This window comes from Achromobacter maghribensis (assembly GCF_057334215.1).
Window position 1 is genome coordinate 81960 of sequence record NZ_JBHFII010000020.1, and the last position, 57447, is coordinate 139406.

General features: G+C 65.4%; 51 protein-coding genes (1 of these 51 cut by a window edge). 18 read left to right on the top strand and 33 right to left on the bottom strand.

Going from position 1 to position 57447, the window contains the following annotated elements:
* The 12 genes from ACE039_RS08735 to ACE039_RS08790 form a co-directional block, all read right to left on the bottom strand.
* Positions 1-1277 (bottom strand): carbamoyltransferase family protein (locus ACE039_RS08735; RefSeq protein ID WP_485822135.1); only part of this gene is annotated, 1277 nt, incomplete at its 3' end.
* A complete protein-coding gene (locus ACE039_RS08740) occupies positions 1265-2389 on the bottom strand; it encodes a glycosyltransferase family 9 protein (protein WP_485822136.1) in 1125 nt (374 codons plus the stop codon). The genes ACE039_RS08735 and ACE039_RS08740, both read right to left, overlap by 13 nt.
* Positions 2386-2973, bottom strand: coding sequence for a D-glycero-alpha-D-manno-heptose-1,7-bisphosphate 7-phosphatase (locus tag ACE039_RS08745; protein WP_448712748.1), 588 nt, complete (start codon positions 2971-2973; stop codon positions 2386-2388). Before ACE039_RS08745 ends, ACE039_RS08740 begins: the two co-directional genes overlap by 4 nt.
* A complete protein-coding gene (locus tag ACE039_RS08750; protein WP_313461796.1) occupies positions 2964-3692 on the bottom strand; it encodes an SDR family oxidoreductase in 729 nt (242 codons plus the stop codon). Before ACE039_RS08750 ends, ACE039_RS08745 begins: the two co-directional genes overlap by 10 nt.
* A 10-nt stretch (positions 3693-3702) precedes the next feature.
* Entirely contained in the window at positions 3703-4974 is a 1272-nt protein-coding gene (locus ACE039_RS08755) for a glycosyltransferase family 4 protein (RefSeq protein WP_485822137.1), read from the bottom strand.
* Between the two features lie 48 nt (positions 4975-5022).
* Entirely contained in the window at positions 5023-5568 is a 546-nt protein-coding gene (locus ACE039_RS08760; RefSeq protein ID WP_313461793.1) for a BON domain-containing protein, read from the bottom strand.
* Positions 5569-6044: 476 nt separating this feature from the next.
* Entirely contained in the window at positions 6045-8741 is a 2697-nt protein-coding gene (locus ACE039_RS08765) for an ATP-binding cassette domain-containing protein (RefSeq protein WP_448712755.1), read from the bottom strand.
* Positions 8738-9226 (bottom strand): hypothetical protein, encoded by a 489-nt coding sequence (locus tag ACE039_RS08770; RefSeq protein ID WP_313465022.1) that lies wholly within the window; start codon positions 9224-9226, stop codon positions 8738-8740. The genes ACE039_RS08765 and ACE039_RS08770 overlap by 4 nt, the downstream gene beginning before the upstream one ends.
* Positions 9227-9278: 52 nt before the next feature.
* Entirely contained in the window at positions 9279-10148 is an 870-nt protein-coding gene (locus ACE039_RS08775) for a glycosyltransferase family 2 protein (protein WP_485822138.1), read from the bottom strand.
* 40 nt (positions 10149-10188) lie between these two features.
* Positions 10189-10905, bottom strand: a complete 717-nt coding sequence (locus ACE039_RS08780) for a PIG-L deacetylase family protein (protein WP_485822139.1) — start codon at positions 10903-10905, stop codon at positions 10189-10191.
* Positions 10906-10932: 27 nt separating this feature from the next.
* Positions 10933-11766 carry a UTP--glucose-1-phosphate uridylyltransferase GalU gene (gene galU, locus ACE039_RS08785; protein WP_448712761.1) on the bottom strand — a complete coding sequence of 278 codons (834 nt, stop codon included), beginning with the start codon at positions 11764-11766 and terminating at the stop codon, positions 10933-10935.
* Positions 11767-11854: 88 nt separating this feature from the next.
* Positions 11855-12379, bottom strand: a complete 525-nt coding sequence (locus tag ACE039_RS08790; RefSeq protein WP_485822140.1) for a VOC family protein — start codon at positions 12377-12379, stop codon at positions 11855-11857.
* A 28-nt stretch (positions 12380-12407) separates the two neighbouring features.
* Here ACE039_RS08790 and ACE039_RS08795 point away from each other — a divergent pair, with 28 nt between their 5' ends.
* The gene (locus tag ACE039_RS08795; protein ID WP_485811342.1) at positions 12408-12740 is read left to right on the top strand and encodes a four-helix bundle copper-binding protein; all 333 of its coding nucleotides are present in this window, start codon (positions 12408-12410) and stop codon (positions 12738-12740) included.
* 53 nt (positions 12741-12793) lie between these two features.
* Here ACE039_RS08795 and ACE039_RS08800 read toward each other — a convergent pair whose 3' ends face one another.
* Complete coding sequence (locus tag ACE039_RS08800; protein WP_485822141.1) at positions 12794-16918, bottom strand: CheR family methyltransferase; 4125 nt, start codon at positions 16916-16918, stop codon at positions 12794-12796.
* On the opposite strand from ACE039_RS08800, the gene ACE039_RS08805 reads away from it, so the two are divergent.
* On the top strand, positions 16917-18770 hold the full coding sequence (locus ACE039_RS08805) for a PAS domain S-box protein (protein WP_485822142.1): 1854 nt from the start codon (positions 16917-16919) through the stop codon (positions 18768-18770). The genes ACE039_RS08800 and ACE039_RS08805 overlap by 2 nt on opposite strands.
* Here ACE039_RS08805 and ACE039_RS08810 read toward each other — a convergent pair.
* Positions 18757-19875, bottom strand: coding sequence for a mechanosensitive ion channel family protein (locus ACE039_RS08810; RefSeq protein ID WP_448712768.1), 1119 nt, complete (start codon positions 19873-19875; stop codon positions 18757-18759). The two genes, ACE039_RS08805 and ACE039_RS08810, sit on opposite strands and share 14 nt — an antisense overlap.
* A 143-nt stretch (positions 19876-20018) precedes the next feature.
* Between ACE039_RS08810 and ACE039_RS08815 the strand changes: the two genes are divergently transcribed.
* From ACE039_RS08815 to ACE039_RS08825, 3 genes are all read left to right on the top strand, one after another.
* A complete protein-coding gene (locus ACE039_RS08815) occupies positions 20019-21920 on the top strand; it encodes a hypothetical protein (RefSeq protein ID WP_485822143.1) in 1902 nt (633 codons plus the stop codon).
* A 176-nt stretch (positions 21921-22096) separates the two neighbouring features.
* Complete coding sequence (locus tag ACE039_RS08820) at positions 22097-22615, top strand: NAD(P)H-dependent oxidoreductase (RefSeq protein WP_485822174.1); 519 nt, start codon at positions 22097-22099, stop codon at positions 22613-22615.
* A gap of 24 nt (positions 22616-22639) precedes the next feature.
* Positions 22640-23272, top strand: a complete 633-nt coding sequence (locus ACE039_RS08825; protein WP_485822144.1) for a TetR/AcrR family transcriptional regulator — start codon at positions 22640-22642, stop codon at positions 23270-23272.
* Here ACE039_RS08825 and ACE039_RS08830 read toward each other — a convergent pair.
* Positions 23263-25083: a glycoside hydrolase family 15 protein gene (locus tag ACE039_RS08830; RefSeq protein WP_485822145.1), complete on the bottom strand. Its 1821-nt coding sequence runs from the start codon at positions 25081-25083 to the stop codon at positions 23263-23265. The two genes, ACE039_RS08825 and ACE039_RS08830, sit on opposite strands and share 10 nt — an antisense overlap.
* A gap of 4 nt (positions 25084-25087) precedes the next feature.
* Positions 25088-25906, bottom strand: a complete 819-nt coding sequence (locus ACE039_RS08835) for a glucose 1-dehydrogenase (protein WP_485822146.1) — start codon at positions 25904-25906, stop codon at positions 25088-25090.
* Positions 25907-26219: 313 nt separating this feature from the next.
* Between ACE039_RS08835 and ACE039_RS08840 the strand changes: the two genes are divergently transcribed.
* Both ACE039_RS08840 and ACE039_RS08845 read left to right on the top strand, forming a co-directional pair.
* Positions 26220-27056, top strand: a complete 837-nt coding sequence (locus ACE039_RS08840; protein ID WP_485811574.1) for an alpha/beta fold hydrolase — start codon at positions 26220-26222, stop codon at positions 27054-27056.
* A 319-nt stretch (positions 27057-27375) separates the two neighbouring features.
* On the top strand, positions 27376-27798 hold the full coding sequence (locus ACE039_RS08845) for a GreA/GreB family elongation factor (RefSeq protein ID WP_448712608.1): 423 nt from the start codon (positions 27376-27378) through the stop codon (positions 27796-27798).
* A gap of 74 nt (positions 27799-27872) precedes the next feature.
* Here the strand turns inward: ACE039_RS08845 and ACE039_RS08850 are convergent, their stop codons facing one another.
* The 8 genes from ACE039_RS08850 to ACE039_RS08885 form a co-directional block, all read right to left on the bottom strand.
* Positions 27873-29534 (bottom strand): long-chain fatty acid--CoA ligase, encoded by a 1662-nt coding sequence (locus ACE039_RS08850; protein WP_485822147.1) that lies wholly within the window; start codon positions 29532-29534, stop codon positions 27873-27875.
* Between the two features lie 14 nt (positions 29535-29548).
* Positions 29549-30703, bottom strand: a complete 1155-nt coding sequence (locus tag ACE039_RS08855; protein ID WP_485822148.1) for an acyl-CoA dehydrogenase family protein — start codon at positions 30701-30703, stop codon at positions 29549-29551.
* Positions 30704-30720: 17 nt separating this feature from the next.
* Positions 30721-31545, bottom strand: coding sequence for an SDR family NAD(P)-dependent oxidoreductase (locus tag ACE039_RS08860; protein WP_105557842.1), 825 nt, complete (start codon positions 31543-31545; stop codon positions 30721-30723).
* A gap of 21 nt (positions 31546-31566) precedes the next feature.
* The gene (locus ACE039_RS08865) at positions 31567-31986 is read right to left on the bottom strand and encodes a MaoC family dehydratase (RefSeq protein WP_485822149.1); all 420 of its coding nucleotides are present in this window, start codon (positions 31984-31986) and stop codon (positions 31567-31569) included.
* Positions 31987-31996: 10 nt separating this feature from the next.
* Positions 31997-32440 (bottom strand): MaoC family dehydratase N-terminal domain-containing protein, encoded by a 444-nt coding sequence (locus tag ACE039_RS08870; RefSeq protein ID WP_485822150.1) that lies wholly within the window; start codon positions 32438-32440, stop codon positions 31997-31999.
* Positions 32441-32450: 10 nt separating this feature from the next.
* Positions 32451-33635, bottom strand: coding sequence for a lipid-transfer protein (locus tag ACE039_RS08875; protein WP_485822151.1), 1185 nt, complete (start codon positions 33633-33635; stop codon positions 32451-32453).
* The gene (locus tag ACE039_RS08880; protein WP_485822152.1) at positions 33632-35164 is read right to left on the bottom strand and encodes a class I adenylate-forming enzyme family protein; all 1533 of its coding nucleotides are present in this window, start codon (positions 35162-35164) and stop codon (positions 33632-33634) included. The genes ACE039_RS08875 and ACE039_RS08880 overlap by 4 nt, the downstream gene beginning before the upstream one ends.
* Positions 35165-35290: 126 nt before the next feature.
* Positions 35291-36343 carry an AraC family transcriptional regulator gene (locus ACE039_RS08885; RefSeq protein WP_448712598.1) on the bottom strand — a complete coding sequence of 351 codons (1053 nt, stop codon included), beginning with the start codon at positions 36341-36343 and terminating at the stop codon, positions 35291-35293.
* A 190-nt stretch (positions 36344-36533) separates the two neighbouring features.
* On the opposite strand from ACE039_RS08885, the gene ACE039_RS08890 reads away from it, so the two are divergent.
* Entirely contained in the window at positions 36534-37703 is a 1170-nt protein-coding gene (locus ACE039_RS08890) for a CaiB/BaiF CoA transferase family protein (protein WP_485822153.1), read from the top strand.
* A gap of 71 nt (positions 37704-37774) precedes the next feature.
* Positions 37775-38770: a tripartite tricarboxylate transporter substrate binding protein gene (locus tag ACE039_RS08895; protein WP_485822154.1), complete on the top strand. Its 996-nt coding sequence runs from the start codon at positions 37775-37777 to the stop codon at positions 38768-38770.
* A gap of 36 nt (positions 38771-38806) precedes the next feature.
* On the opposite strand, the gene ACE039_RS08900 is transcribed toward ACE039_RS08895, so the two are convergent.
* Positions 38807-39706, bottom strand: a complete 900-nt coding sequence (locus ACE039_RS08900; RefSeq protein WP_233214095.1) for a LysR family transcriptional regulator — start codon at positions 39704-39706, stop codon at positions 38807-38809.
* A gap of 70 nt (positions 39707-39776) precedes the next feature.
* Between ACE039_RS08900 and ACE039_RS08905 the strand changes: the two genes are divergently transcribed.
* The 3 genes from ACE039_RS08905 (at position 39777) to ACE039_RS08915 (ending at position 42551) form a co-directional block, all read left to right on the top strand.
* On the top strand, positions 39777-41024 hold the full coding sequence (locus tag ACE039_RS08905; RefSeq protein WP_485822155.1) for a CaiB/BaiF CoA transferase family protein: 1248 nt from the start codon (positions 39777-39779) through the stop codon (positions 41022-41024).
* Complete coding sequence (locus ACE039_RS08910) at positions 41021-41500, top strand: MaoC family dehydratase (RefSeq protein ID WP_448712591.1); 480 nt, start codon at positions 41021-41023, stop codon at positions 41498-41500. Before ACE039_RS08905 ends, ACE039_RS08910 begins: the two co-directional genes overlap by 4 nt.
* An 85-nt stretch (positions 41501-41585) precedes the next feature.
* Positions 41586-42551 (top strand): Bug family tripartite tricarboxylate transporter substrate binding protein, encoded by a 966-nt coding sequence (locus ACE039_RS08915; protein ID WP_105557832.1) that lies wholly within the window; start codon positions 41586-41588, stop codon positions 42549-42551.
* Between the two features lie 30 nt (positions 42552-42581).
* Here the strand turns inward: ACE039_RS08915 and ACE039_RS08920 are convergent, their stop codons facing one another.
* From ACE039_RS08920 to ACE039_RS08940, 5 genes are all read right to left on the bottom strand, one after another.
* Complete coding sequence (locus tag ACE039_RS08920; RefSeq protein WP_105557959.1) at positions 42582-42956, bottom strand: tautomerase family protein; 375 nt, start codon at positions 42954-42956, stop codon at positions 42582-42584.
* Between the two features lie 138 nt (positions 42957-43094).
* The gene (locus ACE039_RS08925; protein WP_485822156.1) at positions 43095-44351 is read right to left on the bottom strand and encodes a quaternary amine ABC transporter ATP-binding protein; all 1257 of its coding nucleotides are present in this window, start codon (positions 44349-44351) and stop codon (positions 43095-43097) included.
* Positions 44348-45205 carry an ABC transporter permease gene (locus ACE039_RS08930; protein WP_105557830.1) on the bottom strand — a complete coding sequence of 286 codons (858 nt, stop codon included), beginning with the start codon at positions 45203-45205 and terminating at the stop codon, positions 44348-44350. Before ACE039_RS08930 ends, ACE039_RS08925 begins: the two co-directional genes overlap by 4 nt.
* Before the next feature lie 294 nt (positions 45206-45499).
* Positions 45500-46501, bottom strand: a complete 1002-nt coding sequence (locus ACE039_RS08935) for an ABC transporter substrate-binding protein (RefSeq protein WP_485822157.1) — start codon at positions 46499-46501, stop codon at positions 45500-45502.
* Between the two features lie 467 nt (positions 46502-46968).
* The gene (locus ACE039_RS08940; RefSeq protein ID WP_448712585.1) at positions 46969-48237 is read right to left on the bottom strand and encodes a class I SAM-dependent methyltransferase; all 1269 of its coding nucleotides are present in this window, start codon (positions 48235-48237) and stop codon (positions 46969-46971) included.
* Positions 48238-48392: 155 nt separating this feature from the next.
* On the opposite strand from ACE039_RS08940, the gene ACE039_RS08945 reads away from it, so the two are divergent.
* The 6 genes from ACE039_RS08945 (at position 48393) to ACE039_RS08970 (ending at position 54440) form a co-directional block, all read left to right on the top strand.
* The gene (locus ACE039_RS08945) at positions 48393-49592 is read left to right on the top strand and encodes a Bcr/CflA family multidrug efflux MFS transporter (RefSeq protein WP_485822158.1); all 1200 of its coding nucleotides are present in this window, start codon (positions 48393-48395) and stop codon (positions 49590-49592) included.
* Between the two features lie 346 nt (positions 49593-49938).
* On the top strand, positions 49939-50175 hold the full coding sequence (gene rpmB / locus ACE039_RS08950) for a 50S ribosomal protein L28 (protein ID WP_054427120.1): 237 nt from the start codon (positions 49939-49941) through the stop codon (positions 50173-50175).
* 37 nt (positions 50176-50212) lie between these two features.
* A complete protein-coding gene (gene rpmG, locus ACE039_RS08955) occupies positions 50213-50380 on the top strand; it encodes a 50S ribosomal protein L33 (RefSeq protein ID WP_094827438.1) in 168 nt (55 codons plus the stop codon).
* Between the two features lie 198 nt (positions 50381-50578).
* Entirely contained in the window at positions 50579-51808 is a 1230-nt protein-coding gene (locus ACE039_RS08960) for an ABC transporter substrate-binding protein (RefSeq protein ID WP_485822159.1), read from the top strand.
* The gene (locus ACE039_RS08965) at positions 51808-53685 is read left to right on the top strand and encodes an ABC transporter permease (protein ID WP_485822160.1); all 1878 of its coding nucleotides are present in this window, start codon (positions 51808-51810) and stop codon (positions 53683-53685) included. Before ACE039_RS08960 ends, ACE039_RS08965 begins: the two co-directional genes overlap by 1 nt.
* On the top strand, positions 53682-54440 hold the full coding sequence (locus ACE039_RS08970; RefSeq protein ID WP_485822161.1) for an ABC transporter ATP-binding protein: 759 nt from the start codon (positions 53682-53684) through the stop codon (positions 54438-54440). Before ACE039_RS08965 ends, ACE039_RS08970 begins: the two co-directional genes overlap by 4 nt.
* 55 nt (positions 54441-54495) lie before the next feature.
* Here ACE039_RS08970 and ACE039_RS08975 read toward each other — a convergent pair whose 3' ends face one another.
* The 3 genes from ACE039_RS08975 to ACE039_RS08985 all read right to left on the bottom strand — a co-directional run.
* Positions 54496-56247 carry a SulP family inorganic anion transporter gene (locus ACE039_RS08975; RefSeq protein WP_448709876.1) on the bottom strand — a complete coding sequence of 584 codons (1752 nt, stop codon included), beginning with the start codon at positions 56245-56247 and terminating at the stop codon, positions 54496-54498.
* A gap of 172 nt (positions 56248-56419) precedes the next feature.
* Entirely contained in the window at positions 56420-56968 is a 549-nt protein-coding gene (locus tag ACE039_RS08980) for a hemerythrin domain-containing protein (protein WP_485822162.1), read from the bottom strand.
* A 51-nt stretch (positions 56969-57019) separates the two neighbouring features.
* A protein-coding gene (locus ACE039_RS08985; RefSeq protein ID WP_485822163.1) for a D-alanyl-D-alanine carboxypeptidase family protein crosses the window boundary here: on the bottom strand, positions 57020-57447 show its final stretch. Its footprint extends 727 nt past the window's final position; the window shows 428 of its 1155 coding nt (coding positions 728-1155); its start codon lies beyond the right edge, outside the window; it ends in the stop codon at positions 57020-57022.

Genomic DNA, 57447 nt, shown 5'->3' on the forward strand with positions numbered 1-57447 from the left:
CCCCCGCCAAACTCCATGCGCCCCTGGAACCAGCCCAGGATCTTGTCCTGCGCCAGCAGCGCGGCGGCCTCGCCCGCCACATCGTCAAGCCGCCGGAAGTCCAACCGCGACTTGTACAGGAACCGCTCGATCTCATCATCCGAATACGACGGCCCAAGATAGGCGTGTTCCATCGACCACGCGCGCTTGCCGCCGCGGCGGTGATAGTCGACGTAGAGAGCCGCGCCCAATGACGTGCCCGCGTCGCCGGCGGCAGGCTGCACCCATACGCTGTCGAACGGGCCGTCGCGGACAATGCGCGCATTCATCACGCAGTTCAACGCCACGCCGCCCGCCATGCAAAGATTGCGAGCACCGGTTTTTTCGTGCAGCCATTGCGCCATGTGCAGCACCGTTTCTTCCAACACGTATTGCAAGGAACTGGCGATGTTCTTGTGGCGGTCTTCGAAGGGGGCGCCGCGCTGCCGCGCCGGGCCGAAGCGCTCTTCCAGCCGGGCCGGTTGCAACGAATAGCCGCCCTCTTCTTCCAGGCGCAGGATTTCACGGAATTCATTCCGATACTCGGGCGTCCCGAACGACGCCAGCGCCATCACCTTGTATTCGTCGGAAGAATGAAGAAAGCCCAGATAGCTCGTGACGGTCTCGTACAGTAAGCCCAGCGAATGCGGCAGGTCGATCTGCTTGATGCGTGCATACTCGCCTTTGGAGAAATGGCCGAAGCTTGTAGTGGTCCGTTCGCCCCGTCCGTCCATGGTCAACACGGCGCATTCTTCGCAGGGCGCAGCCAGGAACGCGCTGCTTTCATGCGACAGGTGATGGTCCAGATAGATCCACCGGTCCATGATGTGGGCCAGCGTCAGGTCATCGAAACGCGGCGACTTCAGGTGGTGCGGGGCGCCGTCCAGCAATTGACGCGGGGCATTCACCAGGTACGAAAGGAAGAGTGGATCCCACGGGGATCCGCCGCCCGCGCCCGTGCCCGCGCGGGACGGCTCAAGCGGCAGCTGGATATCCGACGGATGCGGACGCCCTTCGGCCAGCAACGCCGGGTCATAGGAATAGACGATGTGGTCAACGTCCCGCAGGCGGATGTCCGCTACGGACAGGCAATAGTCGATGGCGTAGTACGGCAATTGCCACGTCGTGAACGGAACCGGTCGCTTGCCGTGCTTGACACGGGTAAAGCGCTCTTCCTCGGCCGCTGCCACGACGACGCCATCATGCACGAGCGTGGCGGCACAGTCGTGATAGGCCGCATTGATGCCTAGTGTGTACATGGAACGCTCTCCTTGGCGGCCCGCGGGCCGGATTGCTGCTGGCGGGTCAGGCTCATCAATTCACGCGCCGCCATCGCGACGCGCTTGGGCTCGACACCGGCCAGGCAGGATTGATGGCCCTCGGGGCAGACGCTTCGATAGCAGTACTTGCAGGGCACATCGTGATTCAGCACCCGCGATGGCGTGTGCCATGGGGTGTGCTGGGGGTTCGTCAGGGCGTACAGGTCCACGACCGGAACGCGCAGCGCCGCGGCGATATGCGCGGGCCCGCTGTTGTTGCAGATCACCACGGCGGCGTGTTCCAACGCGGCCGCCAGTTCGCCCAGCGTCAAGCGGCCGGACAGGTCGATCAGGCCGGGCAACAGGCAGCGCGCTTCGCTCAGGGCCGATGCCAGCGATTCGGTTTCATGGCCGCCCAAAAGCAGGATGCGGCGGCCATCGCCACGCAACTCCACCAGCGCCTCCACCAGCTGATGCGCCGGATAGCGCCGGGAAGGCGCGGTTGCGCCCGCATGCACGCAGATCCATCCCTCGGCCTCGCAGACCCCTTCGCGATGCAACTTGTCGCGCAGTGACAGCCGATCGACGTCCCTGACCTGGAACGACATGCCCACCTCGTCGCTACGCGCGCCGATGGTCGCCACCAGATCCAGCTGGCGTTGGACTTCGTGGCGCACGCCCTGCGCGGGCTCGGTTTCACGAACCCAGTCCGTAATCAGCCGGTAGGGGTTTTCACGGCAATGCGCAAGCACCCGGGGAACGCCGGCCAGGTGGCACAACAGCGCGGCGGGCAGCGGACTTTGACTGTACGTCGTGAAAATCACGGCGGCGTCCGGCCGCAAGGCGCGCAACCGGCCGATCGCGGCAATATCCTCGCCACGTCCCGCCGAGCCATTCTTGACCCACGCAGCATCGTAGGACAAGGTACTGTCGACTTCGGGGATGAACGGCGCCACCGCGGCGCCCGCCGGCGAGGTCAACAACGACAAACGGCGTGCGCCGGACTGACGCAGCGCCCGAAAGGCCGGCGTGCACATCAGCACGTCGCCCATGTTGTCCAGACGGACACATAGAACATGAGCGCAATCTTGCCAATCCGGCACCATGGTCATGCTCCTTGCGCCGAATGCGCGGCCTGATGCCCGATGATGATGCGGGCAGCAGCGTCCAGGTCGGGCGCGCGGCAGAACGGCTCTCGGCCGGGGCCGGTGCGCCATTCCGTTTCATTGCCGACGTCCAGCAGGATGCTGCGGCATCCCGCCCGGTTGCCCGCCTCGACGTCGTCCAGGATGTCGCCGACGAACCAGGAATCTTTCAGGTCAAGGTCCAATTCCTGCGCGGCGCGCAACAGCAGGCCCGGCTTGGGCTTGCGGCAGTCGCAGTCAACGGCATAGTCTTCGACCACGCCGTCGGGGTGGTGCGGGCACCAGTAAAACCCATCCAACCGGGCCCCTGCCGCTCGGAACATGGCGGCCAGTTTCACCTGGACGTCATGCAGCGCGTCCGCGGCGAACAGGCCCCTTGCCACGCCGGACTGGTTGCTGATCACCACCAGGCACACGCCCGTCGCACCCAGGCGCGAAAGCGCCGCGAACGCCATCGGCGCGTAGGCCATACGGCCCGGATCGACGTTGTAGGGGTCATCGACCAGCACGGTGCCGTCCTTGTCCAAAAACACGGCTGCCCTCAGGGCCATGACGTCTCCTTCATCGGCAGGACCATCACTTCGGGCACCACGGTGTCGGCAGGCTGCGTCAGCACGAACCGTACTGCCCGCGCGACATTGGCCGGGTCCTGCAAGGTGTCGGTATCGATATCGGGAAACCGATCCAGCAGGAACGGCGTGCGCATCCCCCCGGCAATGACGGCGCTGACCTTCAGCCCGGCGCCTCGCAGCTCGGCGTGCAGCGCATGCGACAGACCCATCAGGCCCCACTTGCTGGCGTGATAAGCGCTGGCGTTCGGCCATGCCCGCCGGGCGGCCGTCGAGGCCACGTTGACGATGTGTCCGCCCGGGCTCAGGCGGCTCTTGCCCAGCTTCGCCATCAGGAATGGGCCGGTCAGGTTCGTGCGCAACACGCGCTCCCAGACGTCGGCATCCAGCTGATCGATCGGCGCGGTGACATCGATGCCCGCGCTGTTGACGATGGCGTCCAGCGCGCCGAAGCGTTGGACGACTGCGTCCAGGCCCTCCGCCACATCCGCCACCACGCCCACATCCATCACGCACACCATGACGTCGGCCCCCGATTCCTTGAGCTTGCTGGCGACCCCTTGGGCGCGTTGCTCATCGATATCGGTAACCACGACGCGCGCGCCTTCGGCGGCCAGCATTTCGCAAAGAGCGGCGCCTAACCCGCTGCCGCCGCCGGTGACCAGCACAACCTTGCCTTGCAAGCTTTCGCATTCATCCATGAATTGCTCCTTAGGCCGCGATCCGCGTTGCCGCGCGATCGCTCAACGGCACGCCGGCCGCCATGCGTCCGTAAACGGACAGAAGGTCCTGACCCACCCGCTTCCAGGTGTACAGGCGCCGGGCCCGCAACCTGCCAGCCTCGCCCATGCGCTCGCGCAGCGACGAGTCGACCGCCAGTTGCGCCAGCCGATCCGCCAGGCTGTCGGGATCCTTGGGCGGCACGAGAAAGCCCGTTTTGCCATGCACGACCGTGCTGCGTATGCCGCCCGTGTCCGAGCCCACCACCGGTCGCCCGCAGGCCATCGCCTCGACAGGGGTGATGCCGAACGGCTCGTACCACGGCGTGGTGACGAAGACATCGCTGGCGCTGTAGTACATGGCCAATTCTTCGCGGCGGCGACGGCCCGCGAAATCGACCCACTCGGCCACGCCCTCTTCTTCGGCGATGCGCCGCAAGCGGCCGATTTCCGGCGTGGCGGCCGGATCGGCGTCATCGGTATTGCCACCGACGACGCACAGCCGCGCGTCGATACCATGCCGTTGGCGCAGCCGCGACAAGGCGCGGATCACGTTGTCGACGCCCTTGCGCGGCACCATCCTGCCTAGCTGCAACAGCGTGAAGGCGTTGTCGTCCCAACCCAACGCCATCCGCGCCGCTGCGGCGGGAACGGGCACCATTTCCGCCGAGTCGTAGCCGCAGGGCACGATCTCGATGCGACGCGGGTCGGCGCCGTACAAATCGATCAGGTCTTTGCGGTCCTGCGGACATTCCGCGATGATGCGGTCCGCCTGCCGGGTGATGTCGTCCTCGATGTCGAAGCGGCTATCCGGAAAACGGTCCGCTTCCTGCTGATATTGCCGGCGCACCTTCCCCAGCGCATGAAAGGTCACGGCCAAAGGAATGCCGTACCGCTGCGCGGGCGGCAGCGCCGCCATCGCCGACATGAAGAAATTGGCATGGATAACGTCGTAATCCGCCGCTTGCCGGCCGATATACCGCGACAGGAACGCAGAGAATTCATCCATGTACGGCAACATGTCTTCCTTGGGCAAAAAACGCTGCGGCCCCGCCGGGACATGAATCACGCGCACGCCGTTCATCCAGCGGTGTTCCATTTCAAGCTCGGGGTCGTCCTTGCGGGTGAAGACGTCCACCTGCACGCCGGCCCGTGCCAATTCCCGGGCCACATGGGCGACATATACGTTCTGCCCGCCGCTATCCACGCTGCCCGCGAGGGCCAGGGGCGAGGCATGTTCACTGATGATGGCTATCTTTTTCATGGTGCCACTCCGTTGTGCCGATCGGCGCTTGATTCCAGTCGGCCGGCGTCATTCACGGCCGCCTCCGATTGCGGTGTCGCCGAACGACGTGCCCCCTTTTTCTCCGGCTCCCGCAACGCGGATCCGGTTATCGACGTCTTGCACACCCGCGCAGGCGTCCGCGCAATCTTCAATGCGATGCTTGGTGCGGCGATCGCGGACCGTGCCTTCAAGGGTCACGCGGCCATCCGTCACGTTGACCGATACGTCGCTGACGTCCAGGCCGCTGTGCGCCAGATATTCACAAACGTTCTCGCGCACGCGTTCATCTGAACGCGTGTAGCCCTTGGGGTCCGTGCGCCGCGAACCCCGGTCTCGCCAGGCAGTGGGGCCGCGGTTGTAGCCGCCGCGCTCGGCGGTTTCGAACGAGGCCTCGGGCTCGTCCGCCCATTGCGGCCGATCGCCGTAGTAGCCGCCTTCTTCATCACCGTAGGAAGTCGGGCCGCCGTAAGTCGGGTTGCGCGAGCCATATACCTGTTCGCGCTGATACGACGGGTCCTGGTTTCTGAATCCGCCGTAGCTGCTTTGCCCGGGATCGGCGCTGCGGCTCCGCACGCCGCCTCGTGTTTCACGCGTGCCCGGTGCTCGGCGCGTTCCTTCCCCTTGATAACCAAAGGACGGCGCGGGATCCCGCCAGGGTTCCTGGTCGCCGGAATGCCTCGGCGACGTATCCTCCCGGCCCGGACTCCACGGCCCGTCACGCCCCGAGCCTCGGCCGCGTTGCTGGGCCTGCGGATAGAGATCATCGCGTGACGCGGGCCCCCCAGGATCGCGGTTGAAATCGTCATCGTCGTCTCTGCCAAAATAGCGTGGGTCACGGATCATGGTGCCTCTCCTTGGATGCGGTTTGCAGCAATTCCGGTGCGGATCTCCAGCGCTTGCGAACTCGCCTGATCCAGAAGCAAGTGGTGTGCCGACGACGGCCCAAAACACCTGGCGTCGAGGGGCTTGCGTATCACCCGCTTCTTGCCCGGCACTTCTTACAAGGGCGGGTAAGAAGTGCCGGAACAGGGCCGGTGACACAACGCCTGTCATGGGCGGGCCACGGGCAACAGCGCGCCGATGGTGGCGACAATCTCGTTGGGGTCCGCGGGCTTGGCCAGGTGAACCTGGAACCCGGCCAGCAGACTGCGCAGCCGGTACTCCGGACTGGCGTGCCCGGACAGCGCGATCGCCGGCAGCCTGTGTGCCAGCCCCGCGCCCCGCTCCGCCTCCATGGCTCGGATCCGCGCCACCACCTCGTATCCGTCGATGTCGCCCAGCGACAGATCGCAGATCAACACCTGGGGCCATTGCTCCGCGGGCGCGGCGGCAAGCGCCGCCAGCGCTTCATTCCCCCCCGCGTACTGCGTCACGCTGGCGTCGTTCGCCTTGAGAATCTCGGCGACCATGTCCCGCGCCTCTGCCTGGTCATCGATCAACATGATCGACGCCCCGCGCAGGTCGGGCAGCTTCACATCCGGGCGCAGTGGCGTGGGTTCCACCGCTCTGACGGGGAAATCGACGGAATAGCAGCGCCCTCCCGATGACGCTGCGGCGCTGTGGAACACGCCGCCCTGACGTTGCGCTTGCGCGGCGAGTTGGGCGGGGTCGACCGCCGCCGCGGCGCGCAACACATCGGGAATATTCAGCGTATCGTCAGCTTCCGGACTGACCGGCTCGACGGCCCCGGCCAGTCGGCCGTCCGTCACGGCAAGGCGCGTCAAGGGGCCTTCCCGCTGCAGCCGGATTTCGATGCGCCCGCCCGGCGGCGTGACTGCGATCGCGTGCAGGCAAAGATCCCACACCAATTGCTGCAAGGCGCTGGGGTCGCCAGTAATGCGGGCGGCTTCGTTGCCAATCAAGGTGTAGAGGTTCACGCCCTTGTCCTGGGCCAGTTCGCGCGATGCGTCCAACGCCCCGGCCACTACCGCCACCAGATTGACCGGCTGGCGCGTGTCACGGCCGCGCGCCTCCTCCAGCGCGGATTGCTGCCGTTGCAAGGCCCACATCTGCGCGTACATGCCGTTTTTTGCCAAGAGGTCCTCATGCGAGCCCTGCTCGACCACGCGGCCCCGGTCCAACACCAGTATGTTGTGTGCATGCACGATGGTGGACAGCCGATGCGCAATGATCAGCGTCGTCCGCCCGCGTGAAAGTCTTTCAAGTTCGGCCTGGATCGCGCGTTCCGTGCGCGTGTCCAACGCCGAGGTCGCCTCGTCGAACACCAGGATGGAGGGGTCTTTGAGGATCGCCCGCGCAATCGCGATGCGCTGGCGCTCGCCACCCGATAGCTTGACGCCTCGTTCGCCCACGCGCGTGTCGTAGCCGCCGGGCAGGCTCTCGATGAATTCGTGGACCCGCGCGCCGCGCGCGGCCTGGACGATCTGGTCACGGGTCGCCTCCGGCTTGCTATAGGCGATGTTGTAGGCAATGGTCTCGTTGAACAGCAGCGTGTCCTGCGGCACGATGCCCACGGAACGGCGGACACTGCGCACATTGACGGCCCGCAGGTTCTGGCCGTTGACCAGGATGCGACCCGAATCGGGGTCATAGAAGCGCAACAGCAGGCGCGCCAGCGTCGACTTGCCGGAGCCGCTGCCGCCCACCACCGCCAACGTGGTCCCGGCCGGCACGGTCAAATCGACGTCCCACAGCACCTGGCGGCCGGGCTCGTAGCCGAATCCCACGGATTCAAAGCGAATCTCGCCCGCGCCGGGCTCCAACGCCGGCAGGGCGGGATCGTCGCCGGTTTCCGGAGGATGGCGCAGCAGGCCGCACACACGCTCGGCATTGATGAATGCCTCTTTCGCTTGACGGAAAATCAGGCCAAGCGTATTCAAGGGCAGGCAGATCTGAATGATGTATGCGTTGACCAGGACCAGGTCGCCCACCGTCATGGTTCTGGCCACCACCTGCTGGCCAGCCAGCAGCATCACCGCGGCCACCCCGCACGCAATGATTCCACTCTGGCCTACGTGCAGGCGCGACAGCGACCGCTGGTTCCTGATGCCCACATGGGTCCAGTCCTCAAGCACCCGCGACAATCGGTCCGCTTCCAGTGTTTCGTTGGTATTGAGCTTGATCGCGTCGATATTGAGCAGGCTGTCGACCATCTGCCCGCTGGCCCGGGAATCCAGTTCGTTCAACCGCCGCTGATACACCACCCGTTTGCGCACCAGGATGGTCGTATAGGCAAAGTACGCCACGAACGTGACCGTGACGATCAGCGCGAACCACGGGCTGTATCCCAGCACCAGGATCAGCACGACCGAGACGATCTCCACCAGCGTGGGCAGCAGCGTGAAAAGGCCGGTGCCCAGCAGAAACCCGACGCCGGCCGTGCCGCGTTCTACATCACGGGCCAGGCCACCGGTCTGCCGGGAGCCGTGAAAGCGCGCCCCCAGCCGCTGCAACCGGTCGAATACGCTTACCGTGAATTCCGCGACGGTGCGCTGCGCCACCTGCACGAACACCACATCGCGCAGTTCGGTGAATACGCTGCCCCCAAAGCGGATAACCGCATAACCCAGCAGCAAGAAGACGGGCAGGGTCAACGCGCCGGGCGCGCTGAGCGTATCGACGATGTTCTTGAGGACGGCAGGCACCAGGACCATCAGCAACTTGGCCGCCACCAGCAGCGCCACGGCCGCGGCAGTACGGCCGCGGTACTTCCACAGCGCCCGAAAGATAGTTCGATTGACCTCGCGACGGGAAAACTCCGCCGTGGCGTTGTCTGCGTCGCTCATGATGTAGGCCTCCCGGAGAAGGCGTCGCGTCGCGCCTGGACGACGGCCTTGAACAAGGACGCGACCGCCGCTGCGAAGGCTTCGTCGTACCAGGGGTTGGCGCCGCTGACCGCGACCACGATCCCGTCGATCCAGACGCTGCCCCACACCGGCAAGTCCTTGGCATGCAGCAGATGGGGCTTGAGCGCCAGGACGTCGTGGCTGGACAGGCCCGTGCGCCAGCTCAGGCGCGCCTTGCCGCGCGCAAAAGCGCCGTAGTCCGCATCCCAACCCTCGGGATCTCCGATGCTCTCTTCGTAGAGAATGGCATTGGCGAAATCGCATTCCCCCGGTTTCGCCAACGGGTTCATGATCACGACGTGAAGAAAACCGCTTTCACCGACACGCGTGTTGGACAGTGCGGCGTCCAGCATCGGCCGCGCGAGCGCAACGGCTTCGATCGCGGCGTCGCGCTCCCAGTACGCGGCAAAGGGCGTAGGTTGCATGACAAGTCCCTCCAGAATTGCGGCAAGGCCGAAATCACGGGAGGAGCAAGGACTATTCCTGGGGCCGCCGTCCGTCCCCGGCCCGCCACACGGCGGCGAGCTTGCGGCAAAGCGCGGCGTCAAGGACGCGTCTATGCCCTGCGACCCGCCTCCAGCCCTGCAGCGCGTCCCGGCACGCGCCTATGCGGGCTTTCCATCCTGGCAAGGCCGACAACACGTGCAGGCTGCGCGCCATCGCCATCCGTGGTGGCAGGCGCAGCCATGCCGTCCATAGCGCGTTGCGCGCCAACAGGCGCCGGCGCAGCGGCGCGTCCCGGGATGCGGACGGCCAATGCCGGGTTTGCACGGCGGGCGCATAGACGATGCGGCCGCCCTGCGCCAGGATGTCCAGCGCCAGCAACTCTTCTTCCCCACCGATAAAAAAAGGGGGCAGGTATCCCCCCGCCCGTCGGAATGCGCTTGTCCTCATCACGCAGGCGCCGGCCATGAAGCCCGTCAATTCCGGCCCGACCCCGGGCACGTGGGGCAACGGACTGGCCTCCATCGCCAGGCAGGCAGGATCCGGCCGGGCGTCCTCCCCCACCCAGATCCGGGCATTCAACACCGCGATGTCTTCGTGCGCGTCCAGGATCCCGGCCGCCTGTTCCAGCGCCCCCGGCATCCAGCACGTATCGTCATCGCAGAACGCGACATAGGGTGTCGCGACTTCGGCGACACCCCGGTTCCGGCCGGCGGCGCCCAGGTTGGCGGCGGTCTCAACCAGCCTTGCCCGGGGAAAATCCTGTTTGATGCGCAGCGCCGTGCCATCGCTACTGCCGTTGTCCACCACGATCAGGGCGGGGTTCCCCGGCAACGCGTCGATACGGGCCAGCGTGCGGCAAACCTCTTCGCACCGGTTATAGGTCAGCACGACGATAGACACCCGCCCGGCTGAGGACCGCTGCGCGTTGGCCATACCTTGCCTACCGCAGCGCCGACAGGCGCCAATAGCATTCCTGGGCGGCAAGCTCGCGCGCGGATCTTCCCAGCCCCTTCAACTGCGACGCATACGCCGAGATCAGCCGGGCCTTCGCACCGGCATCCACGGCATACGGATGCGGGGTGACTGCGATGCCGCGTGCGTACAACTGAACCAGCCGTTCCTGCACCAAGCCGGGGTATGACCGGTAAGGAACGTCTTCATAGGCGAACCACGCGACGCCGGGCGTCGCTTCGCGGATCATCAGCCCCGCATCGCCCACCCGCATGTGATCGCCATGGAAGAGCCCCAGCGGAATCGCCACGACGTCCGGAGCCAGGCTCGCCACCGCGTGAAACAGTCTTTCCGTCATCAGTGACCGGTCTTCGTCGGGCGCCTCCCGGTATTGGCTGTCCAGCAAGCCCAGGTCCAGGCCCGCGCATTCGATCATGCTCAGCGCCTTCTGGTTCTCTTGCTGGCGCCGAGCCATCGCTTCCGCCGCACTGGAAAACCCGCAGCGCCGGTCCCAGTCCGTCAGTCGGTCAGACGTGTCCGCCAGCCCGCTGCATACCGTCACGACCGTGCTGCCCGGACACACCGAGAGCCAGCCGCCGCAACTGAGAATGGCGTCGTCATAGTGCGGCGAAACCACGAGCAGGCGGCTTGGCGGCACAGGGGCGCCGTCCGGCCCCCCTGTCCAATCACGAGAAGGTGCTTGCATATCGGCGCTCTGGAGCGGAGGGTCGGGTCATGACAGGCCGTGGTATTTCCTGCCGATTTCCATCGTGGCCTGGTAGAACCCTTCCTTGCTGCCGCAGTCATAGCGCTTGCCGTCGTATTCGTACCCGAATACCGCCTTGGATCGCATCAGGCTGGCGATGGCGTCCGTCAACTGGATCTCGCCCCCCACGCCAGGCTGCGTGTTGGACAACACGGTGAATATTTCCGGGTCCAACACATAGCGGCCGACCACCGCCATGTCGGAAGGCGCGTCGGCCGGATCCGGTTTTTCGACGATGCCGGACACCCGCATGACATGGGCCGACGCCTTGGTGCCTGACACAATGCCATATTGGCGGGTCGCGGCCTTCGGCACGCGCTGAACCGCCAGGACGCTACCTTGAAACTCTTTTGCCACCTTCATCATTTCGCCGATGACGGGGGAATCCGCATCGATAAGGTCGTCCGCCAACAGCACGGCAAACGGTTCATCGCCCACGATAGGCGCCGCGCATAGCACGGCATGCCCCAACCCCAGCGGGGCCGGTTGGCGCGTGTAGACGCACTTGACATGAGAAGGGATGACGCTGCGCACGGTATCCAGCAATGCCACCTTGTTCTTCGACTCCAGTTCCAGTTCCAGTTCAGGAACCCGGTCGAAGTGATCCTCTATCGCCCGTTTGTTCCGGCCCGTCACAAAAACCAGTTCAGTGACGCCGGCCGCCACGGCCTCTTCGACGGCGTATTGGATGAGCGGTTTGTCGACGATCGGCAACATCTCTTTGGGCATGGCTTTCGTGGCCGGCAGGAACCGCGTGCCCAGGCCAGCAACGGGGAATACCGCTTTGCGTATCGGGAGCATAAAAGCCTCTGTATCGTTATGGTCCGCGCCCTGATCTGCTGGACGCAACTGCACTGAGCAAATGGCGTTCCCGGACCGCATCCCGCTGCTATTCGATTGCGACCGAACACACAAAGGCAAGCTTATTGCCCTCTGGGTCCCGACAATAGGCCGCGAAAAAGTCCGGCGCATAGCGGGGGCGCAGGCCAGGTGGCCCCTCATCGACACCGCCCAGCTCCAGCGCCCTGCTCCAGCATTCCCGCACCGCCGCGCAGGTTTCCGCTTGAAAACTGACCTGGCTGCCATTGCCCCACGTCGCCGGCAATCCATTGAACGGCGGCGCCACGACGAACGACGGCCAGCGCCGATCCCCGCAACGCCATATGACACCGGCGGGGCCGGCGTCATCGACGCCGTTGCAACGCGTCAGGCCAAGCGGCCGCAGGACCACGTCATAGAACGCCACAAGCCGCGGCCAATCTCGAGCGCCCAGTTGAATGTGCGTATACATGCCAGGATCCTCCTGTATCGAAAGCCCCCGAAGAAAGAAAGCTCGCAAACCGCATGCCGGAAAAGACATGCGGAAACGGCCACGCCGCCCCGCGCGACGGGCACGGAATGTGCTGTGGCGCATGACCACCCATCACCCGTAAGGAGTCGTCATGAAACCTGCGTCGAAAGAATTGGATCGTTGTGTCGACAGTTGCATCGCCTGCTACCGGCGGTGCATGCAAACTGCGATGGGGCACTGCCTGGAAGCTGGCGGAAGGCATGTGGAACCCACCCACTTCCGTCTGATGATGGCATGCGCCGAGTTATGCCGGACGGCCGCCCATGTCATGCTGGCTGGGGTAGAAAACCATAAAGCGGTCTGCGGCGCATGCGCCGTCCTGTGCCGCGACTGCGCCCGCAGCTGCGAGGGCCTCGACGGAATGGAAGATTGTGCGCGCACGTGTAAGGAATGCGCCGACCTGTGCGACAAGATGGCGGCATGAGGCGCCCCGCCGTGGCGGCGCGGACGAGTGGTGTCAGCCGCCCGCCACGCGCGTCACGATGGCCTGCGCAAATGCCGAACGATGTCCAGCAGGTTCTCAAGGGCGACAGGCTTGCTGATGTGCGCGGAAAAGCCCGCTTCTATCGCCTTGTTCACGTCTTCCTTGGACCCGAACCCCGTCAGCGCAATGGCCGGGATATCGCTGTCGGGATATTTTTCGCGGATGGCCCGGATCAACTGATATCCGTCAATTCCCGGCATGCCGATATCGGACAGCAACAGATCGAAGGATGACTTGTCGAAGGCGTCAAGCGCCTGCTGGCCGCTGGAGACCGTCGTGACGCGGGCATCTTCCATTTCAAGCAACGTGCCCATGATCATGAGGATGTCTTCGGCATCGTCGACCATCAGCACCCGCAGCCCCTTCAAGGGGCTGTCCGGCTCCGACGACACTTGATCGGCCGGTTGCTCCGCGCCGGCCAGCGCCAACCGCACCGCAAACCGCGCGCCCTTGCCCAGGCCGTCCGAGTATGCCTTGATCGTGCCGCCATGCGCCTTGACGAGTTCGCTTGCGACGGCCAGGCCGATGCCCAACCCCGCATTGGCGAAAGCCCGCTGGCGCATGTCCGCCTGACTGAACATGTCGAACACGCGGTCCAGGAACGCCGCCTCGATGCCGCGGCCCGTATCGGTCACATCCAGCTGCAAGGACTCGTCTTCCACCGCCAGCGCCAACGTCACCGAGCCCCCTGGCGGCGTGAACTTGATGCTGTTGTTGAGCAGGTTCCAGATGACTTGCTCCACGCGCAACGGGTCGGCGTTCAGATGGATGGCGCGGTCGGGATCGAATTCGCTGCGCAACACCAGGCCGGCCGCGGTCGCCACCGGGTGCAGCACATCCAGGATATTCCGGGCGATGGCGGTGATGTCGACGATCGATCGGTTCAACGCCAGTTTGCCGGTGCGTACCCGCGACAGGTCGAGCAAATCGTCAATGATGCGCGCCTGGCCTTTCACGGCCCGCTGGATCAGGTCGGCGGCGCGGGCGGCCGCCGGCGAATCGCGGACCGAGCTCGTGCGCGCAAGCAGTTCCGCGTTCAACTGGATCAAGTTGAGCGGATGCTTCAGTTCGTGCGACATCATCGCGAAGAACTCGTCTTTCAGCACGCTATCGGCGCGCGCGCGATCCAGCCGGGATTCCTGCTCGACGTCGCGCAACTTCAAGTCGGTGACGTCGCGCACGATCTTGGCGTATCCCTGGTAGGCCGGGTCGTCCATCCGGTTGACCCCGCCCGTGCAATACACCAGGCTGCCGTCCCTGCGCCGATGCCAGCGGTCGTCCGCGGCATAGCCGATTTTCTTGGCGCGTTCCAGTTCCTTGCCCGGTTCCCCCGCGCCGATATCCGCCTCGGTGAAGATCAACGAAAAGGACTTCCCGATGGCTTCGGCGGCGGTGTACCCGAACAGCGTTTCCGCGCCGATATTCCAGTTGGTGATGATGCCTTCGCTGTCCAGCGTCAAGATTCCGAAGTCCCGTGCGCTTTCGGTCATCAGCTTCAAGTGCGCCTCGCCAAGCAGGACGCGATCTTCCGCCTTGCGCCGGCCCGTGATATCAATGAACGTCAGGACGGCGCCCTCGATGCGGTGCTCGGCGCTGCGATACGGCAGCAAGCGCGCCAGGAACCAGCGGTCGGTGCTGCTGTGCACCTCGCGCTCCACGGGCCGCAGCGATTCAAACACGCCGGCCGCGTCCTTGGCCAGGTCGGGGTAGTCCAGACGATGCGTGATGTCCAGCAGCGACCGGCCCGCGTCGCTGGCGATGACATTGAAAATATCGGAGGCGCGTGGTGTGAACCACTGGATGCGCATTTTCCGGTCGACGAACAGCGTCGCGATATCCGTCGACGCGATCAGGTTCTGCAGGTCGTCATTGATCTTGGCCGTCTCATCGACTTTCGTCTTGAGCTCGGCATTCACGGTAATCAGCTCTTCATTGACCGATTGCAGTTCTTCCTTGCCCGTTTCCAGCTCTTCGGTGGCCGAACGCAGTTCTTCGTTGATCGCCTGGAGTTCCTCGTTGGACGCTTTCAGCTCTTCCGTGGACGTCTCGGACTGCTCGATAGTCGCTTGCAGCTGATCCTTCGTGCGTTGCAGCTCGGCTTCCAGCTGCGTCAATACCGCCGTGGAGCCCTTTTCCTCTTGGCCATCATCCACGCTCATGACGTCTTCGACTTCGTCGAACAGCACCAGCATGTAGTCGCTGCTGGTTTCCTCATGGCGGAACGGCCGCACGACCATGTTGACGTAGGTCTGGCGGTCGCCCGCCTTCATCTGGACACGACGAGCCTCCACGCTTTTCTTCGAATGCAGCGCCTGGTACATGGCGGTGCGCAATTCCATCCGCAATTCCGGATACACCAGCATCGGCAGGCTGCGCGAAGGCTCGCCGCCCGCATGCCGAAGGAACCGGCCCGCCCGTTCCGACATGTGCACGACGTTGCTTTCCGCATCGACGATGACACTGGGCGGGGCATATAGCTCCAGCGCGCGTTGATGCACCTCGGCATAAGAGGTCATTTTCGAACGGTGGGCCGGGGCCGTCATCGCGACAGGCCGCACGCGCTCGAAGCCGCCTGCGGACAATTCCGGAACACTGCGGATGTGCGCCGGCGTCTCCTTGGCGACGTAGATGCGATTGCGCTTGTCCACCACCTGGAACAGCTGCGGACATGCGTCGGCTGATTCGGAACTGCCCAGGAAAAGATACCCGCCCGGCTTCAACGCAAAGTGGAACATCCTGAGAACGTCGCGTTGCACGTCGCGGTCCAGATAGATCAACAGGTTGCGGCAGCTGACCAGGTCCAGCCGGGAGAAAGGCGGGTCGCGCAGAATGTTGTGAACCGCAAACAGCACACGTTCCCGAATATCCTTCTTGATCCGGTATTCGTTGCCCTGCCGCGTGAAGTAGGCCTGCAACAGCTCATCCGCGACGTCGGCTTCGATCGCCAGCGGATAGACGGCGGTCCGACCGACCGAAAGAGCCGCTTCGTCGATGTCGGTGGCAAACAGCTGGAACTTCGCCGGCTGCTTCGCGGCCTCGGCGTGTTCGCTGATCAACATGGCCAGGGAGTAGGCCTCTTCACCGGTGGAACAACCGGCCACCCATGCCCGCAAGCCGCTGCCAGACGCGGTATCCACCTTGTCGAACAGCGTGGGAAGCACGGTTTTATCAAGGATGGCAAAAGACTCCTTGTCACGGAAGAATTGCGTAACGCCAATCAGCATGTCGGACAGCAAATTGGGCGTCTCGTCCGTTCGCTCTTGCAGCAGCTTCCAGTACTCCGTCAGGGTGGGCACCCCGGTGACCTGCATGCGGCGTTCAATGCGGCGCAAGACCGTGGCCCTTTTATAGTGGCGGAAATCGTGAGCCGTCCTGGCACGCAGCAGCGCCAGGATGTCTCGCAGCGCATTGTGGTCGGCCTGGCTGTCTTTAACGCCCTGCGGCGTATCCCCCGCCCCATCGGTTTCCGCCGCCTTCAGGTCCGGCAATTGGATGCTGAACATGTTGTCGGCAAGGTTTTCAAGCCTGCCGGGCATCTCCGATACGGGCAGGATGATGTCGACCATGCCCGTGGCGATTGCGCTGCGCGGCATGGCATCGTGCTCGGCGTCGTCCGGTTGTTGCGCGAACGTTACGCCGCCCTGCTCTTTTATCCGCGCCAGCCCCACCGACCCGTCCGCTCCGCCGCCGGTCAACACGATGCCAACCGCGCGCGTCGTGTGCACGTCGGCCAGCGTGCGGAAGAACTCGTCGATGGCGACATGCTTGCCCCGAGGCCGGGTGCCAGCGGTCAGGCGTAGATACCCGTCGCTCATCGACAGGACGGCGGCAGGCGGAATCACGTAGATATGGTTGCGTTCGATACGCACCGGCGCCGTCACCTGGGTCACCGGCAGCGGGGTGGCGGCCTGGAGGATCCGGTCCAGGATGCTCTCGTGGTTGGGCGATAAATGCACGATGACGACGAACGCCATGCCGGGGTCCGGGGACACGTTCGCGAAAAACCCCTTCAACGCGTCTATCCCGCCCGCGGAAGCCCCTAGCCCGACCACCGGAAAGTGCAGGTCGCTTGGTGCGTGGCCCGGTAACTGGTCGGGCCTTGAGGGGGAATCTGACATGGGGGTACCTGAGTCGGCAGGAGGCTTCGTTGACCTGAATGATACTGCCCGCGGATGCTGCCGCATCGCCCGCGAACAAGGTGCAGCAAAGGGGCAGCAAATTCCATTCCCACCTTGCGGTCAGGCCTCTGCAACGGGCTCGCCAAGGGCCGCCAGCGCCCCCCTTCCGCAATACCGTGACCCAATTTTGCGGAGCATAATAGAATGCTTCAGCGGCCCGGCGCAACGCCCGACTCCGCCTGATTGCCCAGTGATTCCACACGAGCGATGCCGCCAAGGGAAATTCATGCGCACACCGACACCCGCAGACACGGGCCTGGAACTGGCAGGGGAAAGCCGCTACCGGCTTCTTGTCGAGGCTGTGATGGATTACGCGATTTATCTTCTTGACCCCGGTGGGCACGTCAGCAGCTGGAATCCCGGCGCCGAACGCTTCAAGGGATACGCCTCCCACGAAATAATCGGCCGGCATTTCTCTATTTTCTATACCGAAGAAGACCGGCTTGCGGGCGTGCCCGAGCGGGCGCTGGAGACGGCGCGCCGCGAAGGCCGATTCGAGGCCGAGGGATGGCGCGTCCACAAAAGCGGGCGGCGATTCTGGTGCAGCGTCGTGATCGACGCGGTTCGCGACGATCAAGGCAATGTGCTGGGCTTTGCCAAGATCACCCGCGACATCACGGACAAAAAGAAGGTGTTGGAAGAGATCCAGGCAACGCGCGACGCCTTGCATCATGCGCAAAAACTCGAGGCGCTGGGGCGGCTGACCAGCGGCGTCGCGCATGACTTCAACAACTTCCTGGCCACGATCCGCTTCGCCGCGGAAATGCTGCGCAGGCCTTCGCTCAGCGATGACAAGCGGTTGCAGCTGGCCAACGTCGTCACCGCGACGGTGGAACGCGCCGGACACCTTACCGCGCAACTGCTGGCGTACTCCCGCAAGCAACCTCTCACGCCCGCGCGGTTCGACGTGCGGGCGTGTATTGAAGGCATGCGCGACATCTTCGCCGCGACGGTCGGTTCTGCCATCAAGATCGAATATGTCTTCCAGGACGCCCCCCTCTACATCTGCGCCGACTCGACCCAGCTGGAAACCGCATTGCTGAACATGGTCATCAATGCGCGCGACGCCATGCCGGCCGGGGGCCGACTATGCATCACAGCGCGACGGGAGACCCCCGGGGGCGAAGACGGGGCCGCGTCGGACCGGCCGAACACGCTGGCGCAGCCGTGCATTGCCATTGAACTTCGCGATTCCGGATGCGGCATGGAGCCCGACGTGCTGGCCCAGATCTTCGAGCCCTTTTTCACGACGAAACCCTTGGGTAAGGGCACTGGCCTGGGGCTGAGCCAGGTATTCGGATTTTCAAAGCAGTCCGGCGGAGACGTCAGGGTGGCAAGCGAAGTCGGCCGCGGTTCGACCTTCACCCTCAGCATTCCCGAAGACGTGTCAGCCGCGGACGGTCCGCCCCCCTTGGCGGCCGCATCCGATACCCAGCCCCGGCAGCAGAAAAGAATCATGCTTGTCGACGACGACACGCAAGTCGGCACGGTACTTCGCGCGTTGCTGGAAGACCTGGGACATCAGGTCTCGTTTTGCACGGATGCCTCGGCAGCGCTCCAGCGTCTGGGAGACGCACAAGGCGCCATGGACGTGGTGATCGCGGACGTGCAAATGGCGGGGCTGGACGGCATGGAGCTGGCAAAAAGGGTACGCACCAAATGGCCGCATATCAGGGTGGTGCTGACGACCGGGGCCGCCGGCCGGGCGGCCCGTAGCGACGCGCACGCGTTTCCGCTTTTGCCCAAACCGTGGTCCATGGAACTGCTTCTGGACATGCTCAGACAGGACTGAGCCCTCTTTCATCGCCGTCGCCTTCAGGCCGCGGCCCGCCGGCCCTGGCGCCCGCGCCGGCATCCATCACGTGGACCGTTCGCGCGGGCAGCGCCAAGTCAATCCCCGCCCGTTCCAGCTCGCGCATGATGCCCAGGTTGATGGCCTGCTGCGTGTCCATGTACCGGTTGTAATCGGCCGTCATGACGTAATACACGGCCTCATACTCCAAGGCGCTGTCCCCGAACCGGGCCAGATGGGCGCGATCGAATTTGGTGCCTTCCTGGGCGTTGATCTGCCCTTGCAGCATCGCCGGCACCTTTTCGGCTTGGTCGGCCCCCGTCTGATAGGTGATCCGCACCGAGAACACGATCCGCCGTTGTTGCATGCGTTTGTAATTTTGGATGGTCTGCTTGAGCAGTTCGGTGTTGGAACACACGATTTGCTCGCCGCCCAGGCTGCGGATCCGGGTGGTCTTCAGGCCGATGTGCTCGATGCTGCCGGCCACCTGTCCGAAAACGATGAAATCGCCGACCTCAAAGGGCTTGTCCAGCCCGATCGAGATCGAGGCAAACAGGTCGCTCAGGATCGTCTGCACGGCAAGCGCCACCGCGACCCCGCCGATGCCCAGGCTGGCGACCAGCGCGGTAATGTTGACGCCCAGATTGTCCAGCATGGACAGCAGCGCGATCACCCAGACCAGGCCCCGCAACAGCAACCCCAGCAACGTCACGGTCACCACGCTTGCCAGCCCCTTGGCGGCCGCCGTATGGCGCAGGGCCACTTCCACCGCGCGGTCCAGCCATAGCGCGCCTTGCAGCGCCAACAGCACGAACCACAAGTGCTGAATGGTGCTGCCGCTCCACGGCAACGGCGCGCCGCTGACCTCCACGCCAACCATCAGGCACAACATGGCCACGACGATCCAATTCGTCCGCTGGAGGACAAGGGAAATGGACGCCCCAAAACCATGCCCTCTGCGCGCCAAGGCATCCAACCGGGCGCGCACGACTTTCAGCGCCGTGACGATGATAAGGAACACGACGATGCTGATGGCCACCGCGATGCCCCATAGGGCAAGCGGGTGCCCGGCCAGCCAATCCGATTGGTTGATCCATGCGTTCACGGCAAATTCTCCTGTGCGGCGGAATGCGCTGCGCAGCAACTCCCATGCCATCCGCCCCCGATATCACGAAAAACAGCGGGCACGCGAATTGCTCTGACGGGCCACCCGATACTCGAGAACCCGCTGCCATGCATATCCGCCATTTGAGTGCTTCCCGATATCCCGGAACCTGCCTGACCGGCCGCGCGGCGCCGACGGACCGGCGCAGCCTGGACCCCGCGCGCGCCAAGCGGTTGAATCCCTTTTCCTACCGGTTGCCGGTCTGGCTGCGGGACAGCCTGGCGGCACGCCTGTCCATGGCACGGCAACAGCAGTGGGGCCGGCGCTTATGGGCCGGCGACGCGTCGTTGTGGACGGCCTCGGACGAAGGCCAATGGATGGGGTGGCTAAGGCCCGCCGCCAAGCCGCGGCAAACCGCCCGGCTGGCGCGCGCCTGCATGCGCCTGATTGAAAAAGGCATGACCGATGCGGTGATCCTGGGCATGGGCGGCGCCAGCCTGGGATCGGAAGTGCTGGGGGCCACGCAGACTGCCCGTCCGTCAGGAATGCGGCTGCACGTCCTGGACACGACGGACCCCGACCAGATCCGCCGCCTGGAATCGCAGTTGGACCTGGAGCGCTGCCTATTCGTCGTGGCCAGCAAATCCGGGTCCACCTTGGAATCCAGCATGCTGGCCACGTATTTTTTTTCGCGCCTGTCGGAGCGGCTCGGACGCGAAGCGGCGGGCGAACGGTTCATCGCCATCACGGACCCCCAGTCGGCGCTGCATCAAACCGCACTGCGGGACGGTTATGCCGGCGTTTTCCGCGGCGACCCGACCATAGGCGGCAGGTACTCCGTGCTGTCCTGCTTCGGGCTCGTGTCGCTGGCGTTGCAGGGCCACGCCCCGGCTTCGTTCCTGCGCGAGACCGCACCGATGGTCGGCGCCTGCTCGGCCCGTACCGACGTCGCGTTCAACCCGGGCCTGGTGCTGGGGGCTATCCTGGGCGAAGCCGCGCGCGCGGGCCGCGACAAAGTCACCCTGCTGACCTGCCCGCGCCTGAAGTCGTTCGGAGGCTGGCTTGAGCAGTTGCTGGCCGAATCCACCGGCAAGAACGGCCGCGGCATCGTGCCGGTCAACGACGAGCCCCTTGGCAGGCCGCAATCCTACGGCGCCGACCGGCTCTTCGTCTACATCCGGCAAACCGGTATGCCGTGCCCTGACCTGGACAGGCACGAAGAGGCGCTGGCCGCGCTTGGCCATCCCATCGTGCGCATGGATGTAAAAAGTGCGAAGACGCTGGGTCAGGAGTTTTTCCGGTGGGAAGTCGCCACCGCGGTGGCCAGCGCGGTCTTGCACGTCAATCCCTTCGACCAACCGGATGTGGAGGCAAGCAAATGCCGTGCGCGGGCCCTGGTCGAACAGCGTTCCCGCGCGGGCGGCTATTCCCCGCCGCAACCCGCCGCACAAGCCGGTGCCCTGACGTTCTACGGACACCAGGACGCGGACGTCTCGACGCCCAGCGAACGGCTCGCGGCCCATTTCGCGCGGCTTCGGCCCGACAGCTATGCCGCCATCCTGGCGTATCTGCCCAACGCCCCGCAGTACGCCGCCCATCTTGCCCGGTGGCGGCGCCAGGTGCGGGACGCCTGCCGTGTCGCCACCGTGGGCGGCTTCGGGCCCCGCTATCTGCATTCCTGCGGGCAACTCCATAAAGGCGGGCCGGACGGCGGCGTATTCCTGTTCATCACCGCTGATCATGATGACCTGCCGGTACCCAGATTCCCCCTAGGCTTCGGCGCGGTTCAAGAAGCGCAGGCCGTGGCGGACATGGAAGAACTGACGGCGCGCGGCAAGGCCTGCCTGCGCGTGCACCTGGGCCGTGACCATGAATCGGCATTGAAGCAGTTGGACCGCTTGATGGCGCAGGCCCTGCGCGCGGTGGGCCGCGATACCCGTCCAGCCCACCGGGCGCCCAAGTCCAGAGAAGACCCCACGCGAGCGCGCAAGGCCGTGCTGCGCGCCAATCCGGTCAGCCAGGAACGGGTTGCCGACGGCCCCTAGGCGGTACCGGCACGGCAAACACAGGAGGCCACTTCCACAACCTACTAAAAGTAGGCTACGATAAGTACATAGCAATCTTCGTATGGACGTCACAAGACATGCATGCACTTATCGTCGTTGCCCATCCCGACCCGGCTTCCCTTACCCATGCCATCGCCACTCAGGTCGCGTAGGGAATCACCGGCTCCGAACCCCGGCACTCATTCGAGATCGCCGACCTGGCCGCGGAAGCTTTCGATCCCAGATTCACCCAGGCCGACGTGGCGCTGCACCTGAGGAATGCGGCGCCGTCCCCGGATGTCGCCGCTGAACACGCCCGGATCGATCGCGCGGACGCACTGGTACTGGTCTACCCCGTGCACTGGTGGTCGTTCCCCGGCCTGCTGAAAGGATGGATCGATCGGGTATTCACGAATGGCTGGGCCTATGACGCCGGCCCGGACGGCAAGCTGCTCAAAAAGCTGCAGCGCCTTCAGGTGCATCTGATTGCCAGCGGCGGCGCCGATATGCGAACCTACGCGCGCCATGGCTACTTCGGCGCGATGAAAACGCAGATTGACCACGGGATATTCGGCTATTGTGGCGCTCGCGTCGCGACCTCGGAATTGCTGGTCGCCTCGGACGCCGGCTTCCCCGCGTCTCATCTTGATGCGGCGCACGCCATCGGCAAGCGGATTTTCCCCCTGCCGCAGTGATACGCCCCTTCAGGATAAAAAACGATGTCTGCTCCGTCCTCCCCCTCACCGCGCCGCCGCCTGCCAAAAGAAGCGCGGCTACGCCAGTTGCTGGACGTGTCCTGGAAGCTGATCCGCGATGAAGGCACCGACGCGTTGACGCTGGGTCGGCTGGCGGAAGAAGCCGGCATCTCCAAGCCCGTCGTGTACGACCACTTCGGCACGCGCAACGGGCTGCTGGCAGCGCTCTATCAAGACTTCGACGTTCGCCAGACGGCGATCATCGACGCCGCCGTCGAGGCCAGCAAACCTACATTGAAAGACAAGGCCGGCGTCATCGCCTCACGGTATATCGATTGCGTCATCACGCAAGGGCGAGAAATCCCCGGCGTGCTGGCGGCGCTGGACGGGTCGCCCGAAATTGCCGCCGTGAAAAGGCAGTATCAGCGGGTCTTCATCGAAAAATGCCATAAGATCTTTGCGCCTTTCGCCAGCCCGGGATCGGTGTCACCGGCCAGCTTGTGGGCGATGCTCGGCGCCGCCGATGCGCTGTCGAACGCGGCGGTGGCCGGTGAAATCACCGAAGCCCAGGCGCGGGAAGAACTGCGGCAGACCCTCTTGCACATGGTCAAGCGAAGCAAGGACGGGGCGGCGGCGTCCGGCAAGGCTCATTCCTGAGGCGCGTCGCGTGAAGAGCGCTGACGCGCCGTGCCGCCGGCGGCGCTCAGGTTGTAGGCCGTATTGACCAGGCCAATATGCGAAAAGCCCTGCGGGAAATTCCCCACCAGCCGCTTGCGCACCACGTCGTACTCTTCGGCCAGCAGGCCCAGGTCGTTGCGCAGCGACAGAATATGGTCGAACAACCGGCACGCATCGTCCAGCCGCCCCTGCATGATGTAGGCGTCAGCCAGCCAGAAGCTGCACGCAAGGAATACGCCTTCGTCGCCGGGCAAGCCATCGTCGCTGTGCTGGGTCGAATAGCGCAGCAATAGGCCGTCGCGCAGCAGTTCGCGCTCGATGGCCTGCACGGTGCCGGCCACGCGCGGGTCGTCCGCCGGCAGAAAGCCCACCTGCGGGATCAGCAGCAGGCTGGCATCCAGCGCCGTGCCGCCGTAGTACTGCACGAAGGTATTGCGCCCGGCGTCATAGCCGTGCGTGCAGATGTCCTGGCGGATCTCGTCGGCCAGCGCCCGCCAGCAATCCACCGGCCCCTCAAGCCCGAAGCGTTCACACGATTTCACGGTACGGTCCAGCGCCACCCAGCACATCAGCCGCGAATGCGTGAACGCGCGGCGCGGCCCCCGCATTTCCCAGATACCGTGGTCCGGCAGGCGCCACAGTTCTTCAAGCGGCTTCAGCAGCACTTTCTGCATGCGCCACGCTTCGGCCAGCGGCGCAAGATCCGCCACGCGCGCGGCGTGTAGCGTTTCGATCAGCTCGCCATAGACATCCAGCTGCATCTGGCCGGCAGCGGCGTTGCCCAGCCGCACGGGTGCACTCCCCTCGTAGCCCGGCAGCCAGGGAATGTCGTGTTCGGGCAACCAGCGCTGGCCCGCGATGCCGTACATGATCTGCAATTGGTTCGGGTGCCCCGCCGCCGCGCGCAACAGCCATTGGCGCCAGGCCTCGGCTTCCTCGCGGTAACCGGCATTCAGCAGCGCATACAGCGTCAGCGCGGAATCGCGCAGCCAGCAATGCCGGTAATCCCAGTTGCGGCTGCCGCCCAACTGTTCGGGCAACGATGTCGTCGGCGCCGCGACAATGCCTCCGGTGGGCTGAAAAGTCAGCAGTTTCAGCGTGATGAGCGAGCGCACGACGGCATCTCGCCGTTCACCCGGTCCGTTTTCCCAATGGCAGCGCTTGGCCCATTCATGCCACCACGCGATCGTGCGGTCCATGCTTTCCATGCGGTCCGGCACGAAATGCGGCGTCTTGTGCGAACGGTGATACGACAGGGTGAAGGGCACGGTTTCGCCTTGGCGCACGGTGAATTGCGCCACGCTTTTCATGTCGCGGCCGGCCAACGACACCGCCGTATGCAGTTCCACCGCATCGGGCCCGGCGATGGCGCTCAGCCCATAATCGCGCCGGCGCACCCAGGGCACCGCCTGCCCGTAATTGAAGCGCAACGTCAGCTCCATCTGCATGTCTACCTGGCCTGACTCGCCCTGCACGATACGCACCACGTCGACACGCTCTTCGTCGTCGCTCAAGGGCATGAAGTCATAAACACGCACCACGCCGCCAGGGGTTTCATGGCGCGTTTCCAACACGGCCGTGTCGGGCAGGTAGCGGCGCGTGGTGATGGCGTCGGGAGCGCCTGGCGTCAGCAGCCAGCGGCCATGGCTGTCATCGCCCAGCAATGCCGCGAAGCATGCCGGCGAATCGAAATGCGGCAGGCACAGCCAGTCGATGGAGCCGTCGCGCGCCACCAGCGCGGCCGACAACATGTTGCCGATCAAGCCGTAGTCTTCGATGGGCTTCGACATCGGCTCAACCCGCGCCGCGAAAGGCGGGATACAGCGTCATCCCGCCGTCGACGAACAAGGTCGACCCCGTTACGTAGTCGGAATCGTCGCTGGCCAGCCACGCCACGGCGCGCGCCACGTCCTCCGGTTCGCCGATGCGGCCATACGGGATCAGCTTCAGCAACGACGCCATGCTCTCCGACGTGTTCCAGGCGGGCGCGTTGATGGGCGTCCGTATCGCTCCGGGCGCCACGGAGTTGACGCGGATTTTCAGGGGCGCCAACTCTTGCGCCAGGGACTGCATCAACAGCGACACGCCCCCTTTGGACGCGGCGTAGTTGGCCTGGAACGCCCAGGGAATCACCTCGTGGACCGAACTGATGAAAATAATCTTGCCTGCGGCCCCATCGGCGGAGGCCGGGGGCGCCCGGTTCAGGAACGCCCGCACCGCGGCGCGGGCGCACAGGAACTGGCCGGTCAGATTGGTGTCGATCACCGCCTGCCATTGCGCCAGCGTCATATCCTGAATGGCGGCAGGCCGCTCGATGCCGGCGTTGTTGACCAGGATGTCGACGTTCTGGAAGTGGTCCAGCGCCACGCGGAACAGGTCTTCGACGTCTTCCTCGCGGCTGATGTCGGCGGCCGCGGTGACGGCCTGCCCCCCCGCGCGCAAGATGGCTTGCACCACGTCGGCCCCGCGCCGTTCGGCGTCTTCATTGGGACGGTGGTTCACGACCACGCGCGCGCCCGCCGCCGCCATTTCCAGGGCAATACCGCGCCCGATCCCGGAGTTGGCGCCGGTGACGATCGCCACGCGTCCGGACAGATCCACTGCATGCCGCATGCTGCTCTCCTTGCGGCGAGCGGGTCCGGTGCTGCTGACGTGCGGATCCCCAAGCGCCGCTTACGATAGCCAGCCTTGAGCTTAGTCCCGGACGGGCGCCGGTTCAACCGGCGGCGGGCAAGTCTGGGGGACGGGACACCAGGAACGGGCGCGGACGATCGCGTGCCGGCAAGGCAGGATGATTTCATCCAAAGGCGCTTGATAACGTACAAGCGACGGGGCGGTATGCGCGTTACGCTGTGAATCGGCCGGCTTCCCAGCCCGGCCTCTCCTGCGGTACCTCCCTTTCCTGCCTCTCCCGGAGTCACTGACCATGAGCACCATCACCACCCCCGACGGCGTGCAGATCTATTTCAAGGACTGGGGCCCTAAAACGGCCCAGCCCATCATGTTCCACCACGGCTGGCCCTTGTCGAGCGACGACTGGGACGCCCAGATGCTGTATTTCGTCGCCAAGGGCTTTCGCGTCATCGCGCATGACCGCCGCGGCCATGGCCGTTCCAGCCAGGTCAGCGACGGCCACGACATGGATCACTATGCCGCCGACGCGTCGGCGGTGGTCGAACACCTGGATCTGCGCAACACCGTCCACATCGGCCATTCCACAGGCGGCGGCGAAGTCGCGCGCTATGTCGCCAAGTTTGGCCAGCCGCAGGGCCGCGTCGCCCGCGCCGTGCTGGTCAGCGCCGTGCCGCCCTTGATGGTCAAGACCGAAGCCAACCCCGGCGGCACGCCGATCGAGGTGTTCGACGGCTTCCGCGCGGCCCTCGCCGCCAACCGCGCCCAGTTCTTCACCGATGTCGCTTCCGGCCCCTTTTACGGTTTCAACCGCCCGGACGCCAAGGTATCGCAAGGCGTCATCAATAACTGGTGGCGGCAAGGCATGATCGGCTCGGCCAAGGCGCACTACGAGGGCATCAAGGCCTTTTCGGAAACCGACCAGACCGAAGACCTGAAGGCCATCACCGTGCCGACGCTCGTCATGCACGGCGACGACGATCAGATCGTGCCCATCGACGACTCCTCGAAGCTGGCGGTCAAACTGCTGAAGCACGGCACGCTGAAGGTGTATGCGGGGTTCCCGCATGGCATGCTGACCACGCACGGCGACGTCATCAATCCGGACCTGCTGGCCTTCATCAAGGGCTGATTCCCGCCAGGAAGGCGCTTGGCGGGTGGAGGCGTCCGCCCGCTTTCCAAGCCTTCGCCCCCCTCGCGTCGGCAATGGCCTATATACTGGGCTGTTGCCGACAGCAGATTGCGCGCCAAACGCGCGAAAACCTGCGCCGCAAAGACGCTTGACCCAGCCCGCGTAGGCTCTCCCCAGGGAACAGGGCGCTTATCCGCCCCCCGCCGCATGGCGGCACGCCCCTCGGGACCGGCTTTCGCAGTCGCCTCCTCCATCGCCTCGCCCGAGCAAACCTGAAAAGCGTCTGCCAAGGGGGGCCATTCGTCTTAGAAGAATCAATATGAACGCCTTGCCGCAAGACAAACTGATCACCGCCCTGGACCACGCCCGCCTGCTCGGCATGATTACCCGCCCCGCCAGCGCCGCCGCGCTGTCGCGCGATGCCATCGACGCCACACAGGACATCCTGGACTCCGCGCCGATCATCACGCTGGAAGACGTCACGCCAGACATCGTCACGATGCGCTCCCGCCTGCGCCTGCTGAACGCCAACGGCGACGAAATGATCGTCACGCTGTGCTACCCGGCGGACGCCAATCTTGCGCAAGGACAAGTGTCGGTGCTGTCGCCACTGGGGCTGAGCCTGATCGGTTCGCGCCAGGGCCAGCGCGTCACCTGGACCGCCCCCAACCAGACCGAGCACGCCGCCACGATCGAAGAAATTCTCTATCAGCCCGAAGCGGCGGGCGACACCACGGCGTAATGCCGCTGCCGGGCCCCGCCCTTGGGCACATGGCATCAAGCCCGAGGGACGCGCCCCGCCCCGGCATATCCCCGTTAAGCGCGCCCCGCCTCTTGCAACTGGCGCCATAGGATCTTGCCCGTGCTTGACTTGGGCAGCGCATCGACGAACTCCACGATGCGCGGCGCCTTGTAGGCCGCCATGCGCGTGCGCGCCCAGGCGATCACCTCGTCTTCACGAGCGTTATCGCGCGCTTCGGGCCGCAACACCAGCAACGCCTTTACCGTTTCACCCCGACAGGGGTCTGGCACGCCGATCACGCAGGCTTCGTGCACGGCGGGGTGTTCGTACAGGGCGTTCTCGACCTCGGCCGGCCAGACCTTGTAACCCGACGCGTTGATCATGCGCTTCAGACGGTCGGTCACGAAGAAATAGCCGTCTTCGTCCACGCGGCCCAGATCGCCGGTGCGGAAGTACCTCTCCCCGTCCAGCACGAAGAACGCGTCGGCATCGGCGGCCGGGTTATTCCAATAGCCCTGCATGATCTGCGCGCCCCGCGTGACCAGTTCGCCGGTCTCGCCAGGCGGCAGTTCGGCCAGCGTCGACGGGTCGACCACGCGCGTATCCACCCCGAACGTCGGCACGCCGATGCACTGGCGCTTATTGCGCTGCATGGGATTGCAATGCAGGAACGATGCCGTTTCGGTCAGCCCGTAGGCTTCGTTGAAGATGATGCCGTAGCGCTCGGCCAGCATGGCCGCCACGGATTCCGGCATGGGCGCGCCGCCGCCGCACAACAAGGCCAGGTTGGACAGGTCGAACGATTCAATGCCGGGCTGCGCGAAGAAATCCACGACCATCGCGGGCGGCGCGGCCCACACGCTGACCCGATGCCGCGCCATCAAGTGCGCCGCCACCTGGCGGTCCCATCGCGGCAACAGGACGACGGTGGCCCCCAGCAAGATCGGCAGGTTCATGCAGTTCTGCATGCCCAGCAGGTGGAACATGGGCGCCACCCCCATGATCACGGCTTCGGCGGTCAGGCCCCGCCACAGTTGCGATCCCGTCACCGCCGCGCCCAGCGTGCCGTGCGTATGCCGGCACCCCTTGGGGCGGCCGGTGGTGCCCGACGTGTAGGGCAACAGGCACAGGTCGGCGGCCGTCGCCTTGTGCGGCGCGGGCGGCGCGTTGAGCGCCAGCGCACCGTACCAGGGCACGCCACCTGCGACGTCGGGCGTCCGCCGCGGCGCGGCGATCCAGTCCGGAGGCGCCAGGCCGCCGTCGCCGGGCCCCAGGTAGTCCGAATAGGTATGAACGATCACGCGGTCCAGCCGGCCGTCATCCACGAAACCCGCCAACCGCCCAGCCAGTTCCTGCGCCGCGAACGCCACGCGGGCGCCGCTGTCTTGCAGATAATGCGCCAGTTCGTCAGGCGTGCTCATCGCGTTCACCGGCACGACCACGGCCTCGGCACGCAAGATCGCGTAATAGGCAATGATGAACTGCGGGCAGTTCTGGCTAAGCAGCAAGATGCGGTCGCCCGCCTGCACGCCAGCCCCGTGCTGCAGATAGCCGGCCATCGCGTCGACCTCGCGCTTGAGCCGCGCATAGTCTAGTACCGTGTCGTAGAACACGATGGCGGGCTTGCCGGGATACCGCGTGGCCGAGGCCTCCAGATTGAAGACCAGGCTGGATTGGGGTTGGCTGATATGGTGCGGCAGCCCCTTGGGCCAATATTGATGATGCGCTTGCTGCATTCGTGTCTCCCCCCTCAGGCGGTCATGCCGCGGGCAATGATCTCTTTCATGATCTCGTTCGATCCGCCGTAGATCTTGCCCACGCGCGCGTCGGCATACATGCGGGCGATGGGGTATTCCAACATGTAGCCGTAGCCGCCATGCAGTTGCAGGCATTCGTCGATCACCTGGCAGTTCATCTGCGTCGTCCACCACTTCGCCATGGCGGCGGTGGACAGGTCCAGCACGCCCTGCAACTGCCGCGTAATGCAATCGTCGACGAAGCGCGCCGCGATGGTCGCCACGGTCTCGCATTCGGCCAGCTTGAAGCGCGTGTTCTGCATGTCGATCAACGGTTGCCCGAATACCTGCCGCGTCCGGGTGTAGGCCACCGTCTCGTCGATGGCGCGCCGCATTGTCGCCACCGCGCCCACGGCGATCAGCAGCCGCTCACGCGGCAATTGCTGCATCAGCTGCGTGAAACCGCGTCCTTCCGCTTCGCCCAGCAGGTTGGCGGCAGGCACCCGCACACCGTCGAAGAAGAGCTCTGCCGTATCCAGGCTTTTCTGGCCCAGTTTCTCCAACAGACGGCCACGCCGGAACCCGGGCAGGTCCCGGGTCTCGACCATGATCAGCGATACGCCGCGCGAACCGGCGTGCGGATCCGTCTTGGCCACCACGCAGATCAGGTCGGCATGCAGCCCGTTGGTGATAAACGTTTTCGAGCCGTTGACCACGTAGGCGTCGCTGTCGCGAACCGCGGTGGTGCGCACGCTTTTCAGGTCAGAGCCCGCGCCGGGTTCGCTCATTGCGATAGCGCCTACCAGTTCCCCAGTCGCCATCTTGGGCAGCCAACGCTGTTTTTGCGCTTCGGTGCCGTAGTTCAGGATGTAATGCGCCAGGATCGCGCTATGCACGTTGTTGCTGAAGCCATAGACCATGGCGCGCGCCTGCTCCGCCGCCACGATGGCCTCGTGGGCGAAGGTGCCGCCGCCGCCGCCATAAGCCTCGGGCATGCTGACGCACAGCAGGCCCATGCGGCCCGCCTTGTGCCAGACCTCGCGGTCGGCATGCTGCTGCTTGCGCCACTTTTCCTCGTCGGGCACGAACTCCTTTTCGAACAAGCGGCGCGTGGAATCCTGGAATAGCGTCAAATCCGCGTCCATCCAGCCTTGCCGTGGCGTGTCCATCCGCGTCTCCCCCGGCATCAAGGACGGCCGCCGCCCACGACCAGCACCTGCCCGCTGACGTAGTTGGATTCCGGCAGGCAGAACAGGTACACGGCCCCCGCCGCTTCCGCCGGCGTGCCGGCGCGGCCAATCGGGATCAGGCTTTCGGCGTTCTTCAGCACCTGCGGATTCACGCCCACCTTGATCTGGCGGCCCTGGATATCCAGCGTGGCATCGCCATCGGCGGCCGCCTCCGTCAGGCGGGTCTTGATCAGGCCGAACGCCACGCTGTTCACATTGACTTTGTAGCGCCCCCACTCCTTGGCCAAGGCACGCGTCAACCCATTGATGCCCGCCTTGGCGGCCGCATAATTGGCCTGGCCCGCATTGCCCATCACGCCCGACGTGGACGAAATATTCACCACCTTGCGGAAGACCTCGCGCCCCTGCGCCGCCTCGGCCTTGGCGGCTTCACGGATAAAGCCCGAAGCAGCACGCAGGATTCGAAACGGGGCGGACAGGTGCACCGCCAGAATCTCGTCCCACTGCTCGTCGGTCATTTTCTGGATTACGTTGTCCCAGGTATAGCCGGCGTTGTTCACGATGATGTCCAGCCCGCCGAACGCGTCCACCGCCGTGCCCACGAAGCGCTCGGCAAAGCCGGATTCCGTCACGCTGCCCACGCAGGCCTGTGCCTGTCCGCCTAGTTGGCGGATCATGGCCACCGTGTCTTCGGCAGGGCCGGCATCCAGGTCGTTCACGACAACCTTCGCGCCTTCACGCGCCAGCTTCAGCGCGATTTCCTGGCCGATGCCGCGGCCCGACCCCGACACCAGCGCAACCTTTCCTTCAAGCGTTCCCATCGTCTGTCTCCTGTTCCGTATTCAAGGCGCGGCCAGAACCGCCACGCCGCTCAACCTGAGTTCACCCGTCTGGCTGCGGGCATTGAGTTCGACCCGCAACCGGGTTTCGCCTTGCGCCTGAAAGCGCTCGACCACCTGGCCGCTGCAACGCACCTCGTCGCCCACGTGCGTGATCGCCACGAAGCGCACGGCAAATTCGCGCAGCGCCGACTGCGGCGCCCAGTTCGTCAGCAATCGCGCCAGATAGGCCGCCGACAGCATGCCGTGCGCGAATACGTCGTCCATGCCTGCCGAACGGGCAAAGTCCAGGTCCACGTGAATAGGGTTGTGGTCGCCCGATGCGCCGCAGTACAGCGCCAGCGCATGCCGGCTGATGGGACCCGCCGTGAAACCGGGCAGCGCGTCGCCCGCCCGGGCATCTTGATATCCGTTGCCGCTCATCGCGCTCTCCTCAACCATTGCGCACGACGGTGACGGCGCGCAGTTCAGCCACCAGTTTTCCGGCTGCGCCGGTCACTCTCGTTTCGCGCACCACGAATTCCAGCGCACCGCCTTTCTTGGCATAGATGTCGGTGATGCGCGGTTCAAAGCGCAGCACGTCGCCCGCATGCGCCATGGCGTGATACGTGAAGCCCTGTTCGCCGTGCAGCACCCGGCCGATGTCGATGCCCAAAAGCTCGCGCATGGCGGCAGGACGCGGGCTATCCATTTCCAGACAGAAGAAGAAGGTCGGAGGCACGGGCAAGGCAGGATGGCCGGCGGCGCGCGCAGCGGCCTCGTCGGCATAGATGGGGTCATCCTGCCCCGTCGCCCTGGCGAAGAACCGCAACCGCCCCGCTTCCACCATCGTGGTGAACGCGGGCAGCTCGGCGCCGATATGTCGGGTGTCCAGCATGGCGGTCTCCTCAGGCGGCCTGGTACAGCGTCACGACGCAGGCGCCGCCCAGCCCCAGGTTGTGCTGGAGCGCCAGCCGCGCCCCATCCACCTGGCGCAGATCCGCCTGCCCGCGCAATTGCCAGACCAGTTCCGCGCATTGCGCCAGGCCGGTCGCGCCCAGCGGATGGCCCTTGGACAACAGGCCACCCGAAGGATTCGTCACCACGCGGCCGCCATAGGTGTTTTCGCCGTCGACGATGAACTGTTCGGCAGTGCCTTCGGGTGTCAGCCGCAAGCCTTCATAGGTGATCAGTTCGTTCGCGGTGAAGCAGTCGTGCAGTTCCACTACATCCACATCCGCCGGATCGACGCCAGCCGCCTCATACACGAGGTCGGCCGCGGCGCGCGTCATGTCGTAGCCCACGAGCTTGCGCATATCGCCGTCGCCGAACGTCGACGGCGTGTCGGTCGTCATGGCCTGGGCGGCGATGCTGACCGCGGGCGACAAACCATGGCGGCGCGCGAAATCGTCCGAACACAAGATGGCCGCCGCCGCCCCGCAGGTGGGCGGGCAGCACTGCAAGCGGGTCAAGGGATCAAAGATCATGGGCGCGGCCAGCACTTCGTCCAAGGTGACCGTCTGGCGGAACACCGCGTACGGATTGCGCGCCGCGTGCTGGCGTGCCTTGACCGAAATCCGCGCGAACGTATCGGCCCGGATACCGTGTTCCTTCATGTAGTCGCGACCCGCGCCGCCGAAGAACTGCGCGGCGCGCGGCTTGGCCGTGTCGTACCCCTGCAGGTCCGTCATGGACGACACGAACGCCGACAAAGGCGACGGGCGGTCCTCGTACACGCCTTTCAGCGCGCCGGGCACCATTTGCTCGAAGCCCACCGCCAGCGCGCACTCCACCGCGCCGCTTTCCACCGCCTGGCGCGCCAGGAACAACGCGGAGGATCCGCTGGCGCAATTGTTGTTCACGTTGAAGACGGGAATGCCCGTCAGGCCCACGCCATACACCACCGCCTGGCCGGATGTTGAATCGCCGTAGACGTAGCCCGCATAGGCTTGCTGCACGGCGTCATAGGGCGCGCCGGCATCCTTCAAGGCTTCGCGCACGGCGCGCATGCCCATCACGGAATACGGTTCGCTTGCACCGGGCTTGCTGAACGGGATCATGCCGACACCGGCCACCCATACTTTTCGATTCATGCCTGCTTCTCCTTGAGAGGCGTCACGGCCTGGGCCGCACGCGGGGATTCATGGCCCTGCCGTAGCACGGACTTCAACACCTTGCCTGCCGCCGACATGGGAAGGTCGTCGCGGAATTCATAGCTTTTGGGGCATTTGTAGGTGGCCAGCCATTGACGGCAATGGGCGCGCAGCGCGTCGACGTCAGGCGCGTGGCCGGCGCGCGCCACGATCACCGCATGCACCGCTTCGCCCCAGCGTTCATGGGCCACGCCGATCACCGCGCAGCGCGCCACCGCCGCGTGCTGCGCCAGCACGGCCTCGACTTCCGCGGCGTAGACGTTTTCGCCCCCGCTGACGATCATGTCCTTCAAGCGGTCGACCACGGTCAGGTAGCCCGCCTCGTCCAGGCGCGCGGCATCGCCCGTCAACAACCAGCCGTCGGCGAACGCGCGGGCGGTCTCGTCGGGCAGGTTCCAATAGCCCGATATCACCATGGGGCCGCGCACCGCCAGCTCGCCGACCTCGCCGACCGCGGCGTTCCGCCCATCGGGCGTCAGGATGCGCACTTCCACCCCCACGGCGGGACGGCCGGCGGACATTGCGCGCGGGCCGCCCTGGCGAACGTCCGCATTGATCGCCACCATGGCCGATGTTTCCGTCATGCCGTAGGCATGCACGAATTCCGCTTTCGGAAACGCAGCCAGCGCACGCGTCAGCAGCGCCGGCGAAATGGGCGACGCCCCCCAGATGACGCGCTGCACGCCATCCAGCCTGTAGTCTGGGAATCCGGGTTCATCCAACAGCATCTGGATCATGCTGGGCACCAGCAACACTTCGGTGATGCCGTCGTCCTGCAAGGACTGCAACGCCGCCTTCGGATTGAAGCCGCGCTGCATCACCACGGACGCGCCCGCCAGGAACTGGCCCATCAAGCGCCCCAGCCCCGCCACATGGAACAGCGGCGCCACCAGCAGCACGCAGCTGTCCGCGTCCGTCGGCACGGTGGCCAGCCGTGCGACGGCGGCGCTCCACAAGTTCGCGTGCGTCAGCATCGCGCCCTTGGGAAAGCCGGTGGTGCCGCCCGTATACAGAATGGCGGCCAGCGTGGCGCCGCCCGCGCGCAGGTCGTCGATAGGCGCGGCGGCGGCGGCCAGGGCTTCCAGCGCCGGCATCATCCGCACGCGCGGCAGGGACGGCGCCGCCACATCGGCCATGCGCGGCGCAAGCGCTTCATCCACCAGCAACAGGCGCGGAGCGCCGTCGGCCAGCCCCTGCCTCAGTTCGGCCCCACTCCAGCGGGTATTCAAGGGTTGGATCGCCGCGCCCAGCCACCAGCAAGCCAACATCCACGACACATAGGCCGCGCTATTGGCGCCCAGCAAGGCGACGCGGTCGCCCGGCTGCACGCCCTGGTCTCGCAGTACCGCGGCCTTGCGCGCCGCCCAGTCCAGCAGTTCGGGGTACGTCCAGCATTGCGCGCCTTCGCGCAACGCGATCTTCGCGGGATACAGCTGGCTTGCGCGATGCAGGCCTTGCGTCAGATACATGGCTTTGTCTCCTGCGGCACGCGGTCTCTGTGGCCCGCTGTCGTGTCCAGCCGGACACCATGCGCCCGACCGTTGCCGAGCCCATAGCTTCTCGTCAGGCGCTGCGGGCGGCAATGGCCGCAGGCGTCAAACGGATTGGCGGAAAGTGTCAGCGGCCGACGGCAGGCAGGCGGGACCGCACACCAGGCGGTTGCGGCGGTATTCGCCCGGCGATACACCGGTCCATTTCTTGAATGCGCGATGGAACGTGCTGGATTCGGAAAAGCCCAGCCGTTCCGCGATATCCATCAGGGACAAGTCGTGCCGGCCCAGGTACTCGACCGCCGCGTCCCGGCGCAGGTCGTCTTTCAGCACCTGGAATCCCTGCCCCTCTTCGCGCAGATGCCGCCTGAGGGTTTGCGGCGTCATCGACAACTGCGCGCTGACCTGCGCCAGCGACGGCAGTTCGGCGGACAAGTCGCTGCGCAACAGCCGGCGGATGCGGTCCGTCAGGGTCGCGCGGTCCTGGTACTTCACCAGCAAGTCGAACGGGGCGTTCGCCAGAAACGCCTTCAACGCCTGCGCGTCCTGAACCACCGGCAACGCCAGCCAGCGCGATTCCAGCCGCAGGCCCGACACGGGTTGCCCGTAGCGCACGGGCGCATGGAATACCTTGTGCGCGTCGGCGCTGCGCGCCCCTTCGTTGTAGTCCACGCCCGACACGGGAATCCGCCGGGCGGCCAGCCAATTGGCCACCCCCAACGTGAAGAACAGGAAGGTGCGTTCGCCATACCATTGCGTGCCCCGGCGCTCGCCGCGCGAGTCCAGCACGATGTGGGCGGATTCGCCGCTGACGCACAGCCGTGCCGTGAAGTCGCGCAGCACGCCGTGGTAGTAGCGGAACGCCGCACGCAACGCCTGCCCCACCGTGGGCTCCTGCAAGGCCAGCCGGCAGGCATGGGCGAATGCGCCCATGGGCACGGGATGCTGCCCCAACGCCAGGAAATCATCACGCGTGGCGCGCCGCAGCATCCGCAGTATCTGCGCGAATTGCGCCTGCGACACACGAGCCATCGGCGCCTGCAGCAGCGTGGGCGGCACGTCGGCGCGCACCAGGACGCGATCCACGTCCACGCCCCGGCTGCGTGCGCCTTGCAGGATCTGGGCGATATGTTCGACGGCGATGGTGTGATGGGTCATGGCGTATTCCAACGGCTGGCAAACACCGGCAGCGTCGATGGTAGCCAAAGCCCCTGCCGGGTGGAATGCCCGGCATGAGCATTCCCGCCAAGCGGAATCAGCGATTTCGCCATTGGTTAGCCGCAAAGCCGCGCCTAGACTGGTTTTCCCGCCTGGCCGGGCGCCTCTTCGTATTTACCGGAGTCCCTCTTTGGATACGCCGAACACCGCCCCGCTTGCGGGCATCAGGGTCCTGGACCTGTCGCGCTTGCTGCCCGGCCCGCTGGGCGCGCAGTATCTGGCCGACCTGGGCGCCGACGTCGTCAAGATCGAAGATACCCAGGCTGGCGACTATGCGCCGCCCCCGCTGCGCGCGGTGTGCAACCGCAACAAGCGCGGCCTGCGCCTGGATTTGAAGCATGCCGACGGCCAGGCGGCGCTGGCCGCCCTGGCGCGCGACGCAGACATCGTGATCGAGAGCTTCCGGCCCGGCGTCGCCGCGCGGCTGAAAGCCGACTATCCCACGCTGTCCCGGCACAATCCCCGATTGGTGTATTGCAGCATCACCGGTTACGGCCAGAATGGCCCGCAATGCGACGCCGCCGGCCACGACCTGAACTACTCGGCCTACGCCGGCGTGGCCGATCAGATGGGGTGCGCGCCCGACGCGCCGGCGCTATCCAACCTTCCCGTGGCCGACATTCTGGGCGGTTCCCTGACCGCCGTGATGGGCATTCTGGCGGCGCTGGTCGACGCGCAGCGCAGCGGCCGTGGACGCTATGTGGACATCGCCATCGCCGACGGCCTGCTGGCCGGCGCCGTGGTGCCGCTGGCCACGCTCAATGCCCTGGGCGACACGCGGCCGGCGGGCGGCGACAGCCTGTCCGGCGCGCTGGCCTGCTACGGCCAGTACCGCACGCAAGACGGACGTTATCTGGCCGTGGCCGCGCTGGAACCGAAATTCTGGGACACCTTGTGCCGCCGCCTGGAACGCCCCGACCTTCTGTCCCTGCATCGCGACGGCGGCGCCGCGCAGCAGGCTTACGTCAAGGACGAATTGCAGCGCCTGTTCGGCGCGCGGCCAATGGCGCACTGGCTGGCGTTGCTGGAGGGCGCCGACTGCTGCGTGTCGCCCGTGCTGAAACTGTCTGAAAGCCTGGCGCATCCGCAATTCGCCGCACGCGGCATGGTGCATCACACCGAGCACCCGGCTTACGGGCCGGGCGCGCACATCGCCAGCCCCGTGAAGATGTCGGGGTTCCAATTCGCCATTCACCGCCAGGCGCCGTTGCCTGGCGAACATACCGATCAGATCCTGCGCGAGGCCGGTTACGACGATGCCGGCATCGCCAGCCTGACCGGACGCGGCATCGCGCGGTAGGCACATACGGCCGATGCATCAGGCGCGGCATTGAATGCGCGGCGCCCAAGACAACCAGGACGGAGACAACAATGACCGATCATCATCGCAACACCGCCTTGCCCTCCCGCCGCAGCCTGCTCAAACTGGGGCTGGCGCTGCCCGCCGCGCTGGCATTTTCCCGCCCCGCGCGCGCCGCCGGTTTTCCCACGCGCCCGGTCACGCTGATCGTGCCCTTTCCCGCCGGCGGCGCGACGGATACGCAGATGCGCGCGCTGGCGGTGGCGGCCTCGCGCGAGCTGGGCCAGACCGTCATCATCGCCAACCGTCCCGGCGCGGGCGGCACCCTGGGGCCGGCCGCGATGGCCCAGACCGCCGCGCCCGACGGATACACGGTGTCGGTGGTGGTGGGCACGCTGTTCCGCTATCCGTTCCTGCAAACGGTGAACTACGACCCGCTGACGGATTTCACCTATGTCGCCTGCATGACGGCCTATTCCTATGGCATCGTCGTGCGCCAGGATGCGCCGTGGAAAACGTTGGATGAACTGATCGCGGATGCGCGCGCGAACCCCGAGAAGATCAGCTATGGCGGCACCGGCACGGGCGGCTCCGGCCGCATCGCCATCGAACGCCTGTCGCGGCTGACGAACGTGAAGTTCAACTTCATCCCCTACAAGGGCGCCGCCGAAGAGACCACCGCGCTGCTGGGCGGCCACATCCAGATGGTGTCCGACGCGGGCTGGGGGCCGATGATCGATACCGGCAAGGCGCGCCTGCTAGCGGTCATGGGCGATGCCCGCGCCAAGCGCGTGCCGGATGTCCCGACACTGACGGAATTGGGATACCCCATCGTTGCCTCCAATCCGGTAGGCATTGCCGGCCCCAAGGGCATGGATCCCAAAGTGGTGGCCGTGCTGCAGCAGGCGTTCCACCGCGCGGCGCGCGATCCCGACTACAACCGCGCGCTGGAAAACGCGGATCAGCCTCACATGCTGATGGACAGCAAAGCCTACACCGACTACGCGGTGCGGCAAGTGGCCGAAGAGAAGCGCTTCGTGGCCGAGCTAGAGCTGAAGATGCAGTAGCGCAAGGGCGGAATCGGGCTCGCCGCCCGCCGCCGTTCAGTCGGCCGCAAGCGCCAGCATGCTGTCGCGCAGCCTCAGCGCCGATGCGCACGAGGTGTCGCGATGCGTCACCAGCGACAAGGACAGCGCGCCGCGCGCATCGGTATCGGTCAAGGGCACGAAGGCCACGTGCGGCGTGGAATAGGCGCGCGTCACCCCCGGCACCAGCGCCAGTCCCATGCCGCTGGCCACCAGGCTGACCAAGGTCTGCACCTGGATGGCCTCCTGGCTGATGCGCGGCGAAAATCCCGCCTTGTGGCACAGCGCCAGCGTCACGCCATTCAAGCCGGGCACCTTGGCGGGCGAATACAGCACGAAACTCTCGGAGCGCACACGTTCCAGGGCGACCGGGCCGCTACCGGCCAGCGCATGCCGCGCGGGCACGGCCAGCATCAGATCGTCGCGCTCGACCACCCAGGAGTCCAGCATCGCGTCTTCCGCCAATGGCCCCCGCACCAGGCCCGCATCGATTTCATTGGCGCGCAGCATCGCCACCAGCCCCACCGTGCTGTCCTCGCGCAGATCCAGCTGCACGTCCGGGTACTGCGCGCGGAAGGCCGGCAGGCAGCGTGGCAACAGCATGTACGTGGCTGAACCCACGAAACCCAGCCGCAGCGTGCCCCATTCGCCCAGCGCGACCCGACGCGCGGCCTGTCGCGCCTGCTCGGCGTGAAACAGCGCGCGGCGGGCGTCGGCCATCAACGCGTCTCCGGCGGGCGTCGTGGTGACGCCTTTGGCGCCGCGAACCAGCAGCGGCACGCCCACGGCATGCTCCAGCTTCTGGATCGACACCGACAGCGCCGGCTGCGCGATGTGCAGCGTGTCGGCGGCGCGCCGGTAACTGCCCAATTCGGCAATGGTCACGAATTGCCGAAGGTGCCGTAGATCAATAGCCATAACAGATTCCGTATCGCTTGATACCGAAGCCATATTAGACGGATATCTGGCACGCCGATAGGATTTCCCCATGACATCCTTCCCCCACTCTTCCGCCAGCGCGCTGGACGGCGTGCGCATCCTGGACCTGACGTCCGTCGTGTTCGGCCCCTATGCCTCGCAGATACTTGCCGACTACGGCGCGGACGTCATCAAGATCGAATCGCCCGACGGCGATTCGACGCGGCGCACCGGGCCTTCTCAAGAGCCGGGCATGGCGGCCATTTTCCTGGGCCTGAACCGCAACAAGCGCAGCATCGTGCTGGACCTGAAGCAGGCGGCGGCGCGGCAGGCGCTGCTGACGATGGTGGATCAGGCCGATGTGTTGATGCACAGCATGCGTCCCGCCAAGATGGCCGCGCTGGGGCTGGATCCCGACACGCTGTGTGCGCGCAATCCGCGGCTGGTGTATGCCGGCCTGTACGGCTTCGGCGCAGGCGGCGCCTACGATGGCCGCCCGGCCTATGACGACATCATCCAGGGCCTGTCCGGCGTGGCCGATCTGGTCGCCCGCCAGACCGGCACGCCGCGCTACCTGCCCACCGTAGCCGCGGACAAGACCTGCGGCCTGATTGCCGCGCATGCGATCCTGGCCGCGTTGTTCCAGCGTGCTCGCACGGGCCGCGGCCAGCAACTGGAAGTCCCCATGTTCGAAAGCATGGCGTCCTATGTGCTGGTGGAGCATTACTACGGCAGGCACCTGGCCGACGAACCCGGCGAAGCCGGCTACCCGCGCGCGCTCACTTCCTGGCGCAGGCCCTGCCAGACGGCCGACGGCCACGTGTGCCTGATGCCCTATACCGACACCCACTGGCGCAACTTCTTCCTTGCCGTCGACCGCCCCGACCTGGCGGACGACCCGCGTTTTTCCGACATTTCCGCCCGGACGGCGCATATCGGGACGCTCTACGAATCGCTGGCGGACATCGTCATCCGGCAAGGCACCGCTTACTGGCTGGCCCTGTGCGAACGGCTGGAGATTCCTGCCGCGCCGATCAACCGCCTGCAGGATCTGGAGGCCGACCCGCACCTGCGCAGCGTGGACTTCTTCACGGCCCTGGAAAGCGCATCGGGCAGCCACTACCGCTTTCCGCGCAACCCCGTGCGCCTGCAGCACTCCCATGTACCCGCCGCCATACCGCCGCGCCTGGGCGAACACACCCTGGACGTGCTGCGCCAGGCCGGCCTGGATGAGGCCCGGATCGCCGCGCTGCTGGATACCGGCGCGGCCCGGGTGGCGCCTTCTCCGCACATCGACAACCGCAAGGACCCCGCATGACCACAGACCGCAACGCCGCCCCCATCGCGCAACTCGGCCAGGGCTATTACTGGCAAGACCTGGCCGTGGGCCAGCGCTTCCGTACGTTCCGCCGCACGGTGACCGAGACCGACATCGTGAATTTCATCAGCGTCACCGGCATGCTGGAAACGATCTTCATCGACGCCACCTACGCGCACGGCGCGATACCGGGCCGCCCCGCCCCCGGCGGGTTGACCTATGGCCTGATCGAAGGGCTGATCATGCAAGGCATGGTCCAGGGCACTGGCCTGGCGCTATTGGAAGTCCACAAGAAGATGCTGGCGCCCGTTGTGGCGGGCGACACCGTCTGGGCCGAAATCGAGGTGACGGGAATACGCCCGACCTCGCAGCACAACCGGGCAGTGGTCACGTCCGCCATCGACGTCCGCAACCAGCACGGCACGTCCGTGATGGCCTATACGGCCACGCGCATGCTGGCCGGCCGGCCGGACTGAATCCCCCCGGCAACAAAGCGCCCCGCAACGAGGGCGCTGCCACCCGGCGGCAATATGCCACCGATAAGACACAAGGAGACAAACCATGAAAAGAGCATTGCTTGCGGCCGGCCTGGCCATCCTGGCGCTGGGAGGCGCCACTGGCGCACGCGCGGCATGGCCCGAACGCCCGATCACGATGGTGGTGCCCTTCCCGCCCGGCGGCCCGACCGACCTGGTGGCCAGGGTGCTGGCCAAACAATTGACCGAGCAGTTGGGCCAGACCGTATTGGTAGAGAACAAGGGCGGCGCCAACGGCAACATCGGCATGCAATACGCAGCGGCCGCCAAGCCCGATGGCTACACCGTGCTGTACAACACGTCGTCCATTGCGCTCAGCCCGAACCTCTACCGGTCACTGGCATTCGATCCGGTCAAGGATTTCACCCCGGTGTCCAGCACGGCGGTCATCCCGCTGGTGCTGCTGGTGCATCCGTCCGTGCCCGCGGACAGCGCCCAGGCGTTCGCCGACTACGCGCGCCGGCATCCCGGCAAGCTTTCCTATGGTTCGGCGGGCGCGGGTAACGTCACGCACCTGGGCGCGCTGCTGCTGTTGCGTTCGCTGGACATCGACGCCGTGCACGTGCCCTACCGCGGCAGTGCGCCCGCCATGACGGACCTGGTCGGCGGACAAGTGCAGATGATGACCAACACGCTGAATGACTCGCTCGGTTTCATCCGCGAAGGCAAGTTGCGCGCGCTGGCCGTCACCAGCGCCGCTCGCAGCGCCCAGTTACCCGATGTCCCGACGGTGGCCGAAACGGTCGCTCCGGGCTTCGAGATGGGCGCATGGCAAGGCGTGGTGGCCCCGGCCGGCACGCCGGCGCCGGTGATCAAGCGGTTGAACACCGAAATCCTGCGCGCGCTGCAATCGCCCGAGATGCAAAAACAACTCAAGGCACAAGGCGCGCAGGCACTGGGATCAACACCGCAGGAATACGGGGCCTACATCCAGAGCGAGATCAAGCGTTGGGGCGAGGTCGTGAAGGACGCCAACGTGAAGCTGGACTGACGAAAACGAGCCGGCCCCTGGCCGCCGCGTTCAGCGGCCGGCCGCCTTGGCGCTGATGCCGTTGGCCACGCCCATGTCGACTTTGGGAACGTCGCGGATCAGCACCCGCACGTCTTCGCCCGAGATATCGATGCTGGAGCACACGGCCTGATTCACCGCGGCGATCAGCGCGGCTTTCTTGGCTTCGTCGCGGCCTTCGATCAGCGCCGCATCCACGCGCACCATGCGCTTACCGATTTCACCGGCCACGATCACGTTTTCGGCAGGCACTTCCTGCAGCACGATGCGCACGCTGGGCAGCGGCGCGGCGATGCTCTCCACCACGGCGTTGGACACGGCCTTCAACAGCGCGGCCTTCTGGGCGGCCGAGTGGCCTTGCAGGATCTGGACATTCAAAATTGGCATGACGGCTTCCGATTTTTCGAATAGCGGGAATCCGGCCGAAATGACCGGCCAGCCATCATATAGCGACTTTGCCCGCGTGCAAGCCATTGCAGGCGGGCAAAGTACAAGCGCCGAACGCCTGAGAAAGCGGCAAAGCGGTCAGGCCGCTTCGCCCCTGTGCGCGGGGGCGGGCTGAGCTTCCAGTTCGCCGGCGGCGCCTTCGGGCGACGGCGTCGTTTCGGCCAGCGCCGGCGTCACCAGTTCCACGACCTTCTTGCGCGACAGCATGCCCAGGAACTCGTCGTCCTCGCCCGTGACGGCGACGGGCTGGTCGCTGTGCACCAGTTGTGCCAGCACTTCCCCCAAGCCCGCCGTGGCCGGCACCGAAGCCAGGTCTTCGACGAAGCGCGACACGTCGCGCGCGCCCTGCTGGATGGCTTCCTCGGCCGCCTTGGCCGTCAGCACGCCCGCCAGGCGCTTGCCGTCCAGCACCGGCGCGTACTCGTAGTCCATCGCCCGCATGCGATCCAGCGCATGCGCCGGGCGCGAGCGCATCGTCAGCGTCAGGCGCGCCGGATTCACGGCGTGCGTGGCGTTGAGCACCTTGGTGCGATTCACGTCCTGCAGGAACGACTGCACATAGTCATTGGCCGGATTCAGCAGAATGTCTTCCGGCGTGCCTTCCTGCACCAGTTCGCCGTCTTTCAGGATGGCGATGCGATTGCCCAGGCGCAGGGCCTCGTCCAGGTCATGCGTAATGAACACGATGGTCTTGTTCAGCTTGGCTTGTAACTGCAACAGCTGGTCCTGCATCTCGCGGCGGATCAGCGGGTCCAATGCCGAGAACGCTTCATCCATCAGCAGGATTTCGGCGTCGGTGGCCAGCGCGCGCGCCAGGCCCACGCGCTGCTGCATGCCGCCGGACAGCTGGTGCGGGTACTGGTTTTCAAAGCCGGCCAAACCCACTTGTTCCAGCCAGTCGCGGGCACGCTTCTCGCGTTCCGCCTTGCCCACGCCCTGCACGGTCAAGCCGTACGCGGCGTTGTCCAGCACCGTGCGGTGCGGGAACAGGCCGAAGCGCTGGAACACCATGCTCATCTTCTTTTGGCGGAAGACTTCCAGGTCGCGCTTGTTCAGACTGACCACGTCCACGCCGTCCACGAGGATGTGGCCCGCGCTGGGCTCGATCAAACGGTTGAAGTGGCGGATCAACGTCGACTTGCCGGACCCCGACAAGCCCATGATGACGTAGATGCTGCCCTCTTCGATGGACAGGCTGATGTCGCGCAGCCCCAGCGTGTGGCCGCTTTCGGCCAGCAACTGTTCCTTGCTCATGCCGTTCTGGGCGGCTTGCAGCCATTTCTTCGGATGCGAACCGAAGACCTTGTAGATGTTCTTGACCTCGATCTTGCTCATCGCTGGCCTCCCATGCGCATGCGCTGTCCATACGATTGCGTGATCCGGTCGAACAGCACGGCCAGCACCACGATCCCCAAGCCTGCCAGCAGGCCGCGGCCCACTTCCAGACGGTTAATCCCCAGCAACACTTCATAGCCCAGGCCGCGCGCGCCGATCATCGAAGCGATCACCACCATCGACAGCGCCATCATCGTGGTCTGGTTGATGCCCGCCATGATGTTGGGCAAGGCCAGCGGCAGTTGCACGCCGAACAATTGCTGGCGCGGATTCGCGCCGAATGCGCGCGACGCTTCCAGCACTTCGCGGTCGACCAGGCGGATGCCCAGATCGGTCAGGCGGATCAGCGGCGGTACGGCGTAGATCACCGTGGCGATGATGGCGGGGATCTTGCCCAGGCCAAACAGCATCACGACCGGAATCAGGTAGACGAAGCTGGGCATGGTCTGCATCACGTCCAATACCGGCAGCATGATGGAGCGCAGCCAGTTCACCCGCGCCATCAGCACGCCCAGCGGAATGCCGATCAGCACCGACAGGCCGGCTGCCATGATCATCAACGCCAGCGTCTGCATGCCGGCGTCCCACAGGCCCAGCACGCCGATCACGCACAGCAGCGCGCCCATCGCCAGGCTCAGGCCGATGCGGCGGCTGACGCCCCACGCGATGGCCACGGTCACGGCGACCACCGCCCACCAGGGCGAGCTGCGCAACACTTGTTCAAGCCACACCAGGGCGTGCAGGACCGGCTGAGACAGGGTCTCAAGCGTGTCCGCGTAATTGGTGACGAGGTGATCGACGAACCCGTCGATCGCCGCCCTTACCTGACGGGCGGGAATAATTTCAGGAAACATTGTTTCGACTCCATTCTGGGGCGCTTACGGTGGCGGTCGCCGCCGGAGGTTCCGATAGACCGGATGTCCCGCTGCCAAGTGGTTTCCAAGACGGAAACGGACGGCGGGACGGGCGGCGCCAACGGCTTGCATCCGGACGCGGGCGTCCGGCAAACAGCCATCCCAGGGGAAAAAGCCCAGGGCAACTTGCCCGCCACGGGGCTTTTTCCCTTGAGGCGGCCCGACAAGCCGGAGCATTTCCGGCAGGCCGGGCCGGCACGCGCCGAAGCGGCGCGAGGCCTGCACCACGATGTATTACAGCGCGCTTTGGACGCGCCCGGCGACGTCGGCGGGGACCCACTTGGTCCAGACGTCGGGCTTGTTCTTCAGGAACCACTTGGCCACGGTGCTGGAATCGTCGCCAGACTCTTCCATGTGAGCCAGCGTTTCATTGATCACCGGCAACGGCACCGACACCTTGGCCAGGAAGGCGGTCAGCGTGGGCGCTTCTTCGGAGAACTTGGTGTTCACCGCGGTGAAGACGGGATTGTCGGGGTAGGCGCTGGCCTCGGGCTTGGCGCACTTGGACGACGTCAGGCACTTGTGCTTTTCGGCGTCATAGGGCGGCATGTCCAGCTTGACCAGGTCCATCGCGCCGACGAGCGGCGTGGGCGACCAGTAGTAGAAAACAACGTTCTGCTTACGCTTATACGCCGACATCAGCGCCGCTTTCTGCGCCGCGCCCGTGCCGGGCGAGTACAGCGTGTAGGTGTCGTCCAGCTTCAGGGCATGGAACAGGTTGTTGCTGGTGACTTCGCAGCCCCAACCCGCCGGGCAGCCGTAGAAGCGGCCCTTGCCGGGCTCTTCCGGGTCCTTGAACTGGTCCTTGAACTTCGGCAGATCGGCTGCGGCCTTCAGTTCGGGCAGGCGTTCGGCCGTGTAGCGCGGGATGTACCAGCCCTCGGCGCCCATGTAGAGATCGCCGATGCGCTTGACCTTCCCGGTCTTTTCGGCGCGGTCCCAGGGATCGGCCACGCTGTTCAGCCAGATCTCGGTATTGATGTCCAGGTCGCCGCGCTCAAGCGCGGCCAGGGCGGGCAGGGTTTCCGTCGGCAGGGTTTCGGTTTTGCAACCGTAGCCCTTTTCCATGATGAAACGTTCGACATCCACCAGAACCAGGTTGGATTCCCAGTTCATGGCGCCGAAATTGACCGGGCGCTTGATTTCGCATTGCGGCGCGTCGGCGGCTTGGGCCGCACCGGCAAACGCAAACAGAACGGCCGCGGCGGTCAGGGTCTTGACAGGGGTAAAACGCATTGGGCTTTTGCCTCCATAGGTTCAGGGACACACGCCGGGCTTGGCCTGGCAGTGCCATGGAGCTAAGGGGGTTGTGCGGAAGACGGGCAGAACCGCCAATACAAACCGACACTAGCGACAAGAGGATCCGCAAGCGGTGCGGAATCTTGCAAGACAGGAGCTTCAAAAACGGTGTTTTTGAAAACCCGCAGAAAGTGAACAAACTGAACGAAGAAGGCAGCATCTTAAACGAAATTGCTGCGGCGCCCAACCCCAGGCCTGAATAAAACAGATACATAACGGCCAAAAAAGCCACGGGATAACCCCGATCGACCAGAGGCGAATTATTAATTTTCCCTGGGGAATATCGCCTTCCACGCGTCGATACATTTAGTAAATATTATATTCTTATTAGTACAGTCTAGCGGTTTCAGACGGGCCGGAAAGTCCGCTTTCCAGGCCGAAAAAGGCATGAATTCAGCTGGATTTCAGCTATTGCGGCCGCCGTCATACATATAGTCGCGCCGCCAGGGGTAGGAAAGGTCTGCGGGGTTGTCCAGCTCGTCGGACCGGCCTGTGGCAGGCGGCTGGCCCAGAATCTGGTGCAGGGCAATCCAGCCATGCTCGAATGCCATGGCGCAGCCGGCCAGGTACAAGCGGTATGCCCGCAGCGACCGCGCGCCTTGCTCCCCGCCCAGCACTTGCGCGGCTTCGGGCAATCGGGCTTCCAGCGCGTCGCTCCACGCCCACAAGGTGCGCGCGTAATGGGGCCGCAGGTTCTCCACGTCCACCTCTTCCAATCCGCCGTTCGTCATCGCTTCCATGACGACGCTGATATGGGTCAGTTCGCCGCCGGGGAAAATGTACTTCTCGATGAATTCGCCCATGCCGTTGCCCAGCTCGGGGTTATAGACCCCGGCGGCGGTGATGCCGTGGTTCATGATCAGGCCGCCTGGCTTGAGCAGGCGGCGCAGCTTGGCGAAATAGCCTTCCAGTTGCGCGCGGCCCACATGTTCGAACATGCCCACAGACGCTATCTTGTCGTACTGCGCGGATTCGTCCAGCTTGCGGTAGTCCAGCAATTCCATGCGGACCCGGCCGCTCAGGCCTTTTTCCTGGATCAGTTTCGTGACGTGCGCGTGCTGGTTGCGCGACAGCGTGATGCCGGTGGCGTCCACGCCGTAATGTTCGGCGGCCCATAGCAACAGCCCGCCCCAGCCCGCCCCCACGTCCAGAAAGCGTTCGCCTGGCTGCAATCGCAACTTGCGGCAGATGTGGTCAAGCTTGGCTTCCTGGGCCTGGGCCAGGGTCATGTCGGGCGTGCGGTAGTAGGCGCAGGAATAGACGCGGCGCGGGTCCAGCCACAGGGCGTAGAAGTCGTCGGACAGGTCGTAATGGAATTCGATCTGCTTGGCATCGCGCTCCACCGAATGGCGCCACACCGACACCACTTTGCGAACCAGCTCCGTCAGCCAGCCGCCCCGCGCCGCATCGACCGGCGAGCCCGGAAGCAACGCCGACGCGGCGGCCATCACATCGCGCATATTGCCTTCGATGTCGATGCGGCCTTCCACATAATCCTGCCCCAGCACGCCCACGGCGCCTTCGGCCAAGTGGGCCAGCGCCGCCTTATCGTGCGTCACGAAGCGCACGCGCGGATCAGGCGGCCCCAGCACGGCGCCGTCCGGCAGCACAAGTTGGACAGGGACGGGCAAAGCTTCAAGCTTGCGTTCCACGACAGACAACAAAGGATTCACGGCTTCTCCTCTGGATACGCTACGGACGCTCACGACTGTATCGGAAAATAGCTGAAATCTGCATGTCAGCTTACCCGTGATACAGTCGCTGGCTTGGCGCAAAACCTGCAAAAAAAAGCACGCGCGCCCTGTCTCTGCGTTTTACCGCGACCACCATGCCCCCAACACCCCTTTCCCGCAGCAGCCTGCCTGGTTGGCTCATTCTCATGGGCGCGCTGACGGCGATCGGCCCCTTCGCCATCGACATGTATTTGCCCGCGTTCCCCACGATAGCGGCGAACCTGGGCGTGCCGCGCGGCGACGTCGAACGCACGCTGGCGGCCTACTTGATCGGGCTGGCGCTGGCGCAAGTGTTCTACGGCCCCATGGCCGATCGCTTCGGCCGCAAGCCGCCGTTGATGGTGGGCCTGGCGCTCTTCATGGTGGCATCGCTGGGCTGCGCCCTGTCGGGCTCCGTTGAATCGCTGACCGGCTGGCGCGTCGTGCAGGCCATGGGCGGCGCAGCCGGCATCGTGATTCCGCGCGCGGTCATCCGGGACCACTATGAAACCCATGAGGCCGCCCGCGCGATGTCTCTGCTGATGCTGATCATGGGCCTGGCCCCGATTCTGGCGCCGCTTGCCGGCGGTCAGTTGCTGGCCATTGCTTCCTGGCGCAGCCTGTTCTGGATCATGTTGGCCGGCGGCGCCATGCTGATGGTGGCGGTGGCGAAGATCATGAAGGAATCGCTGGCGCCCGAGCGCGCCGTGCCGCTACGCTGGAGCACCATCCTGCGCAACTACCGCGACCTTTTCGCGCATCGCGGCTTCATGGCGCACAGCCTCGCGGGCGGCTTCGGCCAGGCCGGCATGTTCGCCTACATCATCGGATCGCCGCGCGTCTTCATCGAACTCTACGGCGTGCCGCCCCAATACTATGGCCTGCTCTTCGGCACCAACGCGCTGTCGCTCATCATCTGTTCGCAGATCAGCGCCCGCCTGCTGCGCACCTACCAGCCGCGCCAACTGCAACGCAAAGCCCTTACCTCGCTGGCGATCGCAAGCCTCGCGGCCGTAGCGCTGACGCTGGCTGGCTGGATGACGCTGCCGCTGCTGATGCTTTGCCTGATCGGCTACATGGGCAGCCAGGGCTTCGTGAACCCGAACTCGGCAGCGTTGGCGCTATCGGACCAGGGCAAGCGCCTGGGGGCGGCCTCGGCCTTATTGGGGACACTGCAATTGTCCTGCGGCGCGCTGGCCGGTTTTGCCGTCAGCGCCTGGCAGACGGACAGCGCCCTGCCCCTGACCACGACGCTGGCCACCTGCGCCTGCCTGTCCTGGATATGTGGCCGTGTGGCGCGCTCGCACACCGCATAAGCGTGGCCGCTTGATTTACTTGGCTTTTTCGTATTAGAATCTACGTCTTCACATGAAGTTTCCCGTGCTGGACTACTATGCTTTGTAGTGCAGCACTCTGACCCCAACCGCGTAGCGTTGAGGAATCCAGCCCAGGAATTCGGCAAGAATTCCAAGCAGGGATTTCAGCGGGTGGCAGGCAGCGGGTATAAGCACGGGCGGATCCAATCCCCCTCATCCACTAAGACTGGGTGGCCGGCAAAGGCAGCGCAAAGGCAACACATTGCGCATCCCACACAGCCCGGCGGCTAAAACCCTGTCTACCCCCAAGCGATGCGCGAAAAGAACGACATAAAGAGGTGCATCCATGGCACGCGTATGCCAAGTGACCGGCAAAGGCCCGATGGTGGGCAACAATGTTTCGCACGCAAACAACAAGACCAAGCGTCGCTTCCTGCCGAACCTGCAATCGCGCCGGTTCTGGGTTGAAAGCGAAAACCGCTGGGTCCGCCTGCGTGTTTCGGCCAAGGCCATCCGCACGATCGACAAGAACGGCATCGACGCCGTCCTGGCCGACATGCGTGCCCGTGGCGAAGCCGCCTAATCGGCGCCCCCTACAATCACCATACTAGGAGCACGACATGGCCAAAGGTATCCGCGAAAAGATCAAGCTCGAGTCGACTGCCGGCACGGGTCATTTCTACACGACCACCAAGAACAAGCGCAACATGCCCGAAAAGATGCTGATCAAGAAATTTGATCCGGTCGCTCGCAAGCACGTTGACTACAAGGAAATCAAGCTGAAGTAATTCAGCCGGTATTCTGGTGAGTCTCAAAAAGCCCTGCCTTGCAGGGCTTTTTGCATGGGGCCGTCATCGCGGGCCCGCCCCGGGAGGGGAACCGTCTATTGCCGCGCAGCAAAGGTGCGTGTTTCAATTGGCCGCAACCCGCAGTGCCCCGTGCCGCGCGGCGACGCCCGATCCCTCTTGCCTGCGATACCCCTTGCCATGCTTCGTCCCAGCCTTACCCTGCTGCGCCGCGCATTCGCGCCCGCGCTCCTGGCCCTGGCGCTGACTCCGGTCACCGCTGCCGTCGCCAAAGACAAAGAGCCGCCGATACGCATTGGCGAAATCAACAGCTACAAGGCCATCCCCGCCTTCCTGGGCCCGTACAAGAAAGGCTGGCAGCTGGCGCTGGAGCAGGTCAACGCCGAAGGCGGTGTGCTGGGAAGGAAGCTGGAGGTCATCTCACGCGACGACAACGGCAACCCCGGCGATTCGGTGCGTGCCGCCCAGGAACTGCTGGCGCGCGAGAAAGTGGAACTGCTGTTCGGCGGCTTCCTTTCCAATACCGGACTGGCCCTGACCGACTTCGCCAAACAGCAACAAGTGTTCTTCCTGGCGGCCGAGCCCCTGACCGACAAGATCACCTGGCAGGAAGGCAACCGCTACACCTACCGGCTGCGTCCCTCCACCTGGATGCACGTCGCGGCACTGGCGCCCAAGGCGCTGGCCTTGCGCAAGAAACGCTGGGCCATCGTCTACCCCAACTATGAGTACGGGCAATCCGCCGTGGCCACCTTCAAGGCCATGATGAAGTCCTTCCAGTCCGACGTGGAATTCGTGGCCGAACAGGCCGTGCCGCTTGGCAAGGTGGACGCCGGCGCCGTCGTGCAGGCCTTGGCCGACGCCAAGCCGGACGCCATCTTCAACGTGCTGTTCGCCGCCGACCTGACCCGTTTCGTCCGCGAAGGCAATACCCGGGGCCTGTTCGAGAACCGCGCGGTCGTGTCCGTGCTGTCGGGCGAACCGGAATACCTGGAACCGTTGGGCGCCGACACGCCGACGGGCTGGATCGTCACCGGCTACCCTTGGTACGCCATCGACACCCCGGCTAACAACGCCTTTGTCGACGCCTACAAGAAACGCTACAACGAAACGCCCAAAGTGGGCTCGGTGGTGGGATACGCGTCGTTGATGTCGATTGCCCAGGGATTGAAGGCCGCCGGCGCGGTCGACACCGAAAAGCTCGTCGACGCGTTCGCGGGCCTGAAGGTGGACACGCCCTACGGGCAAATCCAATACCGCAAGATCGACCACCAATCGACGATGGGCGTCTACGTGGGCGTCACCGCCGTGGAAGACGGCAAGGGCGTCATGAAGGACTTCGCCTACATCGATGGCGCGCGTTTGCAACCTCCCGACGAACAGGTCCGCAAGATGCGTCCGGCGCACTGATGAGCCTGTCGGGGCTGCTGTCGCAGCTGCTCAACGGCCTGGCCGACGCCAGCGCCTTGTTCCTGGTCGCTGCCGGCCTGTCGCTGATCTTCGGCGTGACCCGCGTGGTCAACTTCGCGCACGGGTCGTTCTACATGCTGGGTATCTACCTGGCATGGACCTTCACCACGTATTTCGGCGACGGCGCCGGTTACTGGGCCGGCCTGCTGCTGGCCGCGCTGGCCACGGGCCTGATCGGCGCCGCCGCCGAATGGTTGGTGCTAAAGCGCCTGTACCAGGCGCCCGAGCTGTTCCAATTGCTGGCCACGTTCGCGCTGGTGCTCATCATCGGCGACGCGGCGTTGGCCATCTGGGGACCGGAAGACTTGTTCGCCGCGCGCGCGCCTGGCCTATCCGGCGCAGTGCAGATCCTGGGGCGTCGCTATCCGCAATACGATCTGTTGCTGATCGCGGCCGGCCCCGTGGTGCTGGGTCTGCTCTGGCTGCTGCTGATGCGCACGCGCTGGGGACGTCTGCTGCGCGCGGCGTCTGAAAATCGCAGCATGCTGGCCGCGCTGGGCGTGAACCAGGCCTGGCTGTTCACGTCCGCGTTCACGCTGGGGGCGTTCCTGGCGGGCCTGGGCGGTGCCTTGGCCGCCCCCCGGGTGCCGGCCACGCTGGGCCTGGACCTGGAGATCATTGCCAGCGCCTTCGTGGTGGTGGTGGTGGGCGGCCTGGGCTCGATACCCGGCGCCTTCCTGGCCGCCCTGCTCATCTGCTCGGTCAAAGCCGTGTTCGTCTTCCTGGGGCAGGTCCAGATCGGCCCGTGGATATTCAATCTGTCGAAGCTGACGCTGCTGGCTGAATTTGCCGTGATGGCCGTAGTGCTGGTGGTGCGGCCGTGGGGCCTGCTGGGCAAAGCCCCCGCGCCCGCCTCGCACGCGGGTGCGCCGGAACGCCCCATCGCGCCTGCCGGCAAAAAGTTGCGCCTGGCCTACGGCCTGCTGCTGGTTCTATTGGCGCTGGTGCCCGTCGCCGCGCTGCAGTGGCCGTATCTGGGCATCCTGATGACCGAGATTCTGATCGCCGCGCTGTTCGCCGCCAGCCTGCATTTTCTGACCGGCCTGGCCGGCATGACTTCTTTTGGCCATGCCGCCTGGTTCGGCTTGGGTGCCTACGGCGCCGCGCTGCTGTTGAAACTGGCCGCCGTGCCGATGGAAGCCGCCTTGCTGCTGGGCCCCTTCGCCGCCGCCTTCGGCGCGCTGTTGTTCGGCTGGTTCTGCGTGCGCCTGTCCGGCGTGTACCTGGCGATGCTGACGCTGGCCGTGGCGCAGATTCTGTGGGCGCTCGCCTACCAATGGGACGACGTGACCGGCGGCAGCAACGGCCTGATCGGCTTGTGGCCTTCGTCCTGGCTGGCGCAAGGCCCGTGGTTCTATTACGCGACGCTGGCCCTGTGCACGGCGGGCATCGCCTGGCTGCGCCGCCTGGCGTTTTCGCCGCTGGGCTATGCCTTGCGCGGGGTGCGCGATTCCGCCATGCGCGCCGAAGCCCTGGGCATGGACACCCGGCGCGTGCAGTGGGCGGGCTTTGTCGCCGCGTCCTTCGCCGCGGGGCTGGCCGGATCGCTGTACGCGTTTTCCAAAGGCAGCATCGCCCCCGATGTGCTGGCCGTCAGCCGTTCGGTGGACGGACTGGTCATGGTGCTGCTGGGCGGCCTGCAAACGCTGGCCGGCCCCCTCGCGGGCGCCGCTGCCTACACCTGGCTACAAGACGCGGCGGCGCGCAGCACCGAGTATTGGCACGCCGTGCTGGGCGTGGCCATCCTGGCGCTGGTCCTGGCGTTTCCGGAAGGTCTGGCCGGCGCCGCCGCGCGGCTGCAAAGGAAGCGCGCATGACCCCGCCTCTTCCCTTGCTGCAGGTCGAGGCGCTGCGTAAATCGTTCGGCGGCATCGACGCGCTGGCCGGCGTGTCGTTCACGCTGGAAGCCGGCAGGATGCTGGCACTGATTGGCCCGAATGGCGCAGGCAAGTCCACCTGCTTCAACGTGTTGGGGGGGCAACTGCGCCCGGACGCCGGCTCGGTACGGCTGGATGGCCGCGAACTGGTGGGGCTATCCGCCGGCAAGATCTGCCGGCTGGGCGTAGGCCGCACTTTCCAGACCGCCGCGACCTTCCGCTCGATGACCGTACTCGAAAATGTGCAGACCGCCCTGCTGTCGCGCGACCGACTCCTGTTCAATCCGTGGCGTCGCGCCAACCGTCACGCCGCCGACGAAGCCATGGCCCTGCTGTCGCAAGTGCAAATGGCGGACAAGGCGGATGCCGCGTGCGGCACCCTGGCATATGGCGACGTCAAACGGGTCGAATTGGCGATGGCGCTGGCGCACCAGCCGCGCCTGCTGCTGATGGACGAACCCACGGCCGGCATGGCCACCAACGAGCGACACGCGCTGATGCGGTTGACGCGCCAACTTGCCGACACGCAACGCATCGCGGTGCTGTTCACCGAGCACAGCCTGGACGTGGTATTCAAACATGCCGACCGCATCGCCGTCCTGGTGCGCGGCGCCCTGATGGCGGAAGGCGAACCCGCCGCCATCGCGGCGGACCCAAGGGTCCGCGCGGCCTACCTGGGCACGGAAGCCCCCTGACGGGGCCATGACGCCGCGAGGCATCCGCTGAATCGGGCGGATCCGCGCAACGCGGTCAGTGCTCGCTTTGCGGGCTCTGCGGCTGGCATTCCCAGAAAATCCGGGCCTTGCAACCCGCACAGATGCCTGGGTCCAGCTTGGCATAGATCGTATGCAGCGCCGTAGCCTTGTCGGGAAAAATGTGGTCCTCGCCCAGACGATTCAGAAAGCCCGTGCGGCGCCACATGTCCAGCACTTCCGGCCGCGGCCGGTGGAAATACAAGTCGCCGCCCATCGCGCGCCGCGCGGCCAGCTCGTCTTCCCATACCTGCGCGCCGGCCAGATCAATGAAGTTCATGCTTTTGGCCATCACCAGCAGATGGCGCGGCGCATCGGGGGCCGCCCGCAACTCGTGCAGCCGCTGGGCCACATGGGCGGCCGCGCCGAAGTAAATCGAGCCTTCCATCCGCAGCAGCTTCAATTGCGGACACTCCGGCAGCGCGTCCTCTTGATGTTCCAGCACGACGAAGCGCCGGTCCAGCCCTCGGGAATCGAAGCCCATCGTGCGCATTGCCGGCCGCGACGTGCGATGCAGATACGCCATCAGCGACAACACCGTCCCCAGCAGAATCGCCACTTCCATGCGGATGGTGACCGTGGCGGCCAGCGTGGCGCCGGCAATCGCGCATTCCCCCGGCTGCATGCGGATCAACTGCCGCCAACGCGGAATATCCAGCAACGTCCACGCCACTAGCAACAACAAGCCCGAGATCGCCGCGTTGGGAATCATCGCCAGCAACGGCGCCGACAAAGCCACCAGCACCACCAGCAGCACTGCGGAGAAGACGGCGGCCAGCGGTGTCTTCGCGCCCGCCTCGAAATTGGGCACGGACCGGTTCAGCGATCCGCAAGACAGATAGCAAGAGAAAAAGCCGCCCACGATGTTCGACAATCCCTGCCCCGTGAATTCCCGGTTGGCGTCGATGCGCTGGCCCGAGCGCGTCGCGACCGCCTTGGCGATGGAGATCGATTGCGCCAACGCCACGATCGTCAACGCGAACGCCAGACTGAGCAGATCGGGCAGCGTGCGCCAGTCCACGCTGGGCACATGGAACGGCGGCCAAGGCTGGGCGATGGCGCCAACAACCGACACCGGCGTTCCGCCGGGCGCCACGGCCCACTGGTTGAAAGCGGCCGCCGCCAGCGCCCCCGCCACCAATCCCAGCAGCATGTAGGGCTTGCGCTTGTCCAGCCGGCGCACCAGCAATGCCACGCCCAGCGTGACCAGTGTCACCAGCACGGCGCCCTGATGCACGTCGCCGATATGCGTACCGACGCTGACCAGCAGCGCGCCGGCCCCATGCGAGGCAGGCGACGGCAAGCCCAGCGCATCCTTCAAGGCATGTACCGCGATCAGCAGCGCCGCGCCGCTGGTGAAACCGAACAGGGCCGACGGTGAGATGAAATGCGCCAGCGAACCCAGGCGCAGCACGCCCACCAGCCATTGCATGACGCCGACCAACACCGTCACCGCCAGCGCCAACTGTATATAAGCAGGGCTGCCCGCAGCAGCCAACGGGGTCAGCACGGCGAACAGCGCCAGCGAATTGGCGTTGGTCGGGCCCGACATGACATGCCGGCTGGACCCGAACAGCGCCGCGACGATACAGGGGACGATGGCGGAGTACAGGCCGTATTCCGCGGGCAGTCCGGCCAGCATGGCGAACGCCACGCCTTGCGGCAACACCAGCAGCGCCCCAAGCAGGCCCGCCGACAAGTCGGCGCGCAACGTCAACTTGTTGACATCGTCCACCCATGAGCCAAACATGCGGCCCGCCAGATTTCTTGCCCCCTGCGTCATCCTGTCCCTTTCCCCTTTCTTAGATTTCCTGGCCCGGGCGGTTTTGCGCGCGGAACAAGGTCGCCTAGCGTAATCGCTCGCCCGGACCGGCGCAACGCGCCGCCCGCCCGCTACTTGCGACCGGCATGCCGGCGGCCATTCAACTCGCATCGCCCCCGCGCCGCGCCTTCATCGCCCGCCCGATGTCAGTCAGGGCGTCATCCGAAATCAGCCGCGCCGCCATCGGCAGCAGCTCGTCGTCTTCGCGCCGGATATGCGCCGCATAGGCCTCGGTGAACGCTTCCGCCTGCGCCAGCGGCAAAGCTCCGGGCCGCCCTGCGGCGACTTCGGACAAGCCCTGCCGCAGCGGCGACCACAACGCCGCCAGGCGCCGATGATCGGCCAGCAGCCCTTTCACCAACGCGTGCAGGCAGCCGGCATCGGACCCCGCCATGGATTCAAGCAAGGCCGGAAAGAGATCCTCTTCCTCATCTTCGTGGTGGTGCGCGGCAGCCGTGTCGAAATAGCGGATTACGGCGGCGGCGGCGGTCTGCGCCGCGGCATCGCTGCCATGCACGGGCAGATGCGCCGCCAGCCGCATCAAGGTGGCGCATTGCCGCGCGATGCGGCCATGGCAGGCCGACAGCAACGCCAGCGGATCATCCGCCCCCGGCGCTGGCGCCGGACCTCCAGGAAAGCTCACTGCCATCACACACCTCCTTGCCGCAATCCGCGACGCATGCCCGAGGGCATGCCAAGGTCAACTTGATTGGCCGCGCCACCACAACCGCACGGAATCCCAGGCGCGGCCAGCGAAACCCGCTTCGGCCACCGGCTCCAGCGCCACCACCGGAAACTGCATCGACGGCTTGCCGTCCACCAGCACCCGCAACGCGCCTACCGTGTCCTGGGCCGCGATCGGCGCCATCAAGGGCTCGTGCGGCGTCCACACGGGCTCCACTTTGGCGCCTGCGGGCACGGTCACATAGGCGTCCCGTGAAAAACCGGCCTTCAGGCTGTCGCTGTCGCCCTTCCAGACTTCAGGCGTGGCCACGGCTTGGCCGCGCGCGTACAGCTTGATGGTATTGAAGCCCTGAAACCCCCATTCCAGCAACTCCCGGCTTTCCTGGGTCCGCACTTTATCGGAGGCCGTGCCCACCACCACGGTGATCAGCCGGCGCTGGTCCG

What these genes read in the sequence shown, in the direction of transcription:
- ACE039_RS08870 (WP_485822150.1), bottom strand. Translation starts at nt 32,440, where the DNA reads ATGCTGGACACCCGACATATCGGCGCCGAGCTGCCCGCGTTCACCACG.
- galU (WP_448712761.1), bottom strand. Translation starts at nt 11,766, where the DNA reads ATGCTCCCGATACGCAAAGCGGTATTCCCCGTTGCTGGCCTGGGCACG.
- ACE039_RS08855 (WP_485822148.1), bottom strand. Translation starts at nt 30,703, where the DNA reads ATGGACACGCCACGGCAAGGCTGGATGGACGCGGATTTGACGCTATTC.
- ACE039_RS08780 (WP_485822139.1), bottom strand. Translation starts at nt 10,905, where the DNA reads ATGCAAGCACCTTCTCGTGATTGGACAGGGGGGCCGGACGGCGCCCCT.
- ACE039_RS08970 (WP_485822161.1), top strand. Translation starts at nt 53,682, where the DNA reads ATGACCCCGCCTCTTCCCTTGCTGCAGGTCGAGGCGCTGCGTAAATCG.
- ACE039_RS08835 (WP_485822146.1), bottom strand. Translation starts at nt 25,906, where the DNA reads ATGCGGCATGCAGTGGATCTGTCCGGACGCGTGGCGATCGTCACCGGC.
- ACE039_RS08745 (WP_448712748.1), bottom strand. Translation starts at nt 2,973, where the DNA reads ATGGCCCTGAGGGCAGCCGTGTTTTTGGACAAGGACGGCACCGTGCTG.
- ACE039_RS08830 (WP_485822145.1), bottom strand. Translation starts at nt 25,083, where the DNA reads ATGTCGAAGCCCATCGAAGACTACGGCTTGATCGGCAACATGTTGTCG.
- ACE039_RS08850 (WP_485822147.1), bottom strand. Translation starts at nt 29,534, where the DNA reads ATGCAGCAAGCGCATCATCAATATTGGCCCAAGGGGCTGCCGCACCAT.
- ACE039_RS08865 (WP_485822149.1), bottom strand. Translation starts at nt 31,986, where the DNA reads ATGAGCGGCAACGGATATCAAGATGCCCGGGCGGGCGACGCGCTGCCC.
- ACE039_RS08840 (WP_485811574.1), top strand. Translation starts at nt 26,220, where the DNA reads ATGAGCACCATCACCACCCCCGACGGCGTGCAGATCTATTTCAAGGAC.
- ACE039_RS08945 (WP_485822158.1), top strand. Translation starts at nt 48,393, where the DNA reads ATGCCCCCAACACCCCTTTCCCGCAGCAGCCTGCCTGGTTGGCTCATT.
- ACE039_RS08935 (WP_485822157.1), bottom strand. Translation starts at nt 46,501, where the DNA reads ATGCGTTTTACCCCTGTCAAGACCCTGACCGCCGCGGCCGTTCTGTTT.
- ACE039_RS08790 (WP_485822140.1), bottom strand. Translation starts at nt 12,379, where the DNA reads ATGCGCCACAGCACATTCCGTGCCCGTCGCGCGGGGCGGCGTGGCCGT.
- ACE039_RS08885 (WP_448712598.1), bottom strand. Translation starts at nt 36,343, where the DNA reads ATGACCCATCACACCATCGCCGTCGAACATATCGCCCAGATCCTGCAA.
- ACE039_RS08755 (WP_485822137.1), bottom strand. Translation starts at nt 4,974, where the DNA reads ATGAAAAAGATAGCCATCATCAGTGAACATGCCTCGCCCCTGGCCCTC.
- ACE039_RS08920 (WP_105557959.1), bottom strand. Translation starts at nt 42,956, where the DNA reads ATGCCAATTTTGAATGTCCAGATCCTGCAAGGCCACTCGGCCGCCCAG.
- ACE039_RS08915 (WP_105557832.1), top strand. Translation starts at nt 41,586, where the DNA reads ATGAAAAGAGCATTGCTTGCGGCCGGCCTGGCCATCCTGGCGCTGGGA.
- ACE039_RS08925 (WP_485822156.1), bottom strand. Translation starts at nt 44,351, where the DNA reads ATGAGCAAGATCGAGGTCAAGAACATCTACAAGGTCTTCGGTTCGCAT.
- ACE039_RS08910 (WP_448712591.1), top strand. Translation starts at nt 41,021, where the DNA reads ATGACCACAGACCGCAACGCCGCCCCCATCGCGCAACTCGGCCAGGGC.
- ACE039_RS08930 (WP_105557830.1), bottom strand. Translation starts at nt 45,205, where the DNA reads ATGTTTCCTGAAATTATTCCCGCCCGTCAGGTAAGGGCGGCGATCGAC.
- ACE039_RS08880 (WP_485822152.1), bottom strand. Translation starts at nt 35,164, where the DNA reads ATGTATCTGACGCAAGGCCTGCATCGCGCAAGCCAGCTGTATCCCGCG.
- ACE039_RS08965 (WP_485822160.1), top strand. Translation starts at nt 51,808, where the DNA reads ATGAGCCTGTCGGGGCTGCTGTCGCAGCTGCTCAACGGCCTGGCCGAC.
- ACE039_RS08805 (WP_485822142.1), top strand. Translation starts at nt 16,917, where the DNA reads ATGGGGGTACCTGAGTCGGCAGGAGGCTTCGTTGACCTGAATGATACT.
- ACE039_RS08765 (WP_448712755.1), bottom strand. Translation starts at nt 8,741, where the DNA reads ATGAGCGACGCAGACAACGCCACGGCGGAGTTTTCCCGTCGCGAGGTC.
- ACE039_RS08980 (WP_485822162.1), bottom strand. Translation starts at nt 56,968, where the DNA reads ATGGCAGTGAGCTTTCCTGGAGGTCCGGCGCCAGCGCCGGGGGCGGAT.
- ACE039_RS08825 (WP_485822144.1), top strand. Translation starts at nt 22,640, where the DNA reads ATGTCTGCTCCGTCCTCCCCCTCACCGCGCCGCCGCCTGCCAAAAGAA.
- ACE039_RS08800 (WP_485822141.1), bottom strand. Translation starts at nt 16,918, where the DNA reads ATGTCAGATTCCCCCTCAAGGCCCGACCAGTTACCGGGCCACGCACCA.
- ACE039_RS08895 (WP_485822154.1), top strand. Translation starts at nt 37,775, where the DNA reads ATGACCGATCATCATCGCAACACCGCCTTGCCCTCCCGCCGCAGCCTG.
- ACE039_RS08750 (WP_313461796.1), bottom strand. Translation starts at nt 3,692, where the DNA reads ATGGATGAATGCGAAAGCTTGCAAGGCAAGGTTGTGCTGGTCACCGGC.
- ACE039_RS08770 (WP_313465022.1), bottom strand. Translation starts at nt 9,226, where the DNA reads ATGCAACCTACGCCCTTTGCCGCGTACTGGGAGCGCGACGCCGCGATC.
- ACE039_RS08740 (WP_485822136.1), bottom strand. Translation starts at nt 2,389, where the DNA reads ATGACCATGGTGCCGGATTGGCAAGATTGCGCTCATGTTCTATGTGTC.
- ACE039_RS08960 (WP_485822159.1), top strand. Translation starts at nt 50,579, where the DNA reads ATGCTTCGTCCCAGCCTTACCCTGCTGCGCCGCGCATTCGCGCCCGCG.
- ACE039_RS08860 (WP_105557842.1), bottom strand. Translation starts at nt 31,545, where the DNA reads ATGGGAACGCTTGAAGGAAAGGTTGCGCTGGTGTCGGGGTCGGGCCGC.
- rpmB (WP_054427120.1), top strand. Translation starts at nt 49,939, where the DNA reads ATGGCACGCGTATGCCAAGTGACCGGCAAAGGCCCGATGGTGGGCAAC.
- ACE039_RS08975 (WP_448709876.1), bottom strand. Translation starts at nt 56,247, where the DNA reads ATGTTTGGCTCATGGGTGGACGATGTCAACAAGTTGACGTTGCGCGCC.
- ACE039_RS08905 (WP_485822155.1), top strand. Translation starts at nt 39,777, where the DNA reads ATGACATCCTTCCCCCACTCTTCCGCCAGCGCGCTGGACGGCGTGCGC.
- rpmG (WP_094827438.1), top strand. Translation starts at nt 50,213, where the DNA reads ATGGCCAAAGGTATCCGCGAAAAGATCAAGCTCGAGTCGACTGCCGGC.
- ACE039_RS08795 (WP_485811342.1), top strand. Translation starts at nt 12,408, where the DNA reads ATGAAACCTGCGTCGAAAGAATTGGATCGTTGTGTCGACAGTTGCATC.
- ACE039_RS08875 (WP_485822151.1), bottom strand. Translation starts at nt 33,635, where the DNA reads ATGAATCGAAAAGTATGGGTGGCCGGTGTCGGCATGATCCCGTTCAGC.
- ACE039_RS08845 (WP_448712608.1), top strand. Translation starts at nt 27,376, where the DNA reads ATGAACGCCTTGCCGCAAGACAAACTGATCACCGCCCTGGACCACGCC.
- ACE039_RS08900 (WP_233214095.1), bottom strand. Translation starts at nt 39,706, where the DNA reads ATGGCTATTGATCTACGGCACCTTCGGCAATTCGTGACCATTGCCGAA.